Origin of the sequence: Pseudomonas sp. PA15(2017) (genome assembly GCF_001945395.1) — a bacterium.
GTDB lineage: Bacteria > Pseudomonadota > Gammaproteobacteria > Pseudomonadales > Pseudomonadaceae > Aquipseudomonas.
The window spans coordinates 30224-78130 of the sequence record NZ_MSXV01000058.1 but is presented as its reverse complement, the minus strand read 5'-3'; the positions used below and the strand labels follow the sequence as shown (position 1 = coordinate 78130).

Annotated in this window: 45 protein-coding genes and 1 tRNA gene; 30 read left to right on the top strand and 16 right to left on the bottom strand. The window is 62.1% G+C overall.

Translation table 11 applies throughout. The features are described 5' to 3' along the window. Positions 1 to 377: hypothetical protein (locus BVH03_RS21905; RefSeq protein ID WP_218189560.1), on the top strand; the 377-nt coding region annotated here is incomplete at its 5' end. Further along, the gene (locus BVH03_RS21900; RefSeq protein ID WP_075963166.1) at positions 374 to 706 is read left to right on the top strand and encodes a hypothetical protein; all 333 of its coding nucleotides are present in this window, start codon (positions 374 to 376) and stop codon (positions 704 to 706) included. The genes BVH03_RS21905 and BVH03_RS21900, both read left to right, overlap by 4 nt. Before the next feature lie 64 nt (positions 707 to 770). Here BVH03_RS21900 and BVH03_RS26160 read toward each other — a convergent pair whose 3' ends face one another. Next, on the bottom strand, positions 771 to 914 hold the full coding sequence (locus BVH03_RS26160) for a DUF1654 domain-containing protein (RefSeq protein WP_143486039.1): 144 nt from the start codon (positions 912 to 914) through the stop codon (positions 771 to 773). Positions 915 to 966: 52 nt separating this feature from the next. On the opposite strand from BVH03_RS26160, the gene BVH03_RS21895 reads away from it, so the two are divergent. Both BVH03_RS21895 and BVH03_RS21890 read left to right on the top strand, forming a co-directional pair. Continuing rightward, positions 967 to 1404 carry a LexA family transcriptional regulator gene (locus tag BVH03_RS21895; RefSeq protein WP_075963165.1) on the top strand — a complete coding sequence of 146 codons (438 nt, stop codon included), beginning with the start codon at positions 967 to 969 and terminating at the stop codon, positions 1402 to 1404. Between the two features lie 2 nt (positions 1405 to 1406). Then, complete coding sequence (locus BVH03_RS21890; RefSeq protein ID WP_075963164.1) at positions 1407 to 2672, top strand: Y-family DNA polymerase; 1266 nt, start codon at positions 1407 to 1409, stop codon at positions 2670 to 2672. Between the two features lie 63 nt (positions 2673 to 2735). Here BVH03_RS21890 and BVH03_RS26155 read toward each other — a convergent pair whose 3' ends face one another. Then, positions 2736 to 3662 (bottom strand): hypothetical protein, encoded by a 927-nt coding sequence (locus tag BVH03_RS26155; RefSeq protein WP_143486038.1) that lies wholly within the window; start codon positions 3660 to 3662, stop codon positions 2736 to 2738. Positions 3663 to 3818: 156 nt separating this feature from the next. Between BVH03_RS26155 and BVH03_RS21885 the strand changes: the two genes are divergently transcribed. The 9 genes from BVH03_RS21885 to BVH03_RS21845 all read left to right on the top strand — a co-directional run bounded on the left by BVH03_RS21885 (position 3819) and on the right by BVH03_RS21845 (position 14342). Further along, a complete protein-coding gene (locus tag BVH03_RS21885) occupies positions 3819 to 5006 on the top strand; it encodes a hypothetical protein (protein ID WP_075963163.1) in 1188 nt (395 codons plus the stop codon). Next, positions 5006 to 5515, top strand: coding sequence for a hypothetical protein (locus tag BVH03_RS21880; RefSeq protein ID WP_075963162.1), 510 nt, complete (start codon positions 5006 to 5008; stop codon positions 5513 to 5515). The genes BVH03_RS21885 and BVH03_RS21880 overlap by 1 nt, the downstream gene beginning before the upstream one ends. Before the next feature lie 9 nt (positions 5516 to 5524). Continuing rightward, the gene (locus tag BVH03_RS21875) at positions 5525 to 5968 is read left to right on the top strand and encodes a hypothetical protein (protein ID WP_075963161.1); all 444 of its coding nucleotides are present in this window, start codon (positions 5525 to 5527) and stop codon (positions 5966 to 5968) included. 411 nt (positions 5969 to 6379) lie between these two features. Further along, positions 6380 to 7876 (top strand): hypothetical protein, encoded by a 1497-nt coding sequence (locus BVH03_RS21870; protein WP_075963160.1) that lies wholly within the window; start codon positions 6380 to 6382, stop codon positions 7874 to 7876. Continuing rightward, complete coding sequence (locus BVH03_RS21865) at positions 7876 to 8817, top strand: hypothetical protein (RefSeq protein WP_075963159.1); 942 nt, start codon at positions 7876 to 7878, stop codon at positions 8815 to 8817. The genes BVH03_RS21870 and BVH03_RS21865 overlap by 1 nt, the downstream gene beginning before the upstream one ends. Then, on the top strand, positions 8814 to 10682 hold the full coding sequence (locus tag BVH03_RS21860) for a hypothetical protein (protein ID WP_075963158.1): 1869 nt from the start codon (positions 8814 to 8816) through the stop codon (positions 10680 to 10682). The genes BVH03_RS21865 and BVH03_RS21860 overlap by 4 nt, the downstream gene beginning before the upstream one ends. A gap of 7 nt (positions 10683 to 10689) precedes the next feature. Next, positions 10690 to 11628, top strand: coding sequence for a hypothetical protein (locus BVH03_RS21855; protein WP_075963157.1), 939 nt, complete (start codon positions 10690 to 10692; stop codon positions 11626 to 11628). Further along, positions 11625 to 12110 (top strand): hypothetical protein, encoded by a 486-nt coding sequence (locus BVH03_RS21850; protein WP_075963156.1) that lies wholly within the window; start codon positions 11625 to 11627, stop codon positions 12108 to 12110. Before BVH03_RS21855 ends, BVH03_RS21850 begins: the two co-directional genes overlap by 4 nt. A 39-nt stretch (positions 12111 to 12149) precedes the next feature. Further along, on the top strand, positions 12150 to 14342 hold the full coding sequence (locus BVH03_RS21845) for a hypothetical protein (protein ID WP_143486037.1): 2193 nt from the start codon (positions 12150 to 12152) through the stop codon (positions 14340 to 14342). A 3-nt stretch (positions 14343 to 14345) separates the two neighbouring features. Here the strand turns inward: BVH03_RS21845 and BVH03_RS21840 are convergent, their stop codons facing one another. Continuing rightward, on the bottom strand, positions 14346 to 14663 hold the full coding sequence (locus tag BVH03_RS21840) for a hypothetical protein (protein ID WP_075963154.1): 318 nt from the start codon (positions 14661 to 14663) through the stop codon (positions 14346 to 14348). Positions 14664 to 14817: 154 nt separating this feature from the next. Here BVH03_RS21840 and BVH03_RS21835 point away from each other — a divergent pair, with 154 nt between their 5' ends. The 3 genes from BVH03_RS21835 to BVH03_RS21830 all read left to right on the top strand — a co-directional run bounded on the left by BVH03_RS21835 (position 14818) and on the right by BVH03_RS21830 (position 17022). Further along, the gene (locus tag BVH03_RS21835) at positions 14818 to 15840 is read left to right on the top strand and encodes a hypothetical protein (protein WP_075963153.1); all 1023 of its coding nucleotides are present in this window, start codon (positions 14818 to 14820) and stop codon (positions 15838 to 15840) included. Beyond that, positions 15830 to 16039, top strand: coding sequence for a hypothetical protein (locus BVH03_RS26150; RefSeq protein WP_143486036.1), 210 nt, complete (start codon positions 15830 to 15832; stop codon positions 16037 to 16039). The genes BVH03_RS21835 and BVH03_RS26150 overlap by 11 nt, the downstream gene beginning before the upstream one ends. A gap of 332 nt (positions 16040 to 16371) precedes the next feature. Continuing rightward, positions 16372 to 17022, top strand: coding sequence for a phage antirepressor N-terminal domain-containing protein (locus tag BVH03_RS21830; protein ID WP_075963152.1), 651 nt, complete (start codon positions 16372 to 16374; stop codon positions 17020 to 17022). A 155-nt stretch (positions 17023 to 17177) separates the two neighbouring features. Here BVH03_RS21830 and BVH03_RS27015 read toward each other — a convergent pair whose 3' ends face one another. Beyond that, positions 17178 to 17954, bottom strand: coding sequence for a hypothetical protein (locus BVH03_RS27015; RefSeq protein ID WP_143486035.1), 777 nt, complete (start codon positions 17952 to 17954; stop codon positions 17178 to 17180). Between BVH03_RS27015 and BVH03_RS21825 the strand changes: the two genes are divergently transcribed. Then, on the top strand, positions 17925 to 24503 hold the full coding sequence (locus BVH03_RS21825) for an LPD38 domain-containing protein (protein WP_143486034.1): 6579 nt from the start codon (positions 17925 to 17927) through the stop codon (positions 24501 to 24503). The genes BVH03_RS27015 and BVH03_RS21825 overlap by 30 nt on opposite strands. Here the strand turns inward: BVH03_RS21825 and BVH03_RS21820 are convergent. The 5 genes from BVH03_RS21820 to mobA all read right to left on the bottom strand — a co-directional run bounded on the left by BVH03_RS21820 (position 24500) and on the right by mobA (position 27258). Next, the gene (locus BVH03_RS21820; protein ID WP_075963150.1) at positions 24500 to 24715 is read right to left on the bottom strand and encodes a hypothetical protein; all 216 of its coding nucleotides are present in this window, start codon (positions 24713 to 24715) and stop codon (positions 24500 to 24502) included. The genes BVH03_RS21825 and BVH03_RS21820 overlap by 4 nt on opposite strands. 64 nt (positions 24716 to 24779) lie before the next feature. Further along, on the bottom strand, positions 24780 to 25979 hold the full coding sequence (locus BVH03_RS21815) for a tyrosine-type recombinase/integrase (protein ID WP_075963149.1): 1200 nt from the start codon (positions 25977 to 25979) through the stop codon (positions 24780 to 24782). 199 nt (positions 25980 to 26178) lie between these two features. Continuing rightward, positions 26179 to 26255 (bottom strand) — tRNA-Pro (locus BVH03_RS21810). 101 nt (positions 26256 to 26356) lie between these two features. Beyond that, entirely contained in the window at positions 26357 to 26578 is a 222-nt protein-coding gene (locus BVH03_RS21805) for a YgdI/YgdR family lipoprotein (protein WP_075963148.1), read from the bottom strand. A 107-nt stretch (positions 26579 to 26685) separates the two neighbouring features. Beyond that, entirely contained in the window at positions 26686 to 27258 is a 573-nt protein-coding gene (gene mobA / locus BVH03_RS21800; protein ID WP_075963147.1) for a molybdenum cofactor guanylyltransferase MobA, read from the bottom strand. A gap of 68 nt (positions 27259 to 27326) precedes the next feature. On the opposite strand from mobA, the gene moaB reads away from it, so the two are divergent. The 5 genes from moaB (at position 27327) to BVH03_RS21775 (ending at position 31995) form a co-directional block, all read left to right on the top strand. After that, positions 27327 to 27866, top strand: coding sequence for a molybdenum cofactor biosynthesis protein B (moaB, locus tag BVH03_RS21795; RefSeq protein WP_075963146.1), 540 nt, complete (start codon positions 27327 to 27329; stop codon positions 27864 to 27866). Continuing rightward, a complete protein-coding gene (gene glp, locus BVH03_RS21790) occupies positions 27863 to 29074 on the top strand; it encodes a gephyrin-like molybdotransferase Glp (RefSeq protein WP_075963145.1) in 1212 nt (403 codons plus the stop codon). The genes moaB and glp overlap by 4 nt, the downstream gene beginning before the upstream one ends. A 100-nt stretch (positions 29075 to 29174) precedes the next feature. After that, positions 29175 to 30071 carry a lipid kinase YegS gene (gene yegS / locus BVH03_RS21785; RefSeq protein WP_075963144.1) on the top strand — a complete coding sequence of 299 codons (897 nt, stop codon included), beginning with the start codon at positions 29175 to 29177 and terminating at the stop codon, positions 30069 to 30071. Between the two features lie 121 nt (positions 30072 to 30192). Beyond that, entirely contained in the window at positions 30193 to 31122 is a 930-nt protein-coding gene (locus BVH03_RS21780) for a chemotaxis protein CheV (protein ID WP_075963143.1), read from the top strand. A gap of 72 nt (positions 31123 to 31194) precedes the next feature. Beyond that, entirely contained in the window at positions 31195 to 31995 is an 801-nt protein-coding gene (locus BVH03_RS21775) for an MOSC domain-containing protein (protein WP_075963142.1), read from the top strand. A 47-nt stretch (positions 31996 to 32042) separates the two neighbouring features. On the opposite strand, the gene BVH03_RS21770 is transcribed toward BVH03_RS21775, so the two are convergent. Together BVH03_RS21770 and BVH03_RS26475 are read right to left on the bottom strand one after the other, a co-directional pair. Beyond that, positions 32043 to 33968, bottom strand: a complete 1926-nt coding sequence (locus tag BVH03_RS21770) for a transglycosylase SLT domain-containing protein (protein WP_075963141.1) — start codon at positions 33966 to 33968, stop codon at positions 32043 to 32045. Positions 33969 to 34163: 195 nt separating this feature from the next. After that, the gene (locus BVH03_RS26475) at positions 34164 to 34304 is read right to left on the bottom strand and encodes a hypothetical protein (protein ID WP_168175657.1); all 141 of its coding nucleotides are present in this window, start codon (positions 34302 to 34304) and stop codon (positions 34164 to 34166) included. A 29-nt stretch (positions 34305 to 34333) separates the two neighbouring features. Here BVH03_RS26475 and BVH03_RS21765 point away from each other — a divergent pair, with 29 nt between their 5' ends. Next, positions 34334 to 36262 (top strand): ATP-binding cassette domain-containing protein, encoded by a 1929-nt coding sequence (locus tag BVH03_RS21765; RefSeq protein WP_075963140.1) that lies wholly within the window; start codon positions 34334 to 34336, stop codon positions 36260 to 36262. A gap of 76 nt (positions 36263 to 36338) precedes the next feature. On the opposite strand, the gene BVH03_RS21760 is transcribed toward BVH03_RS21765, so the two are convergent. Further along, positions 36339 to 36782, bottom strand: coding sequence for a universal stress protein (locus tag BVH03_RS21760; RefSeq protein WP_075963139.1), 444 nt, complete (start codon positions 36780 to 36782; stop codon positions 36339 to 36341). 88 nt (positions 36783 to 36870) lie between these two features. Here BVH03_RS21760 and BVH03_RS21755 point away from each other — a divergent pair, with 88 nt between their 5' ends. Then, positions 36871 to 37308, top strand: coding sequence for a hypothetical protein (locus BVH03_RS21755; protein WP_075963138.1), 438 nt, complete (start codon positions 36871 to 36873; stop codon positions 37306 to 37308). A 26-nt stretch (positions 37309 to 37334) separates the two neighbouring features. Here the strand turns inward: BVH03_RS21755 and BVH03_RS21750 are convergent, their stop codons facing one another. Then, entirely contained in the window at positions 37335 to 38156 is an 822-nt protein-coding gene (locus BVH03_RS21750) for a hypothetical protein (RefSeq protein WP_075963137.1), read from the bottom strand. A gap of 432 nt (positions 38157 to 38588) precedes the next feature. On the opposite strand from BVH03_RS21750, the gene fadB reads away from it, so the two are divergent. From fadB to BVH03_RS21720, 6 genes are all read left to right on the top strand, one after another. Then, the gene (fadB, locus tag BVH03_RS21745) at positions 38589 to 40736 is read left to right on the top strand and encodes a fatty acid oxidation complex subunit alpha FadB (protein ID WP_075963136.1); all 2148 of its coding nucleotides are present in this window, start codon (positions 38589 to 38591) and stop codon (positions 40734 to 40736) included. Positions 40737 to 40766: 30 nt separating this feature from the next. Next, entirely contained in the window at positions 40767 to 41942 is a 1176-nt protein-coding gene (gene fadA, locus BVH03_RS21740) for an acetyl-CoA C-acyltransferase FadA (RefSeq protein WP_075933023.1), read from the top strand. Positions 41943 to 42148: 206 nt separating this feature from the next. Then, positions 42149 to 42385 carry a DUF1653 domain-containing protein gene (locus BVH03_RS21735; RefSeq protein WP_075963544.1) on the top strand — a complete coding sequence of 79 codons (237 nt, stop codon included), beginning with the start codon at positions 42149 to 42151 and terminating at the stop codon, positions 42383 to 42385. Positions 42386 to 42646: 261 nt separating this feature from the next. After that, positions 42647 to 45253, top strand: coding sequence for a type I DNA topoisomerase (gene topA, locus BVH03_RS21730; protein ID WP_075963135.1), 2607 nt, complete (start codon positions 42647 to 42649; stop codon positions 45251 to 45253). A 45-nt stretch (positions 45254 to 45298) separates the two neighbouring features. After that, positions 45299 to 45820, top strand: a complete 522-nt coding sequence (locus BVH03_RS21725) for a DUF6586 family protein (RefSeq protein ID WP_075963134.1) — start codon at positions 45299 to 45301, stop codon at positions 45818 to 45820. A gap of 112 nt (positions 45821 to 45932) precedes the next feature. Next, positions 45933 to 46172, top strand: a complete 240-nt coding sequence (locus tag BVH03_RS21720; RefSeq protein ID WP_027910358.1) for a hypothetical protein — start codon at positions 45933 to 45935, stop codon at positions 46170 to 46172. 140 nt (positions 46173 to 46312) lie between these two features. Here BVH03_RS21720 and sulA read toward each other — a convergent pair whose 3' ends face one another. From sulA to BVH03_RS21705, 3 genes are all read right to left on the bottom strand, one after another. Beyond that, positions 46313 to 46768, bottom strand: coding sequence for an SOS-induced cell division inhibitor SulA (sulA, locus tag BVH03_RS21715; RefSeq protein WP_075963133.1), 456 nt, complete (start codon positions 46766 to 46768; stop codon positions 46313 to 46315). An 11-nt stretch (positions 46769 to 46779) separates the two neighbouring features. Further along, the gene (lexA, locus tag BVH03_RS21710) at positions 46780 to 47391 is read right to left on the bottom strand and encodes a transcriptional repressor LexA (RefSeq protein ID WP_075963132.1); all 612 of its coding nucleotides are present in this window, start codon (positions 47389 to 47391) and stop codon (positions 46780 to 46782) included. Positions 47392 to 47573: 182 nt separating this feature from the next. Continuing rightward, positions 47574 to 47907: integrase core domain-containing protein (locus tag BVH03_RS21705; RefSeq protein ID WP_143486057.1), on the bottom strand; the 334-nt coding region annotated here is incomplete at its 5' end.

Here is a 47907-nt window from a genome sequence, read left to right as displayed (position 1 = left end):
CTCAAGCTGACAGGCAGGTGGAAATGATCAGCATAAAACTGTCGCCTTTCCGTGGTGATCAGCCGGCGCCCAGTGTTTCAACGAACGGCTTTGCGCTGACCATCAATGGGGAGGTGTTTGACTTCTCGCCGCTTCAAGCTGGCCAGGCCTTGCCCGCTACCGCTGTGAATTCCGAGTGGTTCACCGACGAGATAACCAGGGCGGGCGATACGCTGTTCGTCACCCTGAGGCTGCCCTACGGGCTCAACCCATCGGATGCTGTGGCATTCCCCGACCCGATCCGCGTGACGAAGGCAGGCACTGTGAAACTGCCGCTCGACGCCGGGCCGGATCTCGCGGAATTGCCTTGGGCCGCTGCTAGTGTGGAGGCGCCATGAACATCGATTTCAGCAAGATGATCACCGCCGCCGACAAGCAGGCCGTGCAAGAACAGGCGTTGCGTGATGCCTTCAAGCTCGCCCGCGCCGCTGCCGTGAAAGCCATCACAGTGACGACCGCCAGCGGCCAGGTCTTTGACGGCGACGAGATCAGCCAGGGCCGCATGGCTCGCGCCATCCTCGGCCTGGAGTCAGCCGGTGACGGCGCGACTGTGCGCTGGGTGCTGCACGACAACACCGCCGTCGACGTCGGCGCGCCTGAGCTGCGTGAAGCGCTCGCGCTGGCCGGCCAGGCGCAGGCCGATCTATGGGTGCAGCCGCAAGGCTGATCGCCGGTCATTTCAATGCAGCCCGCCACTGCGCGGGCTTTTTCGTGCCTGGAGAAACCCATGGTCAGAATCTCTGTTGCCTTGATGGAGCAGAGACCGCTGATCGGGATTTTTGCGCGGCCGGAGAGTTGATAACCCGCTCAACTCGGGCGCCGAGCAGTTCGTAGGTGCTGGGAGCGGCTGCCGTTCGGGAATTGCCTTTTGCCATGATGTGAATGCCTCGATTACTGTATGTACATACAGTAATCGAGATTTACCCCATGTCACTTACCATTCTGGGCCGCAACCAGCGGCTCACCCACCTGTTGCCCGAAGCCAAGGAACTGCGCATCACGGGCTTCCAGTCCCCCGCCGAAGACGAGAAGGAAGAGGGGCTTTCGCTCGACGCGCTGACCAGCCTGGGGGCGCCCCACGTATGGGTGGTGCGGGTGGAGGATGACAGCCTGATCGGCTTCGGCATGTACCCCGGCGACCGGCTGGTGGTGGACCGCGGCACCATGACCAAGCGTGAGCAGTACGTGGTGGTGGATCTCGAGGACGACGGCCTCTACCGCGTGCGCCTGATGATCGATGACGGCGACGGCCGCCTGGTGCTGCGCGCGCCCAGCCGTTTCACGCCCGACATCAACCTGGAGTACGAAGAGTGCGTGCAGATCTGGGGCGTGGTGCGTTGGGTGATCAGTTACGTGGGGCGCTGAGCATGAGCCAGGTATTCGCGTTGATCGACTGCAACAGCTTCTACTGCAGCTGCGAGCGCATCTGCCAGCCGGCCCTAAAGCACAAGCCGGTGGTGGTGCTCTCGAATAACGACGGCTGCGTGATCGCCCGTACCGCTGAGGTGAAGGCCCTCGGCATTCCCATGGGCGCGCCGTACTTCAAGGTGCGCGACCAGCTGCGCGCTGGCGGCGTGGTGGTTCGCTCCAGCAATTACACGCTGTACGCGGACATCAGCAACCGGGTAATGCGCACCATCCGTGACATGGTGCCCGGCATCGAGGTGTACAGCGTGGACGAATGCTGGGCTGACCTCACCGGCATCGCCGACCGGGATGGCCTCGGCCGCCAGGTGCGGGCACGCCTGCTGCGCGATATCGGCATGCCCGTGGGCGTGGGCATCAGCACCACCAAGACGCTGGCCAAGCTGGCCAACTGGGCCGCGAAGAAGTGGCCGGCCACCGGCGGCGTGGTCGATCTGACCGACCCGGCCCGCCAGGCCAAGCTGCTGCGCATCGCGCCGGTGGGCGAGGTGTGGGGCATCGGCCGGCGCCTGGCGCCGCAGTTGGAGGCGTTGAAGATTCACACCGCGTGGGATCTGGCGCACTTCGACGTGGCCACGCTACGCAAGCAATTCGGCGTGACCCTGGAGCGCACCGCACGCGAGCTGCGCGGCGTGAGCTGCCTGGATTTCAACGACGGCCCACCGCCGAAACAGGCGATCTGCTCCAGCAAGATGTTCGGCGAGAAGCTAGAAGACCTGGCGCCGATACGCGAGGCCCTGGCCACTTACGTGACGCGCGCCTGCGAGAAGCTGCGCAGCCAGCAGAGCCTGTGCGGTGCCATCCAGGTGAGCATCAAGACGCAGATCCACAACCCTGCGCTGCCGCGCTACGCGAACGCGCAAACGGTGGCGCTGCCAGTACCGACCGATGACACGCGGGACATTCTGGCACCGGCGCTGCGCGCCTTGGATGCGATCTACCGGCAGGGCTTCGCGTACTCGAAGTGCTCGATTCTGCTGATGGACTTGAGCCAGCGCGGCGAGGTGACGGCTGATCTATTCGCGCCCGCAGCGCGGGCCGGCAGTGACAAGGTGATGGCCGCGCTGGATGCAATCAACAGGCGGGAGGGTGCCGGCACCGTGCGTTTGGCGCGGGTGCCGGTCGATCCTTGGTGGGGCATGAAGCGGGAGATGAAGAGCCGGTGCTACACCACAAGGTGGGAAGAACTGATTGGTGTTAAAGGGTGAGATAGTTCTAGTTCTCCAATGTATTGGCTGCGCTGAATAATCAATGCCGATAGATAGAGAACTCTACGTTCTAGGAATGAAGTAGGGCATTGTAAAAGATCTCGCCTTAATTCCTACTGTTGTAGATAAGCTGATTTGTGCATGTGCGCGCTGTGGGTTTTCAGGTTTTTTTCTGCTGGGATTGCTAATTGTAAAGTGTCCTGGCTTCTTCTCTACGACCGTCGCGTAGTCTTTGTTAAATTCGTCAGGTAACAGCATTAGAGGGATTTCTGATACGGCGCGTAGGCAATCAAGAGCTATGTCTTTATGGCTTTCCATGGTCTCGGCAGGTTTAACATTCCGGTGTGCCCTTACAGTTGACTCTAGGCATGCGGCGACTTTATACAAGCTAAAAAGGTGAAACGATAATTGTTGGTTTAGGGAGAATCCAGTATATACATCTTCAAACCTCTGGTGAATCAGAGGGTCTGGGCCGGTACAGTTTTCTGCAACGATGCCTTCAATGTAGTATCCAATAATTACTCCTGCAGGGGATGAGAACGTAAAAGGGCGAATTACACGGTGCTTGTGTTTTATTTCGTTAACTATCGCGGACGTGTGTGCTCGTATATCTGAAGTGGCTGCGCTGAACGCACGGGATGCCTTAGTGAACTTAGATTTTTCATCCTCTGAGAAAATCGACCTGATAACTGATTGGCATGCCTCGATAAAGTTGTTTGTAAAAAAGAGCATGTTAAATATGTCTATACGGAAGTCATCAAGGTCGATCTTGTATTCAGGACTTTCGCACTTCTTTCGCGTCTCTATTTTGAGATTTATAGCTAGGCGTTCGATACTTTTTAAGGCATCCGTGAACGCAAAAAGGAAAATGTCTGCAGGATGATGCAACCCTAGCGCTGCGTGTCGGCTTGCGGCGTCTTCGACATTTACTAATGTTCTGACAACCTCTGGTTGGTAGCCATCGATTTTGCTGGGGAATTTGAATTCCATGCGTGAGCCTCTTCGAAGTTGAAGTCGTAAGTCGCCAGTGTAATAGCTGTGGTGGCACCAAGCTATTGCATGGTTGGTTGCCGCGACCCCCTGTAGGGTTCGCTAGCAGCACCTGCGCCGCCACAAACTCTCGGCATCCTTTACCGAGAGACAGCAATGCCAGCCCCGCCAATCCGTTTCGACGCCTGGCCACAAGGCGTCAACAACATCGCGAAGGCCAATCGGCTTCCCGAAGGGGCCGTCAGGGGCTTGGTCAACTTCGACCCTGCCGCTGACGGCATCCTTGCGTTGCGTGCTGGCTACAGCAATGTGCTGCCAGTAGCGGAAGGGCGGGCGCTTTACGCAGTAGGCAAGTACCTGGTGATTGTGGATGGCGCGGTGCTGCGATCCTACGACACCGACACCGGTGACAGCATCGAGCTTGGGGCAATCGCGGCGGATTCGTCTGTAGCTGCAGCCGAGCTCAACGGTGTGCTGTATCTCAATACGCCGGTCGACAGCGTTCGCACCGACGGAAAGTCGCTGAAGCCTTGGGCAGTGCCGGCGCCGGGTTGCCACTTGGAGGTGATACCAGGCGGCACTCTCTCTGGACGGTACTGGATCGCATTGGTTGCTGTAGGCGCCGACGGCGAAGAGTCGGGTGCAGACCCTGTTCTGTTGGATGTGCCGGAAGGATGCGGGATCCGGATCAGCAGCGCTGACGCGCGGCCTATGCGCATTTACGCGTCGGTGCCCAACGGCGCCACGCTGTTCTATCAGGGGCTGCTGTACGGCGGTGCCGTGGCGCTGACCTCGATAAAGGACAGCCAGGAATACCTGGGAACCGAAGGCCTGGGGCCGCTCCCCTACTGCGATGAATTGGTCGCCTACCACGGGGTGCTGGTGGGCCGGCACGATCGCTACGTGTTTTTTACCTCCCCTATGTACCCGCATCTCACCGATCCCGTTCGCGGGTTCTTCCAGTTTCCCGCGCCGGTCTCGCTGTTGGCCGCTACCGATGGCGGCGTCTACGTCGTCGCCGACAAGACCTATTTCATCACCGAGCTGGAAACCCCGGCGCCCAGCCGTCGCACGGTGCTTGAAATGGATGCGGTGGCCGGCTCGGCCGTGACCCTGCCTGATGGCCGTGCAGCCTGGTTCACCCGCTTTGGCCAGGCCATTGGCGATGCCATGGGCCAGGTGCAGTTGGTGAACCGCTCGCAATTCGCTCCCGAGATAGCGCGCAAGGGCGCTGCTGGCTACCTCGGCCACAACGGCAACGAGATGGTGGTCACCACCATGCGCGGTGCCACCGACACAAACAACCTGGCGACGGGCGACTTCGCCGATCTGGAGATAGGTTAATGAGCCACGACACCCTGAACATCCTGGGCTTCCGCCACGAGCTGCAGCTGTTTGATCGACGCACCGGCGAGCTGGTGCACAGAGAGGTCAAGCACAACCGTATCCCACAGGCTGGCCTGGACTTTCTGGCTCAGGCTCCTTTTGGAGATGTCGCGTCGATTCCCGCGTTCTACTGCGGCCTGTTCACCAAGAACTTTCTGGCGTCTGCCAATACCAGCGCCGCGGATATCCCCGCGATTATGGGCGAATTTCTCGACTATTCCGAGCCGACGCGGCCCGAGTGGCTGCGTAGCTACAACGACGGCACCTACGACAACCTGGCTTCGAAAGCCGTTTTCACGCCGACCAAAGATGCGACGGTGTACGGCTCATTCATCGTTTCGAACCAGACCAAGGGCGCCAACAGCGGCCTGTTGCTATCGGTTGTCCGGTTCTCCACCGCCAAGCAGTTGTCCGTGGATCTGGACGCCAAGCTGGTCTGCGGAATCACATACATCCCCACCAACTAGGAGAGCCCCATGGCTATCAAATTCAGCACTGCGCTGCGAGAAGGACTTGTGGTGTCCGGTCCGCTTCGCACCTTGCTAAACGAGTGCGTGGTTCGCATCTACAGCGGATCGGTGCCGGTGAGCCCTGACTCGGCAATTGGCAGTGCCGTACTGCTCGCCGAGATATCTGCAGGCGGGACAGGGACGCCCTTGACGTTCGAGTCGGCCGCGCCGAACGGCGTACTGTCGAAGTCGGTCGCGGAAAACTGGACGGGTACTGTGATCGCCAATGGGTCGCCGACATTCTTCCGACTGGTCAAGCCCGGCGACACCGGCAATGCCGGCACTACTGACGTGCGACTTCAAGGAACTGCTGGTTCACCTGGTAACGACATGGTGATTACAGAACTGCCGCTGATCACTGGAGCGCCTCAGTCGTTCGACTTCTTTCAGATCGCTATCCCGGAGCAGTGATCTGTGGCCAACCGCCTATTCAAGACCCCAACAGCCATTTATGTCGCCGAGGTAACCCCTATACCTACGCGACCTGCCTTTTGCGTTACGCAGGCGCAGAGGGTGGGGTATTCGAGGGCCTCAGGCAGTTCGTCTGGATCGTCTGGGAGATCTTCTGGGAGTATGGTGTACGCGCCTTCGAACCCGGCGAACAACCCATCGTATGGCGGTGCGATGACTGGCGGGTCTTGGGTATACATCCCACCACCAGGTAAAAGCTCGCCGGGATCGAGCTCGGGCAGTTCGCTTACCCCCCGATTTCAGAACATCACCACCTGTTATCCGGAACTGCCAGGACGCGCCGGATCACCCGCGCGCACCGATTACCAAGCCAATACGGGGTGGAACGCTGGCGCTCGATCGCGCAGCCCGGTGCCGAATTTCGGTGAGTTTTCGGGAACCTTGGCGGCATCTCTTGTAGCGACGCAGTTTGGATTCGGACGCCGCTCGTACAACCACACCTACGGCGCCATGACGCATTCAGTGGTGGCGCGCCAAGGTGAGTGGACGGTGGTGGAGCAGGGCGCCACCAAGGCCCGTGGCTCTCTGCCTGCGCAGGCTCGGGTAACGGTGAGGCGTGAGGCCGGAAAGGTCTCGTACTGGATCAATGGGAACCAGGTGTATATCTCGTCAGTGCCGATCGCTGGAGAAGTGTTCGGGGCGGCGCTGCTCTACAGCTTGGGCGATGCAGTGGATGCGCCAAGCATTAAGGCGCTGGCCCAGGTGATCAACGTCTACGCTGAGGCTCCGCGGTGGCGGATGCTTGCATCTGACGCGCCAGTAGCTGGTGTGATGGCGGATATTCCCAAACCCTTGCTGATTGCGGCGTTGCGGAGAATTCACGGGGTTTCCCGGTTCTCTGCCCTCGTGCCGCACCCGGCCATGCTAGCTGCAGATCGCCCCATCGCGATCATGTCCGGGGTGCTGCCTCGAGCAAGGATGCGGGCAACGCTTGGTTTTTTGGAGCGGGTACCGAACCAACTGGTGGCGATCATGCCACCCCCGATTGTGAGCATGAACCTGCGAAGCGGTGGAGTCTTGACCGTGAGAGCGAGGTTGCCGGCGATCGCTGCCTTGGCGACGGACCGGCCACTTGCTTACGTGCGCGCCGCGAAGCCGCTCGTTGCTTATATCCGAAGCGGTGCGCCGTACATGGCAGATGGCGAATATGACGGGATGGACAACGTCATAGCTGCCGACTCTAGCCAGCTGGATGCGGCGCTGCTGCTCCTCGGCATCGATAGGTTGGGCATCGCGTCTTCGGCCACGCTCACGATCGTGTTGGAACTCAGCACCATGGATGCTGTGCGGGTTGCATCGGCGAGTTCGTTCGGCCAGATGATGGAGCTGATGGCCATGGATAGCGTGGCGGTGTTCAGCTCCACGTCAACAGCACGGCATCAGGCGATCCAGTACGCGGTCAACGCCCTCACAGGTGCGCCAACAACTTACGAGGGGTTCGACTTCCAAGCCTTTGCGACTGTGGATGGCGTGACGTACGGGATTCGATCAGACGGCCTGTATCGCATCGGTGATGCCACAGACAACGGCGAGCTGATCAATGCGCTGATCGACTTTGGAACCTCGGATTTCGGCGACTCCCACGTCAAGCGCGCGGAAATGGCCTACCTGGGGCTTCGAACCGACGGACAGTGCTACCTGCGTGTGCGAGGCGATGACGGCGCGGAGAGGGTTTATCGTGTCAGCGGCGATGGAAGCGTGAAGAGATCAACGCTGGCCAAGGGGGTGGCGGCCAGAAACTGGTCCATCCAGCTGGAGGTCGCAGATGCGTCCTATGCAGAGGTGGACTCCTTCGAACTGCTCGTAGGCGCTACCCAGCGCCGCGGCTCTGGCTACAGGACACGTTGATGGCGACGATTGACGACAACATTCAGCAACTGATGGACTTCGCCCAGGGCGCGCTTACGAATGCCCGCGCAGCTGAAGGCCGTATCTCGTCATTCATTCCATCGGTGACTGGGGCGGATCTGGGCCATTCGATCAGCCAACCCAGCCTGCAGGCACCAGCAAGGCTGAGCGATCTGCTGAGCCCGGACAATTCCAGCTCGACGCTGCGCTTCCTGGACAACGAAAGCGAGAAGTGGATCGACAAGTACTTCCCTGAGATCAACGCGTCGCTGCGTACTTCGCCAGAGGAATGGTTGGTGGGCATCATCACCGGCCAGCAGCCGTTTGGCCTGAATAAAGAGGTGTTCGAAGCGATCTGGCATGAGAGCCGGGATCGCGAGTATCGAGCCCGCAATAGTGCGGTTCGACAGATCCATACCGAATTCAGCGCGCGAGGATTCAGCGCACCGGTGGGCGCCCAGGTTGCCGCGCTCGTTCAGGTCGAGCGCGCAGCTGCAGACGCGATCGGTGACGTGAACCGCGCGCAAACGATCAAGGATGCCGAGCTCAAGCTCGACCTACTGAAGTTCGCTGGCGAGCAGGCGATCCGCCTGAAACAGGGCGTGCTTCATGCGATGGCGGACTTCTATCGCCAGTGGGTTGATTTGCCCAATCGAGATCTGGAAGCCAGCCGTATCAAGACACAGGCCTATGCGACTTTCCAGGGGGCGATGGCCAGCTATTACAACGTGCAACTCGGTTTCGAGGAGCTGCGCCTGCAGGCGGCAAACCTGCGCATGAACGGCCGCTTGGACAGCCAGCGCATACGAGTGGCTTCAGCATCAGGGGACACGCGCAATGCGGCGCTTGCCCAGGCCGCCCGGGCCTATGGTGATGTCGCTGCCGCTGCATCGAGTGCTGCGTCGACCCTCAATGCTGAAATTTCCTCTGGTGGTGCATGATTCGCAAGACGAACACCGCCAGCGGCTCGTACCTGCTGAGGCGAGCTGCGAAGCTCGCCAAATCAATCGTCAGCCGCTTTGGGATCAAGCACGAATTCTTCGACGGCTTCATTGTGCGCGGACGGCGGGTCGGTAAAAACTATTCGGCTGAAGTGTACGACCCTCCTGCTTGGCTGGTTGTGGTCGGCACGATGAAGGTAGCCGCCCCGACAGATCTGGCTGACTCTCTGGTGATCGAGCTGCCGCAGGGCAGGGATGCCCTCAACGGAAGGGTCAAGATTGAGCCCGTCACTATCACCGACGAGTTCTTAGTGGCCAGGCCTCAAGGATTGTACCGCCTCGGCGAGGCGTTGCTGCCTAGCTACAGTGCGCCAACTTTCACAGCAGAAACTGCTTTTACGGTTCGGAACTTGGGACACCTGAGAGGCTACAACCGGATGTATATGCCGGAGCCTTACCAGGTCAACTTGGCGGCGTTCGTAGATCGGAGTGCAGTGGTGCTGTATCAGATCCTGGTCCTGGCGCCGCAGCTCTACCGAGCAAGGTTTGCACTGCAGCCCAATGGGTGGAGTCGGCAGAACTCAGATCCGAGTACTTCGCCATTGGCTATGCTGACGATCCAGATCGATGACTCATTCCTAAGGCAGCTTGGCGCTTTGCCATTCAGCATGCGCCAGTCGCCACCGCCGTACGACCCAGCTGACAACACCCAAACCTATTACTCCTGGGCGCAGGTTCCGTGGCAGGAGCATGTAGCGGAGCGGTATGTCGAGTCGGTGGACGGCGAGGATAAGGCCTTCTACCGGGCGACGCTTTGGTCACAAGTGGTCGTCGACATGATCGATGACAATGACAGTTACGGCGCTCGTGGAATATGGGTGGTAACCGTCAGAGTGGCCATAGAGGAAAGAGCCGCTACGGTGACCGCTCAGTTTCTGATTGACCATCAGGAGGCAGACAATCCCTACCGTCGCCCGCGCAGGGTAGATAACGGCTACTTGTACAACGCCCATTTGAGAACTGGTGGCGAGGTATTGAATTCCGGAACCGCCGTATTTGTGGATGCGTTCATGGTAAGCACGGACGGCCGCGCTTACCCCGACCCGCTAGGAAACGTGCGCCGATATGCGTCGCTGGATATTCATTGGGTAGACCGCCAGGGGATTCGGCTGCGTTCGCAGGTCATACAGGACGCTTTCGATGTTAACACCGGCCCCCACGATATGAAGGCTCCCATCGGCATGGCCACGGATGGGCAGACTGCGGTCGTGATCGTATTCAGCACGCCGTATCTCAACCGCCCATCAAATTTCGACGTGATCCTCATTGGCGAGGATGTGGCGCGGGTGGTGTACAGCGACGACGTTTCGTTCTTTCAATGCCTTGGCGCCAGTTCCGCCTTCTACTACAGCACCGGCAGGCCAGGTGCCGTGGACAATTGGGGGGCGGAGGGAGCCGGTGGGAGCCAGGTTTGCTACATCGGCAACGGCAAGTATCTGTTTTACGTGAGCAGCAGGATGGGGTCGACGACCATCGCGGCCGGGGATTGGGCTGCTGCGGTATACGACATCAATGCCAACTCCGTTGCTGTAGTGGGTGTGATAGATCCAGAGATAGAGACCGTATTTTCCCCGCTGATTCTGGGACGGCCGGTTTGCCTCTCACCAGAAGACCCTGACTCGCAGGCGCTGGCGTCGATACTGGCGACAAGGGGAGGGTCTGCCCAAGCAGCAACTGAGCCCGGAACGGAGCAAGGGGACACCTGGATAAGCGCAGATTCAGGCGCGACGTGGACCAAGATTGCCGACTACGGCTCTCCAGCTGGCGTCATGCACGCTGGCAACATAATCCAATCACGAATTTAGGTGGGCTATGTCCAAATTATCGGTCGATTACCTGATCACCACCGCTGCCGGCGACATACAGCTCAATGCTGCGGGGCTCGAAGGAGCAGGTGTATCAAGAGTACGTCTCGCGGTAGGCGGGGAGACGCTGATCTTATCTGTCGACGGTGACGCGGCCCAAGGGCAGATAGATACCCCGTTCGTGGCTGACTCAACGTACGACATTTATCTTGAGGTGGACGGGCCAGGCGGGCTGTACTCCACCGATCTTATCCTGGTAGCTGGGGAGGCCGGAGATTATACGGGGTACATTTCGTTTGCCGGCCTGGGGTCACTCACCCCGAACACCATCGAAATCGCAGAGCAAAGTGCAACTGGTCCCGCTACAGAGTTCGGTCTGATTACAGTGCTTACATTCTTCTCAGACCAAGCATCAATGCCTCGCCACCCCAGCATCACCTATGACCCAATGTTTGATCCTTCGGTCGACCTTAGTTGGCTGTATCACAAAGAGCCGGATGGAACGGAGACGTTGAACTTGATACGAACGCCGAACCCGCCAGGCACTGTGACATTGGGGCCAGACAAGATGGCTTATTACATCGTGGCGGATCAGGAAGAAGACAGTGTAGAGGGATACAACATCGAGGTGCGTTTGATGCGCGCTGAGCCAGCGCCGTATGGCGTTGTACCTGCCCCTGCAGCGGTGTTTCGCAGCTATCAGATCCAGAAGGTGCCGCCTCTATCGTCGGCGAACATCGTGTGGAATAACGATGGGGAGCTGGTTTTCGTCACTACGCACCAAGAATACTACTCTTCCGACGCTGACCGTCTGGTTGTAGTCAAAGAGACAGAGGCCTTGATCAGCCCCTTCTACGGTTTGGAGGGCAGCATATCGAGGTCGCACGTTGGTATTGCGTTGATTGGCGATACCTTGCGCCTGGTGACTATGGGTGAGGAAGTATGAGCAAGGTCTTCATCCTGCAGCCCGCCATCAATCTGGAAACTGCTTCGGCATACTCATTTCAAATATCTGACTTTGACGCGGAAACGTTCACCGACCGTTCAGCGAACTATCCAGCTCAAATGATGGCGGGGTTCAGCGTGGCGCTGGGTGCCGAGAGCATTCAATGGGTAACACTCAGCGGTGTTTCCGGAAGCTCTACCTTGAGGTCTGAAATCGCGGGTTCAGGGTATCCGGTGGGCGACACCTTTAGCATGGTGGCAGACGCCAGCAGCTCAGGCGGCAAGCCCTACACCCTCGGAATTCGCGGAGACCAACCGTACCCCGAGTGGGAACAGAATACGCTTCCTGAAGTGTATGAAAGACTGCGATCAATTTTCGGGACGCGCGAGATGCTCCCTGTAGTAGCCGTCCAGGGCGGTGTGGCCCCTCCGGACCCAACGGCTTTTTGGACTCAGTTCGATAAGGCGGTCGAAGTCATATAGTCAATTCAGCCCTGGCCCCCTGTAGGGTTTGCCCCGCCTTTGATCTGGCAACAGCATGCTGATATTCCACCAGAGGATTCAGCCATGTACGGGCTTCGACCACTACCCCAGCGCCTAAACGAAGGCGGCAAAGTCACCGGGCCAGGTACCGGCACCTCCGATTCGATCAAGACGGAAGTGCCGGCCGGCAGCTACATCATGCCGGCGGACTCGACTGCCGCCATTGGCGAGCAGAATCTCGGCGGCCTGGGCATCAGCCGGGAAATGATCGAGCAGGTCCGCAGTCAGAAGGCGAATGGCCCAGGCCTCGGCATCAACCTGCAGATGCTTCAGGACTATAAGGCGGGCAAGTTCCGCCAGCAGCCTGACGTGCCGGTGGCCCTAAGCAATGGTGAGTACGAGATGCCGCCCGAGCAGGTGCATGCGCTGGGCGCCGCCGTCCTCGATCAGGTGAAGAACGCCACCCACACGCCAGCCGATGGCAGTAGCGAGGAGGGGCCGCGTCAGTTCTTCGCCGATGGCGGGGCGGTGAGTGGTGGCAAGGGCTTCGGGCTGACCAAGCCGCCAAAGCGCGAGGCGCCTGGCCTTGGTCTGCCGTACAAGCACGCAGCCCAGACGAAGCCGAGCGAGCCTGCTGGCAAAGGCTTCGGCCTGCCAGGATTCAACCCCAACTGGCCGAAAGCCGAGAAGCAGGAGGCGCCTCGCCTGGGTCTTGTTGGCCGGTCGCGTGAAATCGCCATCGAACGAGGTTTGATTCCACCTGACCCCCAGCCGCACCAAGCCCTGGCAGATGGCGGCTTGGTAGACGGTTGGAAGCGAGCTGTCGGGCTTACCCCGCCCCTTGAGCCGAAGGCCAGTACTGAAAAACCGTTAGGTTTGAGTGATGCGCCTGCTGGTCTTGGTAAGGCGGCCGTGGGGGCTCTCGGTATGCCAATAGCTGCAGGGCGTGATGCTCTCCGCAACACTGCTGCGAACCTCGTTGGGGGTGATCCTAATACCCTGCCTGGTGGAGCATCGCGCTACCGGGATGAGGCCAATGAAAGCATTAGATCCGGCCTTGGTCAGGCCGGTGGTGTGCTGGCCAATGTGCAGGAAGCAGGACGCGAAGCGTTGGGTGTCAAGCCGCTTGGCAGTGCAGCACCCAATGCTGCTGGGCCAGCTAAAACCGCTACGCCTTCACCTTTGCTTCCTGGGCCTTCGGCTGGTGGCCAGCCTGCAACGACACCCCAGCGAATTCAGGCCCTGACGCGTGAGGCTTTGCCAGCGGCAGCACCAGCGAGCGGCCCCAGCAAATCTGTCGCGCCATCGCCGATTGGCAACGGCTACACCCAGGCTGGCAACGATATCGCCATGCGCAAAGGCGCAGGCGGTGGCCTGGAGTTCAGCAATGACCCGGTCGACCTGAGCGGTGCGCGCACCATGCCCAAGGGTGGCATGGGCGGGGTTGGTGACGGGAAGGGCGGCACCCTGTCGTTTGGGGAGCCTGGCGACGCTGCTCGAGCCATCGAGAGCTTCGACCGTGCAAACGAGATCCGCCGGGAGATGATCGCCGAGAACCGGCGCGGTGAGATCGGTGAAGGTGGCGGCCGGGTAACCATCGTTCGCGACAGCTCCAAGTCGCCAAGCATGGCCGACATTCAGAATGCTCGCCTCGATGCGCGCCAGGCTGCGACCGAGGCTACGCGGCAGCAGGCCCAGCAGGCAGGCGCAGATGGCGTCGTTCGCCGTGAGGCCGAGCAGCAGCGCATGGGCACGGAAGGCCTTAACCAGCAGCGCCTGCAGCAGCAGATCGCGGAGGGCGACCTGGGCATGCAGGATCGCCAGCGCCTCGATCAGCTGCGGCAGCAGATCAACGACACCAGCCTTACCGAGCAGCAGCGCGCCCAGGCGCTCGATGCCTACAACGCGCTATCGGTGAACCCAGACGCCCGACTGAAAGCGCAACAGGAAGCCGGCAGCCAGCAGCAGCGGCTGATCGGCGACCTGTACAAGGCGTTCAGCGGGTTGCAGGAAAAGCCAATGACCGGGCCGGATGGCGGGCGACGCGAGATGTCATTCGAAGAGTGGCTGCAGCCAGCGTTGCAGGCGATACAGAGTGGTGGGCAGGCAGCTCAGCAGCCGCGGCGAGCGACAGTTACGCAAGCTGAGGTTGAGCAAACTGCTCGCGCCCGAGGGATCAGCACTGATGAGGTGATACGCCGCCTGCAAGGTGTTGGCGTGTCGGTTACTTGATTATCAAGGCTTGATGTTGAATTCGTCGAAAAGGTCAGGTTTGCGTGTTGGAGGCTGAGGCTGGTCATACAGCCGATGGCACGCGGAACTGATCAGCTGCACTGCCCTAACAAAGCGGGTGTCTCTGGACTTCTCCAGGGTGCACTCGCTGCCAGAGCGGTAGGAGGCGAACACTCCGCGGCTATCGCCCTGAGGTACCTTGGCCATTCCGCCAGGATAGTCTGCCTCGCACATCACCACCGCCGCGGTGGTGGCAGCCTGGTTCTCTACGCCGGGGAGCTTGTCGAGCAGGCAGGTGGCATAGTTGGCAGCAGAAGCCATTGCTGGGAGCAGTGCCAGCGAAGCTCCTATAACTACCGTTCGCACTAAACATCCCACGGCGTCCATAGCTGGTACTTCCCTTTATTGATGGCTGATGGCTATCCTACCTTCAGGCAAGGATTTCCGACAGCGATCACAGGGATGCATTTAGAGCATGACTATAAATATTGCCGTAGCCACCTACGATGCCATCGTTCTCGGCTGCGACAGCCTCTCGAGTGTTTCAGAGCAGGCCATCTTTCCCTTTCGTCCCGAGGTGGGTTTCGCAAGAGACGCGAACGGTAACGAACTGGTGGATGCCACCGGCAGCAAGGTCGTTTCTGCGGCGAACATGCGTAGCCTTGTAACCAACGTTTGGGGTGGGGCTCGGAAAATGTTTCTGCTTTATGAGGATGACGACACCTCAGTTGCTGCAGTAACAGCTGGGATAGCTACTCTGAGTGGCTCCACAATCGCTGAGCTAGCAGGGCGATTTAGACGCTCTAATGAGATCGCTTCACTAAGTTACAGCCGAACTGCGGATGTGGCGGAGGACTTCAGGCGCTACATGCGGGCAGAGTGGGAGCGGGCGGTTGGGTTCCATGAGATAGAGGATGAGGTAAAGCCATACCTGGACGATCTGCAGTTCATCATAGGCGGCCACGGGCGAGACGATGAGAGAGGCATGGTGTTAAAGGTCTCGATCCGTGATGATGCGCAGTACGATCAGTTCCCCGCTGCTCCGCACAAAGGCACTTGCTGGGGTGGCCAATCGGATTGGGTGGAAAGACTGCTCGTCGGTGTCGACGGACAGCTTGCACACGGTATTGGTAGAATGTTCTCGATGCATCTTGACGCTGAAGTCTCCCGTACAGCCGAGTCTTTGTTGGACGAGCTAGATGCTGCGGGGGGTACCATTCCGGATGATTTCTCTTTCGAGCTGCGGCCCGTTGATTTCGATGCGCCATGGCGTGTGGCGATCGGTGACATTGATTACGGGAACCTTCCCACCCAATACGCGATCGAGTTTGTAGAACTGCTGGTAAATACCCAGTCGGGAATGCAGCGTTTCGCGCGGGGAGTCCCCACTGTCGGGGGGCGCACCAATATTGGTGTTTTGCGTAGAGGGCAGAAGTTTGCCATGCTCAATGAACCAGATCTCGTCCATAAACATTTGGGTTACTCACATGACGCTTGAAGCGCGGATGGAAAGTGGTGCCGGCTGGGGTAATTCGACCGGTGACACTGAAAAGCGTAAGTATCCAAGGACCTACGACGATGCCGAGCGCAGCGGTTCCATTGCTTCCGCTTCTGGCCAGCAGGAAAAAACGGTTTTGGTGTTCAAAAAAAGAATAGTTAAAAGGGTTAATGGTCGCGTCGTCGTGACTGAGATCTGATCATAGGCCAGGTTATTGAAGGCCTGGCACGCTCAAACCCCCTGTAGGGTTAGGCCCCATTCGCGCTGCGCTTGTTGACGGCAACTGGCGGGAGCGATACCTTTAACCGTGCCGCTGCCAACTCAGTGGACGGGCTTGGTAACCCGGAATGATCGTAGGCGCACAGCGCCGTAAGGCGTTTTTTTGTGCCCGCTTTGTGGCGGGCCGTGCGTGGGAGCCCTTCGGGGCTGCCGGGTTCCTACGTCCCCGGTTTACCAACCCGCGTACGGTTCGCCTCCCTCTCGCTTGGTAACGAAGGTGGCGAACTCCAACTAGATCGTAGGAGTTCCATCATGACCAGCACAGCAACATTCGCAACAGTCGACTTCCACGGCCAGGCCCTGACCGTTATTACCGATGGCGACCAACACCTGGTTGCCATGAAGCCCATCAGCGATAACATTGGCCTCTCCTGGAGCGGCCAGTTCGAGCGAATCAAGCGTGATGAAGTTCTGGCGACCTGCGTTCGTGTCATACGAATTCAGCTCCCAGGTGACACCCAGGCCCGAGATAACATCTTCCTTCCCCTCGACATGCTCAACGGCTGGCTCTTCGGCATCGACGTATCCCGCTGTCGCAAGGAAACACAGCCGGCGCTGATCCAGTACAAGCGCGAATGCTATGCCGTGTTGGCAGCTCACTGGCAGAAGCGCGAGCCAGCCCAAAAAGCCGAAGTGCCATCCCTGGTGAATCGCCGCTGGCTGGTCAGCTACGACCACGATGGTCGCGAGCAAGTAATACCGGTACCGTCCGACGCGATGGTAATGAACCGCCAGCAGATGCTGGCGAACGTGGTGGACCCGAACATGCTCGGCATCACCAACGAAGAAATGTACCAACTCGCCATGGGCGCACTGGCCAACCTCAAGCGCAGGCTGGACCATCAGGCCTGGCTGGCCACACCTGATGGGCAGCGCAGCCGCTTCCCTGCCTGCCGCGCCTGAGATAGTGCAGCCAACCCCCTGTAGGGTTCGCCGCTACCGCCGCCACCTCTGAAACTCCCGTTATTGCGGGAGTTTTCTTTTTGGAGGGTGGTATGGCGGATCTATTCGACGAGTTCAGTCTGGGCGGGCAAGCGAGCAGCCGCAGAACGCCTGATCTACTGGACGAATTCGAAATTGGAGACGAAGGCCAAAAGCCGAAACAGAACACCTCCCTGCTCGGCGACCTTGGTACCGACCTGAAACGTGGTGTGCAGCAGATCCCTGGCGTGGCTACTGGCCTGGCGGATGTCGTCGCCGGCGCCGTGACCGGCCAGCGCTTCGTCGACGAGGCTGCTGACAGCCTGGGCGAGGCCACGGGCTTCCAGCCAAGCAAGTGGTCGGAGCAGGCGCGTGATGAGTACAGCCCTGCGCGCCAAGCTGGTACCGCCGAGATCGACCAGGCCTGGGAGGACGGCAGCGCCACGGATGTGGCGGGTGCCTATGCGAGCAACCCTGGGAACATCGCCGGCCTGGTCACCGAGTCCCTGCCGCAGATGCTGGTGGGCGGTGCTGTTGGCCGGGTGGGCCTCAGCGCTGCGCGCGGCGCCGGCATGGTGGCTGCGCCTGCAACGGCGGCCCAGGCTGCGCGCCAAGCTGTAACGGCTGGTGCTGCTGGTGAGGGTGCGGTGATCGCCGGCGGCACGATGGATCAGATCGACCGTGAGGTCGACCCTCGGCGAGCCGCGGCAGCAGCTGCCGGCGCTGGTGTGATCGGCGGTGCACTCAGTGGCTTCGGTGGACGGCTGGCGCAAAAGGCTGGACTGATCGACGTGGAGACGGCGCTTGCTGGCGGCGTGGGTGCGGTACCAGGGCAGGCGCCAGGGCTTGCGAAGCGGGTAGCCGGTGGCGCGCTGACCGAAGGCGTGCTCGAGGAGCTGCCGCAGTCGATCCAAGAGCAGATGCTGCAGAACTGGGCCGAGCAGAAGCCGTTGATGCAGGGCGTTGCCCGGGCAGGCGTGGAAGGTGCTCTCGCTGGCTCTGCGATTGGCGGGGCGGTGAACGTTGCCCGGCGCCGATCCGAAGAAATGGGCATTGACCCTGCTGCTGGGCCTTTGTCGTCGGCCGCGGCCACGGCAGTGGATAGCACGAGCACGCCGGTGCGCGATGCGACACGCTCCGGGCTGCTGGACGGTGCGCCCGAGCCGCAGGCCAGTGGCGGGTATCAGCCGCTCAGCCAGCAGCAGGCGCTGGCGCAGGAGATGTTCCCGACCGACGTGGATGCTGACGGCTCGATGCGTTACTTCCGCTACGACCGGGACCTGCAAACGATGGTGGAGGTGCCGGAGAAGGATGCGCTGGCGGCCGCCAAGCAGCAGCTGGACACCTGGGCAGCGGAGGGCTTCGATCCGCAGGATGGGCGAGCGCTCGACGAGCTGGTGCCCCAGGTGGACGAAGACACCGGCCCCGGTGAGGGCACCGGCATGGCCGCCGATGACCTCTCTCCCTATGAACGCAACCAACTCCGTGCGCTTGGTGTAACTGATGAACAGCTTGGCCGCATGACCACGGCTGAGGCACGCAGCATGCCGCTGCCGGAGGTTACCCAAGATTCCGGGCCGCTCCCGGTCGAGGACGTTAGCGAGCGCCCGCCACTGCCGACCGTAGAAATGGACACGGGCCCGCAGCAAACCGAGCAGGTGCAGGGAGTGCCCGTTGCTGGCGACCCCGAATACGACATTCGTGTGCAGAAGAATGGCCAGCCATTCCGCGGCGAGCGCGATGTGCGGCTGCAGCGGCTATTTAATCAGCTGAGCCGGGCCGGCGAGCGGCCGGTGGTGGTGCAGCACGAAGGCGGATGGGCCGTCGCTGTGCCACGGGCACCAGTGGAGCCGAAAGCCCCGCTGGCGCTGCCGGCGCCGAGCACGATGGTGGTCGATAGCGAGGGCACGGCCGAGCGGGGGCCGGCGGCTCCGTATGTGAACCCTGCCAACCAGGTGCGTCCGCTTGGCGGCCCAGGCATGGAGCGGCAGGCGCCTGTGCGCCAGGTCGACCAGCGTGCGCAGGAGGCGGCCACATCGCCGAGCAACAGTTTGCCCGAGCCCAGTGAAGCGCAAATCGAGGCAGGCAACTACCGCAAGGGGCATGTGCGTGTGGGCGGCTTGGACATCACCATCGAGAACCCGCGTGGTTCCGTGCGGCGCGGCAAGCGTCCGGACGGCAGTGAGTGGGCGCACGAGATGAGCGACCACTATGGCTACATTCGCCGTACTGAGGGCGCCGATGGTGAGCAGGTCGATGTGTATGTCGGCCCGCGGGATGATGCCGCTCAGGTGTTCGTGGTCGATCAGGTGAACCAGGGCGACGGCTCTTTCGATGAACACAAGGTGATGATCGGCTATCCGGATCGCGAAAGCGCGATCGCTGCCTACCGCTCGAACTTCGATGAAGGCTGGAAGGTTGGGCCGGTAACGCAGATGGCGCCCGATGCTTTCCGTGACTGGCTGCGCAATGGGGACTTGAAACGGCCATTGCAGCAGGATGACAGAGCCGCAGGCGACACACCTCCTGCAGCTGAGGGGGGCGACGGACAGCGGGCACTTAGCGGAAGGCTGGAAGGTGCAGTGGAGCCGGATACTTCAAACGAAGTGCCGCGTAGGCTGAATGAGCCAGCTCGGCAGTCTAAACCGACTAGAGCCGGTACCACTGCAACAGAAAATCTACGCGCGGATCCTCAAAAGGTCAATTCGACTGCGCCAGACGTGGCACCTAAGCAGGCTGCAGATCTGCCGGAAATACTCACGCTGCCGCGAAAGCGCTACATCGATCGTCAGGCCAAGGCTGCAGGCCTCAAGAAGGGTTCGCCGGGCTACGACCAGGCCATCCAACGGCTGCAGAGCCAGTACGAAGCCGATGTCGATCGCGCCTCTGCCGGGATCACGATCGAGCAGTTCAACGCCCTGAACAGCGACAGCCCGGAAAGCTTGAACCGCCAGGCATGGGAGGCGCTGCGTAAGGAGTTCGGGCAGGCGTACTCGCGCAACAGCTACCGCACGGCGCCGGAGAAACCCAAGGGCGCCCGCGCGGGCCAGCTTCGTATGGCAATCGCGCAGATCACCCGGGACTGGAAGAACGCGCCGGCCGTCACGGTGGTGCAGTCCATCAAGGATCTGCCGACCCGCCAGCGGCAGCGCGTCGAGCGTGACGGTGCTTTTGACGTCGAAGGCATCTTCGCCGATGGCAAGGTCTACCTGGTGGCGGACAACCTGACCGGCGCGCGACACGCTGCGTTCGTACTGCAGCACGAGGTACTTGGCCACGCAGGGCTGCAGGGCGCCTACGGTAACCGGCTGACCCCGCTGCTGATGAGCATCTACAGCAGCAATGCGCAGGTGAAGGCTCAGGCAGACGCGCTGGTGCAGCGCCTGGGTTACACCAAAGCCGTGGCCACCGAAGAAGTGCTGGCCGACATGGCGGGCGCCGGCACCATAGCCCGTCAGCCGTTCTGGCAACGCCTGGTCACGGCCATGCGCAACACCTTCAGGTCGCTCGGCCTGGGGATGAACTGGACGGAAGGCGATATCCAGGGGCTGCTTGCCAATGCCCGGGCCTATATCGAGAACGGCCGGCAACAGCGAGGCGCCCGCGCGGCTTTCTCCCGCAATGGTCAATCAGGCCGCGGGCCGGAGTTGGTGGACATCCAGGGCCGCCTGCTGGCGCCCAATGGGAAGCCCTCACTGTTGAACCAGCGGCAGTGGCACCAGGTGCGCAGCGATAACTTCAAGCGCTGGTTCGGCGATTGGAAAGCTGCGTCTGCGATGGAGCGTCTGGCGGGCATGGTGCCGGTGCGGGTGCGGATCCCTGAGGACTGGCGCGGGCTGAGCATCGGCCAGCTGCGGATGAAGGCCAAGCAGGCGATGCAGGACATCGCGCGCAGCAAAGAGCCGCTGGTCAACGACACGCTCGGCGAGGTGGAGGTCAGCAATAACACTGGTGTGCGGAAATTCATCAGTGGCGGGGCGGACCCGGCCAAATTGCACCTGGCGGCAGACCTGCGGGAGACTTTCCGCAAGGCGATTTACACCTCGTCCGAGGCGCCGTCTGATCGTGCAGCGGAGCCGAACGTCCAGGCTTACGAGAAGCTGATCGCTCGCGCGGAGATTGATGGCCAGGATCTGGCGGTGGTGTTCACGGTGCAGCGCACCCGTGACGGGCGACAGTTCTACAACGCGACGACCCTGGAATTCGGGCAAAAAGAAACCCCGGCAGTGTCTCCGAGGGATACCCCCATTGCTGGGGAACGCGCCACATCGGCCTATACCGGGGTTCCGTCCTCGGTGGATTCCACCGGGGTGCAGGCATTCTCACGCCGGGAGCTCGAACGCGTCAACCCGGACACGGTGTCCAAGGTGACAGACGGTAACGGCGAGCCGCTGGTTGTGTATCACGGTACTACCGGGGACTTCGACGCCTTCGCTCGGGAGACGATCGGCAGCAACATCGTGCTCCCGCTCGATGCGCCCCGCGGCTTCTATTTCGCGAAGGACCAGGCCACTGCCGACCGTTACGCCGCCGGCGAGGGCGCCAACGTGATGCCGGTATTCGTGGCCATCAAGAACCCCGCGCCGAGCTTCGCGGACTTCAACGCTGACACAAGCTACGACGGCTTCATCAATAGCAAGATGGTGGTGGCCCGCAACCCGGAGCAGGTGAAGAGCGCCACGGCCAACGTTGGCACCTTTGACCCGGCCGACTCGGACATCCGTTACTCGCGTGCGAGCCAGCGGGACACCGAGGCACTTCGCAAGCTCGGCCTGGCCAAGGTCGACGCCCAAAGCCTGCTGGACCAGGTGCGCAACATGACCCTCGGCGGCCTGCAGACCAAGATGCGCGAGTGGTCTGTGCGGTCGGAAGAGGGTGTGTTCGACGGCCTGGCTGGCATCCGCCGGGCCGAGGAGGCGGTAGGGGTGACGGACGTGAACCAGCAGGGGTACGTCTCGGCCCGGATGGCCAGCGGCATCGCTGACGTGATGCACGGCGTGCTGCACTACGCCGCGCCGGAGTGGCGCGACGGCGTTGTGTCCGGCAAGGCCAACACTCGCGGCGTGCTGGAGATCCTGGGTGACCTGGGACCGGACAACCTGACCCCATGGCTCGCCTGGCTGGGCGGCAAGCGTGCGCAGCTGCTGAAGGCGCAGGGCAGGGAGAACAACCTGACCGATGCCGAGATCAGCGAGCTGGTGGCCATGGGTAAGGGCAACGAGGCGCTATTCGAGAAGGTTTATCGCGAATACGCCCAGGTGAACGAGGCAGTGCTGGACCTGGCGCAGGAGGCGGGGCTTATCGATCAGGACGCCCGGGCGAAGTGGCTGACCGATTACTACGTGCCGTTCTACCGCCAGGACGAGAGCGAGGGCATCTTCAGCGCGCCGCGCAGTAAGCGCGGCCTGTCGCACCAGACGGCAGCCATCAAGGCGCTAAAGGGCGGCGACCTGCCGACCAATGACCTGCTGGCCAACATGCTGGCAGGCTGGACGAAGCGCATTGATGCGTCGATGAAGAACAAGGCGCTGCTCGAGGTGGTGGGCAACCTGCAGGGCAGCGAGTTCCTGACCGACGAAAGCCCGCGCTGGCAGCAGGTGTTGATTTCGCGCGACCAGATCGCTCAGCAGATCCGCAAGGACCGCAAAGCCCTGGCCCTGGCCGCCGACCTGCTCGACCTGCCGGCCGGCAGCAACCCGATCAAGGTGGTGAACCAGCTGATGAAGCCTGAAAACGAAGGCTTCGAGAAGGTGTGGACGCGCGTGGCACCCACCGACCCGGACATCATCCGGGTGCAGCGCGACGGCAAGGCCGAGTACTACCGTGTCAACGACGAGAGCCTGCTGCGCGGCCTGAAGTTCATGGAAGGCAGCATCTTCAACGACCCGATCACGAAGATCGGCCGAGCGTTCAAGCGAATCCTCACCACCGGCGTGACGGCATCGCCGGACTTCATCCTGCGCAACTTCATCCGTGACGCGGCGCATGCCTGGGTGATCAACAAGGACGGCTTCACCCTGGGCAAGGACTCGATCAAAGGCATGCGTGATGCCCTGCGCGAGGATGCCGACTACCGCGACCTGATGTTCGCCGGCGGCAGCTTCCAGGGCGGCTATGTGCATGGCGCCGACCCTGAGGCCTCGGCGCAGATCATCCGCCGGGCGCTGGAGAAGAAAGGCTTCACTCGCCGCCAGCAGGAAGCCTACTTGGGCAGCCTGGTGAACACACCCGCGAAGGCCGCAGCCATGCTGGGCAAGGGCTGGCAGCACTACCGCGAGCTGGGCGACAAGGTGGAGAACGCCAACCGGCTTAGCACCTACAAGGCCGCGATCGCCGCGGGCAAATCGCGCCGCCAGGCCTCCTACGAGGCCAAGGACTTGATGGACTACAGCCTGCGCGGCAACTTCGCCGCGGCGCAGTGGTTCACCGACGTGGTGCCGTTCCTCAACGCGCGGCTGCAGGGCCTGTACAAGCTCGGCCGTGCGGTGAAGGGCGACAAGACCTTGCTGGCCAAAGAGGTGGCCATGAAGGGTGGCTATATCGCGCTGTTCTCGCTGCTGCTGGCCGGTATCAATGACGATGACGAGCGTTACAAGGCCCTGATGGACTGGGACAAGGACATGCACTGGCACATCTTCCTGGGCGATGAGCACTTCCGCATTCCCAAGCCGTTCGAGCTGGGGCTGGTGTTCGGTACCGTGCCCGAGCGAATCCTTCACGCGATGACCGGCACCCAGGACGGCGGCGACCTGGCCAAGGCGGTATCGCATGGGGTGTTCGATACCCTGGCCTTCAACCCGGTACCGCAGTTCTATCAGCCCATCCGTGAGCTGCAGGCCAACCGCAACTTCTTCCGCGATTCGCCGATCGAGGACATGAGCGACGAGGGCAAGCTGCCCGAAGCACGCTACGACGAACGCACCAGCACCATTGGGCGGCTGGTTGGCCAGGTGACCGGACCAATTGCCGGCGTATCGCCCAAGCAGGTCGACCACCTGATCGCCGCCTACACAGGTACGCTGGGGCAATATGTCCTTGACGCATCAAGCCTGGTGACAAGCTGGTTCGATGATGCCGAGCGACCAGCGAGCCGCAGCGGTGACATCCCCATCCTGAAGGTGATCTATCAAGGAAATTCGCCGCGCTCGACCAAATACCAGTCCGAGTTCTACGACATGATGCGAGAAGCCGATCAGCTGAACCGCACCATCAAGTCATATCGGGAGGAGGGGCGCCTTGATGCTGCCGAGCAGCTGATGTCGCAGAACCGCGAGAAGCTGCGCCACCGGCCGGCGCTGGGACTGGCGCGCAAGCAGCTCGGCAACATCCGCAACCAGATGGATGCTGTGTACCGGGACACCGCGATGACGCCAGAGCAGAAGCGGCAGCGGCTGGATGCGCTGCAGGTGAGGGCAAACGGAGTGGCTGAGCGGATCGTCAACCTGGCAGGGGGTGACTTCTAGAACGCGCTGATCAGCGCAGCGATGCCGACTATGACACCGCAGAGCAGCGCGAATCCCCAGAAGGTGGATTCTGCTGCAGCGCGTGTGGCGCGATCGGTGCCCTTGTAGAGAAGGTAGCCGAAGGCGATGAGGATGCCGCCGATAATAGGGTTAGCCAGCAGGGCAACCATGCCTAGCACGAGAAGTATGCCGCCGATCCAGACCTGAAGCATGGGGAGTCTCCCGGAAATGTCAGGTCAGTTTCGAGCATCGCAGCTGTGATGGGGAAGGGCCTTTTCAGGCCCTCTTTGGGAGGCTGACCACGTTGCCGCGCTCGAGGGCGTCGAGGTGGTCGGCATACCACTGCATCATGGTGCGCCGCTGCTCCAGGTATTTCGCCTTGTTGTACACGCCGGCGACGCCTGCCTTGGCGTGGGAGAGCTGCGCCTCGATGTGGTTCTCGTCGAAGCCGTGCTCGTTCAGGATGGTGCTCGCGATGTGGCGGAAGCCATGCCCGGTCTGCTCGCCTTTATAGCCCATGCGGCGCAGAGCCATGTTGAAGACCATATTGCTGAGCGGCTTGGTGCGGTCGTTGCGGCCGGGGAACAGCCTGTCGTAGGCGCCAGAGTAGATCTTCAGTTCCTTCAGCAGGTTGAGTGACTGGGTGGACAGCGGGACGATGTGCTCGCGGCGCTTCTTCATGCGCTCGGCGGGAATCTCCCAGATGCCTTTCTCCAGATCGAACTCTTCCCACTTGGCTTCGCGCACTTCGCTCGGGCGCAGGCCATTGATGATCAGCAGCCGCAGGCCGATGCGAACCATCCGGTTCGAGTAGCTGGTGACCGCCTGCAGCAGCTTCGGCAGTTCGGCCTGGTCGACGTGGGCATAGTTCTCCGATTTCTGCTTCTGCAGGAACTTCTCTAGCCCGTCGACGGGATTGTTCACCGCGCGGCCGGTGACCCTGGCCAGGTCGTAGATCTCCTTGCAGTACCGGCGCACGTTGGCCATCTGCTCGAGGATCCCTTGCTTTTCCATGCGGCGGAACAGTTCCATCCATTCCATCGGGGTAATGTCGATGTAGGAGCGCTTGCCCATCTTCGGGAAGACGTGCAACTCCAAGGCGCCCATGACCCGCTTGGCGTAGCTCTTACCCCAGCCGGACACCCGGGCGGCATACCATTCACGTGCCAGGGGCTCGAAGGTGTTCTCGGCCTTGGCCTTTTCCTGCGCCTCTTCGGCCTTACGCTGAGTGGCTGGGTCGATGCCCTGGGCGAGCAGTGCGCGCGCTTCCTGCGCTTTTGCCCTGGCCTGTGCACCCGACACACTCGGGTACGGGCCGAGGCCCAGCCATGACCGGGCCTTTGTGCCGGGCTTAGTATATCGAAGCTCCCACAGTTTCTGGCCCGTAGGCTTCACTCGAAAGTACAGGCCCTGGCCGTCGTGTTCGCGGTACACAGCGGCTTCAGGTTCGAGGGTAGAAAGGGTGGTATCGGCCATGGGCCGACGCTTGATATCAGCGCGTTTCATCGATATTTGGTATGCCGGGTTCGATTGGGAAGCCAGCATACCAATCGGCATACCAATTGGGGAGAGATGAGGCGAGACAAAGAGAGACATGCTGAAACGACAAAACCGGCCACAGGGGCCGGTTTTGTTGGGGTTTCGAGACATGGTGAACCATGCTGAAACTTGAAGGTGGTCGGAGAGACAGGATTCGAACCTGCGACCTTCTCGTCCCGAACGAGACGCGCTACCAAGCTGCGCTACACTCCGAATTCGCCAAATTCTACTCAAAAACTTTTGCAACACAAGGGGTTAGCAAAAATTTTTAATCGGGGCGCTGCATCGGCATACGCCCCCGACCCGTAGAGCGCTTACAGCTCCTTGACGGTACGAACTTGGTCCTTGTTGACCTTGGTGCGCTTGCCATCCAGCTGTTCGAACTCGTAGAAGCCGGTGTCGCTGTCGAAATCAGGGCGATCTACAGTCTGGATTTCACGGCCATCATTGAGGGTGATCACCGATGGCGTGGAGCAACCGGCCAGGGTAACCAGGCCGAGGGCGAGTAGAAACGCAGCGGTCGTCCGTTGCTTCATGACGTGTCTCCTTAAGTCGAGGCAGATTGATTACCTTGGCTCAGACGAGTAGGCCGAGTCCAAGTTCCGCCTTATTTATCCACCTGCAGCCCCATGCCGCAAGCTTTTCAGCCGAGCAGATCGGGGGAATTGAGGTTGCTCAGGCGCGGATCGTCGGTCTCGCAATGCAGTACGGCGGGATCATGCGCGCGCAGCCAGCGCTGGGTGCTGCGCTCGCCCGCGTGCCAGGCTTCTTCCAATGAAGGCAGCAGGCAGCGCGGGATCACCGCGAACAGCGGCTCCCAGTAGCCGGCGCGCTGTGCCATTACCGGGCGCCCGTCCGCCAGGGCCAGCAGGCCCTCGATCAGCGCGCGATCGATCTTGGGGGCGTCGCACGGCAGTACCAGCAGCAGTGGGTGGCGGGCGACCTGCAAGGCCGCCCGGATGCCGGCAAGGGGCCCCGGATAATCGGCGCTGTCGTCGCCGACCAGGCGGTCGGCGTAGGCAGCATAAGCCTGCTGGTTGCGATTGCAGGAGATGATCAGGTCATCGGTAAGCGGGCGAACCACCTCGTGTAGCCATGCGATCATCGGTCGCGCCTGCCAGTGCACCAGGCCCTTGTCCAGGCCGCCCATGCGCTGGCCCCGGCCGCCTGCGAGCAGAACCACCGAGAAGGGCTGGGGCGTTGCGATGGCGGGCATGGCGGGGTCTCCGGAGGTGGCGCTGTGGTATAACACCGGCCTTTGTTCACGACAACTGGAAGCCTGCCATGAGCCACAAGGCCGATGCGCCATTCGTGCCCCTGAATATCGCCGTGCTGACGGTCAGCGACACCCGCACGCTGGAAACCGATACCTCCGGGCAATTTTTCGTCGACCGCCTCAAAGCGGCGGGCCACAGCCTTGCCGAGCGCGTGCTGCTCAAGGATGACCTGTACAAGATCCGTGCCCAGGTCGCCACCTGGATCGCCGAGGACGTGGTGCAGGTGGTGCTGATCACCGGCGGCACCGGCTTCACCGGTCGTGACAGCACGCCGGAAGCGGTGGCCTGCCTGCTGGACAAGCAGGTCGATGGCTTCGGCGAGCTGTTCCGGCAGATTTCCACTGCCGACATCGGCACCTCGACCATCCAGTCCCGGGCGCTGGCTGGTTTGGCCAACGGCACCCTGGTGTGCTGCCTGCCAGGCTCGACCAACGCCTGCCGCACCGGCTGGGACGGCATCCTGGCCGAACAGTTGGATGCGCGCCATCGACCCTGCAATTTCGTGCCACACCTCAAACTCGCCGCGCCGTGCGAGAGCCGCGGATGAGCGAGGCGCATTCCCCGCTGATGCCGGTGGAGCAGGCCCTGGCTCGGCTGCTGGACCTGGCCGAGGCGACGCCGATCGCCGAGCACGCGCTGGTCGACCTGGCCGAGGCCGATGGTCGCGTACTGGCCGAGCCCATGGTCGCCGGTCTGGATCTGCCACCCTGGCCGAACAGCGCCATGGACGGCTACGCATTGCGCTTGGCCGACTGGCAGGGCGAGCCGCTGTCGGTCAGCCAGCGCATCCTCGCCGGTATGGCGCCCGATGCGCTGCAGCCTGGCACCTGTGCGCGCATCTTTACCGGCGCGCCGGTTCCGCAGGGCGCCGATACAGTGGAAATGCAGGAGAACGTCAGCGTCGGTGACGACGGCCGCGTGCATTTCAATCAGGCCCTGAAAGTCGCGCAGAACATCCGCCCCCAGGGCCAGGAAAACCGCAAGGGCGAAACACTGCTGGCTGCCGGCACGCGGTTGGGGCCCATCGAGCTGGGGCTGGCCGCGTCCATCGGCCTGGCGCAACTGCCGGTACGGCGCCGGCCACGGGTGGCGGTGCTGTCCACCGGTGACGAACTGATCGAGCCCGGCAATGCGCTGGGCGCCGGGCAGATCTACAACAGCAACCGTTATCTGCTGGTCGCTTGGCTGAAGCGTATGGGGTGCGAGGTCGTCGATGGCGGCATTCTGCCGGATGATCTGGCCCGCACGCGTCAGGCGCTAGGTGAACTCGATGACGTCGACCTGATCCTGTCCACTGGCGGGGTGTCGGTCGGCGAGGCGGATTTTCTCGGCATCGCCCTGCGCGAAGCTGGCGAACTGGCCCTATGGAAACTGGCGATCAAACCCGGCAAACCGCTGACCGTCGGCGAGTTTCGCGGCCGCCCGGTGATCGGCCTGCCCGGTAACCCAGCCTCGACCCTGGTGACTTTCGGCCTGCTGGCGCGCCCGTATCTGCTGCGTCGCCTCGGCGTGCAGAAGGTCGAGCCTCTGGGCTTCAGCGTACCGGCCGGCTTCACCTGGCCCAAACCGGGCAAGCGCCGCGAGTTCCTGCGCGCCCGTCTGGAAAACGGCCGCGTGGTGCCGTACTTGAACCAGAGCTCGGGCGTGTTGCGCAGCGCCGCCTGGGCCGAGGGGCTGGCGCAGGTACCGGAGGGCAGCACCCTTGCCGAAGGCGATGCCGTGCGCTTCATCCCGATGAGCGAATTGCTCGGTTGACCCCGGCAAGCGGAGTGAGCGTGCGGTGGGCGTGATTATTTGCCCCGCACGCTGTCTGCATTAGGCAGCACAGTGTTCAATTCCCGTTTTCGGAGCCGTTATGCAAGAGCGTAAAGCGCTGTTGATCCTTCATGGTAAGCAGTCCCTCAACGAAGAGGTGCGCACGGCGGTCAGCAGCCAGCGCGACAAAGGCTGGAACCTTGCCGTGCGGCTGACCTGGGAGGCTGGCGATGCCCAGCGACTGGTCGCCGAGGCCTTGCAGGCAGGTTATCCGACCGTCATCGCCGGTGGCGGTGACGGCACGCTGCGGGATGTCGCCGAGGCCATGGCCAAAGCCCAAACCGACGCCAGCCTGGTGTTGTTGCCGCTGGGTACCGCCAACGATTTCGCCCATGCCGCGGGCATCCCGCTAACGCCAGGCGAGGCCCTGGCCCTGCTCGACACGCCTGCCCAGCCGATCGACCTGGGCGAGGTCGACGGCGAGCTGTTCCTCAACATGGCCACCGGTGGCTTCGGTTCCAACATCACGGCCAATACGTCCGAGGATCTCAAGCGCTTCCTGGGCGGTGCGGCTTACATGCTCACCGGCCTGTCTCGCTTTGCCGAAGTGCGTTCGGCCTTTGGTCGCTTCAAGGGCCCGGATTTCGCCTGGGAGGGCGAGTTTCTCGCCCTTGGTATCGGCAATGGCCGCCAGGCCGGTGGCGGGCATGTGCTGTGCCCCCATGCTCGGGTGAATGACGGCTTGCTGGACGTGTGCATCGTGCCAGCCGCTTCCGATGTGGTCGGTACCCTGGGCACACTGCTGTCTGGCGGCCTGAAAGGCATCGAAGGCGTCTCGATCAGCGCGCGCCTGCCGTGGCTGGAAATCGATGCACCGGAGGGCCTGGATCTGAATCTCGATGGCGAGCCCCGTGGCGGGCATCGTCTACGCTTTGCAGCGAGGCCCCAGGCGTTGCGCCTGCATTTGCCGGCGGGATCGCCCCTGCTGCACGACTGACCGGCGGGTACTGGTGCGGCGCCGCGCGCTGGTGCAAGATGGCGTTGCGCCATGCCGCCTACAGTAATTGCACGACTGGCCGATAGCTTCATACGAACACCACGCCTCACAGGAGCGAATAATGGCCGGTATTCTCGACACCGTTGATCAACGGACGCAGTTGGTGGGCGAGAACCGCCTGGAAATCCTGATGTTCCGTCTGGCGGGCCGGCAACTGTTCGCCATCAACGTGTTCAAGGTGCAGGAAGTGCTGCACATGCCCAAGCTGACGCTGATGCCACATCGTCATCGCTTCGTGTGCGGGGTGATCCACCTGCGTGGCCAGACGCTGCCGGTGATCGATCTGTCCCAGGCCATCGGTATGCGCCCGATCGTGCCGGATGAGCGCAGCACCATCATTGTCACCGAGTACAACCGTTCGATCCAGGCGTTCCTCGTCGGCGGCGTCGACCGCATTCTCAACCTCAACTGGGAATCCATCCTGCCGCCGCCCGGTGGTGCAGGGCGCCAGCATTACCTGACGGCCATCACCAAGGTCGACGACCAACTGGTGGAAATCATCGACGTCGAAAAGGTGCTGGCCGAGATCGTGCCTTACGACACGCGCATCTCCGGTGACCGACTGGCCGATCCGCTGCTGGAAAAAGCCCGCGGCCGTGAAGTGCTGCTGGTCGACGACTCCAGCGTGGCCCTGGCGCAACTGCGCGATACCTTGTCGCAACTGGGCATCAAGCTGCACGTCGCCACCGATGGCCTCAAAGGTCTGCGGATGCTCAAGGCCTGGGCCGATGCCGGTGAAATCATCACCGACAAGCTGCTGATGATGTTCACCGACGCCGAGATGCCGGAAATGGACGGCTATCGCCTGACCACCGAAATTCGCCAGGACCCGCGCCTGCGTGACCTGTACGTGGTGCTGCATACCTCGCTGTCCGGCAGTTTCAACGAGGCGATGGTCAAGAAGGTGGGGTGCGACAACTTCCTCTCCAAGTTCCAGCCGGACAAGCTGGTGGATGTAATACGCCAGCGCCTGGCGCTCGACGAAAAGTAGAGCGCTGCTGGCTTGAGCGCAGACGGCGGTTTGCGTATAACCGCCGTTTCGCTCAAGTCAGGACGCCGAGCCATGCACCTCTCCGCGCTATACCGCTTCCCCCTCAAATCCGCCATGGGCGAATCCCTTTCCAGCTTGCAGCTCGACGGCCTGGGCGTGGCCGGCGATCGTCGCTGGATGTTCGCGGATGCTGAAACCGGGCGGTTCATGACGCAGCGCACCTTTCCCCATATGAGTCAGTTGCAGGCACGCTGGAATGCCGCCGGTGGCCTTACCCTGCAAGCGCCCGGCATGCCGGTGTTGCAGGTGGCGTTGCCGGACCCCGACCAGGCGCTGCGCGGCGTGATCATCTGGCGCGATACCCTGCGGGTACCGGATGCCGGTGACGAGGCCGCGGCCTGGGCCAGCGAGTTCATGGGCAAGCGCTGCCGGCTGGTGCATGTGCCGGCAGAGCGGGCACGCTTTATCGAAGGCAACGTCGATGGCGACGAGAAGGTCGGTTTCGCCGACGGCTTTCCGTTGCTGCTGATCGGCCAGGCTTCACTGGATGATCTGGTGGCCCGGGTCGGCAGGCCGCTGGAGATGCTGCGCTTTCGCCCCAATCTGGTGGTGCACGGCAGTGAACCCTACGCCGAGGACGGCTGGAAACGCATCCGTATCGGTGACGTCGAGTTCACCCTCGCCAAACGCTGTTCGCGCTGCGTGATCACCACCATCGACCCCAACATCGGAGAGCGCAGCGCCGACCGTGAGCCGCTGACCACCTTGCGCAGCTATCGCCAGGGCGAGGACGGCATCCTGTTCGGACAGAACCTGATCAACCACGGCAACGGTGAGCTGCAGGTCGGTATGGCGGTCGAGGTATTGGCGTAATCGTCGCCTCGGTTTAGCTCGGGGCGACAATTACGCATGCCGCAGTACTACTGATCGAAGTAGCGCTCGTGCCAGCCCACCAGCGGCTGTGGAGCGTTGAGTTTGTCGCCGTAGATCACCGCGTAGGACAGCACGTTCTGCACGTACTGGCGGGTCTCGTTGAACGGAATGTTCTCCACCCAGACGTCGTAGGACAAGTGATCGGCGCCGCGCAGCCACTGGCGCACGCGGCCTGGCCCTGCGTTGTAGGCGGCCGAGGCCAACACCCGGTTGCCGTTGAACTGGCCGTAGATCTGACTCAGGTAGGCGGCGCCCAGCTGGATGTTGACGCTGGGCAGCAGCGCGTTGTTCGGGTTGCTCAGGGGGATGCCGAATTTGCGCGCGGTCTCCTTGGCAGTGGCCGGCATCACCTGCATCAGACCCAGGGCGCCGGCGTGGGACTTGGCATCGGCCATGAAGCCGCTCTCCTGGCGGGCGATGGCGAATACCCAGCTCGAATGCAGGCCGCGCTTCTTGGCTTCCGCGGTCAGCGGCTCGCGATGGGCCATGGGGAAGCGGATATCCAGGTCGTCCCAGTACTTGGCCTGGCTGATGGTGCGGATTGCCGGGAAATACCATTGCATGTCGTAGGCCAGGCGCGCCTGGGCGACCAGCTCGTCACGGTCTAAATGGCGGCTGGCGTGGTACCACTCGCGGCGACCTTCGACGACCTGGCCGCGGTCGTGGAACTCCATGGCGCGGCGGATGCCGGGCGCATTGCGCACCTTCTTCATCACGGCAGGGCTGAGCTGCAGCGGCGCGTTCTTCAGGTAGTAGGGTTCCTTGACCTGGTCGGCAGCCATGAAGCCATAGAAGTCGCGCTCCTTGGCCAGGTCGTGGAACAGCGGTTGGGCGGCCTTGCTGTTGGGCTGCGCCAGCTGCAGGCTGCGCGCCTGCCAATAGCGCCAGCGGTTGGTGCTGGCCAGGGACTCGGGCATGCGGCTGATCAGCTTGTGGGCTTCGTCCCAGCGGCCCAGGCGCAGCAGCAGGCGGGCGCGCCACTCGCTGACGGTGTCGTCGCGCAGGTTGGGGTCGTACTTGGCCATGATGTCGAGGGCGCGCGGGTCGAAACGGCGCGCCAGGGTCAGGCCGATCTCGTTGGCGATGGCGACCTTTTCCTGATCGGAAAAGCGCATGCGCTGCGAGTAACCTTCGAGCAGACCAAGGGCCTGTTCCGGGTCCTGGCGCGCGAGACGACGCAGGCCGAGGCTGACCACATCGCCCATGGCGTCGTCGGCCGGCGCGAAGCGGGCGGTCTGGGTGAGAATCTGCGGTTTCTGGCCGACTTCCACGAGCAGCTTGCCGTGGTTGCTCAAGGTCGGCAGGTCCTTGCTCAGGAAAGTTGCCAAGCTGTAGTTGCGCGCTTCGGCGGCCAGTTTGGCGCGCTGCCAGCGGCGTTGCTCGGTCAGCTGGCCTTCGGCGGCCCATCGGTCGAACAGGCGGTCACAGGCTTCGGGCTGAGATTTGCCCACCAGCCAGAGTTTTTCGGCGGTGGCGTAGCCTTCGGCGGTCTGGCCCTGGGCAAGCTGGCGCTGACCGTTCAGGCAGTCCAGTTCGGTGAAGTTGAGCCCCGGGTCGTAGTACTTGGCGAAGGTTTGCCATTCGCCGCGTTCGGCGAGCCAGCGCAGCCAGCGCAACTTCATCCAGTTGGCCTGGGGAAGGTCACCATGGGCGGCGAGAAAGGCTTCGATTTCCTGGTTGCTGGCCCATTTCAGCCGTGCGGTCAGCTCGTCGTAGGTCAGGTACGGCGTCAGCGGGTAGTCGCGCAGCGCGCTTGCGTAGCGCTCGTAAGGCCCCTTGTCGCCCTTGGCGAGAGCGGCCTTGGCCTCGTCGTAGTACTGGCGTTGCTGCTGCAGGCTCGCGGCCTGGCTCAGCGTGGATGTGGCGGCGCAAAGAATCAGGCAGGACAGCAGACTGGGCAAACGACAGCGCATGGCACTTCCGGGGTCATCTCGTGATCGGGCGCGACTGGCTGGTGCCGGTCGCCTGATGTGCCCTTGGGGCGGTTACCGGTGTGCGCCGCTGCGAAACGAGCATCGTCAGGCGCGGCGGCGGCAATGGTCGCTAGCTTAGCCTTTTGCCTGCGTGCCGCGAAAGGGCCGCCGGTACATGGCGCATGTCCGTTTATGTCACATCAATGCGGGCTCACAGACGCCGCCGGCCATCTCGGTTAGAATACGCGCCCGTTTTTGGCTGGCGTACGCGTCGGCCAGATCAGTTTCGTGGTTGGCAGCAACGAGGCCCTGGTCGCGCCCCAGGCTTTCATCCACCACTCCCGCGTATTGTCGAGGCAACCCTGATGACCCTGCTCAAGTTCACCGATGTTTCCCTGGCGTTTGGCGCCATGCCGCTGTTGGACAAGGTGTCTTGGCAGATCGCCCGCGGTGAGCGGGTGTGCATCATCGGCCGCAACGGCACCGGCAAGTCGAGCATGCTCAAGCTGGTCAACGACCAGCAGAAACCCGACGACGGTACCATCTGGCGGGCGCCGGGCCTGAAGATCGGCGAGTTGCCCCAGGAGTTGCCGGTCGCCGATGGTCGCACGGTATTCGACGTGGTGGCTCAGGGCCTCGACGGCGTGGGTGATCTGCTCGCCCAGTACCATCACCTGGCGCAGAACTGCGTGACCGAGGAAGACCTCAACAAGCTCATGCATGTGCAGCAGGAACTGGAGGCAAAGGACGGCTGGCGCCTGCAGCAACTGGTCGACAGCACCCTGAGCCGTCTGCAATTGCCGGCCGACAAGACCCTGGCCGAGCTCTCCGGCGGCTGGCGTCGTCGTGTGTTGCTGGCCCAGGCGCTGGTCAGCGAGCCGGATCTGTTGCTGCTCGACGAGCCGACCAACCACCTGGACATCGGCGCCATCGCCTGGCTCGAAGAGGCCGTCAAGGATTTCCAGGGCGCCGTGCTGTTCATCACCCACGACCGCGCCTTCTTGCAGAGCCTGGCCACGCGCATTCTCGAATTGGATCGCGGCGGGTTGATCGACTGGAACGGCGATTACGCCAGTTTCCTGGTGCACAAGGAGGCCGCGCTGGCCGCCGAAGAAACCGCCAACGCGCTGTTCGACAAGAAGTTGGCCCAGGAAGAGGTGTGGATTCGCCAGGGCATCAAGGCCCGCCGTACCCGTAACGAAGGCCGCGTGCGTGCCCTGAAAGCCTTGCGCGTGGAGCGCAGCGAGCGCCGCGAGCGCACCGGCAAGGCCAATATCCAGCTGGATGTGGCGGACAAGTCCGGCAAGCAGGTGATGGTGCTGGAGAACGTCAGCTTCGCCCATCCGGGCGGCCCGCTGCTGATCAAGGACTTTTCCATGGTGCTGCAGCGCGGTGATCGCATCGGCCTGCTCGGCGCCAACGGCACCGGCAAGACCACGCTGCTCAAGCTGATGCTCGACGGTCTGCAGCCGACCGCCGGCAAGGTGGAGCAGGGCACCAAGATCGAAGTGGCCTATTTCGATCAGCTGCGTCATCAGCTCGATATCGAAAAGACCGTGATCGACAATATTTCCGAGGGCCGCGACTTCATCGAGATCGATGGCCAGAACCGCCACGTGCTGAGCTACCTGGGCGACTTCCTGTTCAGCCCGCAGCGCGCACGTACGCCAGTCAAGGCGCTGTCCGGGGGCGAGCGCGCACGCCTGCTGCTGGCCAAGCTGTTCAGCAAGCCGGCCAACCTGCTGGTGCTCGACGAACCGACCAACGACCTCGACGTTGAAACCCTGGAGCTGCTCGAGGAGGTGCTCTCCAACTTCAAGGGCACCGTGCTGATGGTCAGCCACGACCGGGCCTTCCTCGACAACGTGGTGACCAGTACCCTGGTCTTCGAAGGCGAAGGGCGAGTCCGTGAGTACGTCGGCGGTTATCAGGACTGGCTGCGCCAGGGCGGCTCGCCGCGTCTGCTCGGCGTGGGCGAGAGCAAATCGGGTAAGGCCGAGCTGGGCTCGGCCATCGTCGAAACGCCAGTCGTCGAGGCGGCGGTCGCCGAGACTGCCGCATCTGCGCCGGCAGCCAAGAAGAAGCTCAGCTATAAGCACCAGCGTGAACTGGACGCCATGCCGGAGATGATCGATACCGCCGAGCAAGCGATTGCCGCGCTGGAAGCCAGGATCGCCGATCCGGCCTTCTATCAGCAGCCCGCCGAGCAGAGTGCTGCGGTGCTGGCGCAACTGCAGGCTCGACAGGAAGAGCTGGATCGCCTGGTCGAGCGTTGGGCTGAGCTGGAAGGCTGACAGGCGAGGACGGCGCAGCGCCGCGATCGGGAGGGACGCCGCCGGGCGGGTGCCCGGCGGCGTTCGCCAGGACTGATCAGGCCGCTGGTTTCTTCAGGCTGACTGCCAGTACGTCGCACGGCGCACCATGCAGCACGTCGTTGGCGGTGGAGCCGAGCAGTAGGGCCAGGCCGTGGCGGCCATGGCTGCCGACGATGATCAGGTCGCAGTGCTGTTCGGCGGCCAGGCGGTGGATTTCCTGACGCGGCTGGCCGTAGGCCAGGTGACGGTTTTCGGCGGTGAGCTGCGGATGCTTGATGGCGAAGGTGTCGAGGCGCTCCTTGGCCTGTTCGAACTGCTGCTGTTGCAGCATCGACAGGTCCATCGGTACGTCGCCACCGAAGGCCATGGCCATGGGTTCGACGATATGCACCACGGAGAGCTTGGCCTGGGTGCTGCTCGCCAGAGCCTGGGCGCGCTTCATTACCGGGTCGCACTCCTCGGTCAGATCGACGGCGACCAGAATGTGCTGGTAGGACATGGTGTTGTCTCCTTACAAGGGTGACCAGTGATTTCAAGTATGGCTGGTTTGAGCATTTACCACAGGTTGCGCAGTCGAGATAGAAATTATGACGGGATGGATCGTTCTCGCCCTACTGGTTTTCGCCCTCAGCCCGCTGGTCTGGCTGGTGCCGTCGCGTCGCCAGCGCGGCCAGATGGACATGCGCATGCAAGCCCGGCGTCTCGGTTTGGCGATGCAGTTGGCCCGCGAGGAGTGGCCGTACTGGCTGAGTAAAACGCCGCCCAACCCCTGCCCGCAGTACCACAGCCCTCGCCCCAGGGGGCGCCAGGACAGCTGGTGCTACTGGCAGAGCGAGCCGGGCAAGTGGTTGAACAAGTGGCAGGAACCCTGCGCGGATGCGTCGCTGAGCGAGCAGCTCGCCACCTTGCCCGCCGACGTCTACAAGGCTGAGGCCACGCCGCAGATGATCGCGCTGTTCTGGGGCGAGCGGGCGCAGCCGCAATCCCTGCCGGCGATTGCCGCCTTTCTCAAGGCCCGCGCCTGAGTCGCGGGCCGGTTCATGGCAACGGATCACGACGGGCTGCCTGACTTCGCGTAGATCGCGTCGACATCCGTCAGGCTGCGGATGATGCTGTCGGAGTACTTGTTGACCAGAAACGGCACGCTCTTTTCATTGTAGTTGCGCAGCGAGCCTTCGATGTAGCGCCATTTGGTCGCCACGCCGTCGAGCGTGGTATTGATCGCCACGCTGTTGCCCGGTTGCTTGCGCAGTGCGGTCAGGCGCGCGGAAAAGTCGGCCACCAGCTCCTCGATGGGGCGTTCGCTGCTGTCCCCCGAAAAACTCGCCCCCACCGAGGCGCTACGCGCGGCGTAGTTCACCGCAATGCTTTGCATGAGCACGCTGAGCTCGCGTGTAGCCGCCATCTGCGCGCTGATGGCGCTGTCATCCATCCGTTGCAGCGCGTCGTAAAGCGCCTGGGCGGTGGTCAGGAGCTGGCGGTTGCGTGCGGCCAGGTCCGCGACCGGCTGCAGGTCCGTGTAGCCCTGTTTCTGCAGTGCGGCCATCAGGGTCGTCAGCTCTCCGTCGTACAGCTGCCATTGCTGCTGCAGTTGCGTCTGCAGGCGTGCGGCGCCGACGTCGGCCAGGTTCGCCAGCTTGTTCAACCCGTCGCGCGCCTGTTGACGTGAAGCGTCGATCATTCGCGCGTAACGCTGATCGCCTTCCATGGCGTTGTACATGTAGAAGTCGCCCAGGCTTTTCTGGGGGGCGAGATGGAAGGTCTGCAGATGCTGGAAGTAGCCGGTGGTGTTGGCGTGCCCGGCGGCGCTCGATAGCAGCAGGGCGGTCAGCAGAAGGGTACGCAGAGAGAAGGCACGCAAGTGGGCTGGCATGCTGGCACCTCGGGGTTATTGCTCGTTCTTGTTGTTTTTGTATTCGGTGGCAGCCGAATGGGCGCGACTCTACCCGCGGTCGGACGTTTTGGCTAGCGCCTGGAAAGGGGTTGGCTGCGCCGCCCGAATGATGGGTTATCGACACCGGTGATCGGCTTTTCGCCCAGGCCGAAAGTGACTGTATGGTCTGCGTAGTGCCGACTTCATTCGGCTACATAACGCTAATTGACAATCGCAGGCTTTTCCGAGAAGGTGTGTTCACCCAAATCAAACGGGCGTATGAATTGAGCGTTTGCCTGCTTGGCAGTGCCCAATCCAGTCCGACTATCGCATCGGTGGGTAGCCCATTTTCGTCTACGTTGTCCGTAGCGTGAGTTGGCCGGTTGGCTCCGGTGTGTACTGTTCAGATTCCCTTAGCGTGGAGATCAGTTGATGATTTACGAAGGTAAAGCCATCACGGTTAAGGCTCTTGAAAGCGGCATCGTCGAACTCAAGTTCGACCTCAAGGGTGAGTCCGTCAACAAGTTCAATCGTCTGACCCTGAGCGAGCTGCGCCAGAGCGTCGATGCGATCAAGGCCGATGCCTCGATCAAGGGCGTTATCGTCAGCAGCGGCAAGGACGTGTTCATCGTCGGCGCCGACATCACCGAGTTCGTCGACAACTTCAAGCTGCCTGAAGAGCAACTGGTCTCCAGCGGCCTGGAAGCCAACCGGATCTTCAGCGACTTCGAAGACCTGAACGTGCCCACCGTGGTCGCCATCAATGGCATCGCCCTGGGTGGCGGCCTGGAAATGTGCCTGGCCGCCGACTACCGGATCATGGCCGAAGGCGCCAAGATCGGCCTGCCCGAAGTCAAGCTCGGCATCTACCCGGGCTTCGGTGGCACCGTACGCCTGCCACGTCTGATCGGTACCGACAACGCCGTCGAGTGGATCGCGTCCGGCAAGGAAAACCGTGCCGAGGAAGCCCTCAAGGTTGGCGCGGTCGATGCCGTGGTCGCCGCCGACAAGCTGCAGGCCGGTGCTCTGGACCTGATCAAGCGCGCCATCTCCGGTGAGATCGACTACAAGGCCAAGCGTCAGCCCAAGCTCGAGAAGCTCAAACTCAACGCCATCGAGCAGATGATGGCCTTCGAAACCGCCAAGGGCTTCGTTGCCGGCCAGGCTGGCCCGAACTACCCGGCGCCGGTCGAAGCGATCAAGACCATCCAGAAGGCCGCCAACTTCGGCCGTGACAAGGCTCTGGAGGTCGAAGCTGCCGGCTTCGCCAAGCTGGCCAAGACGTCCGTGGCGCAAAGCCTGATCGGCCTGTTCCTCAACGACCAGGAACTGAAGAAGAAGGCCAAGGCCCATGACGCCATTGCCCAGGACGTGAAACTGGCCGCCGTGCTCGGCGCCGGTATCATGGGCGGCGGCATCGCCTATCAGTCGGCGTCCAAGGGCACGCCGATCTTGATGAAGGACATCCGCGAAGAAGGCATCAAGATGGGCCTGAACGAGGCCTCCAAACTGCTCGGCAAGCGCGTCGAAAAAGGCCGCATGACCACTGCGCAGATGGCCGAATCGCTGAGTGCCATTCGCCCGACCATGTCCTATGGCGACTTCGGCCACGTCGACATCGTCGTCGAAGCCGTGGTCGAGAACCCCAAGGTCAAGCAGGCCGTGCTGGCCGAGGTCGAGGCGACGGTCAAGGAGGGCACCATCCTGGCGTCCAACACCTCGACCATCTCCATCAGCCTGCTGGCCAAGGCCCTCAAGCGTCCGGAAAACTTCGTCGGCATGCACTTCTTCAACCCGGTGCACATGATGCCGCTGGTCGAAGTCATCCGTGGCGAGAAGTCCAGTGACGAAGCGGTGGCCACTACCGTGGCGTACGCCAAGAAGATGGGCAAGAACCCGATCGTGGTCAACGACTGCCCGGGCTTCCTGGTCAACCGCGTACTGTTCCCATACTTCGGCGGCTTCTCCAAGTTGCTGAGCTTTGGCGTCGACTTCGCGCGCATCGACAAGCTCATGGAGAAGTTCGGCTGGCCCATGGGCCCGGCGTACCTGTCCGACGTGGTCGGTATCGACACCGGTCACCATGGCCGTGACGTGATGGCCGAAGGCTTCCCGGATCGCATGGCCGTGGAAGGGCGGACCGCGGTCGACGTGATGTACGAAGCCAACCGCCTGGGTCAGAAGAACGGCAAGGGTTTCTACGCCTATGAGACCGACAAGCGCGGCAAGCCGAAGAAGGTCAGCGACCCCGAGGCCTACGAGCTGCTCAAGTCGATCGTCGCCGAGCAGCGTGAGCTGAGCGACGAGGACATCGTCAACATCATGATGATCCCGCTGTGCCTGGAAACCGTACGTTGCCTGGAAGACGGCATCGTCGAGACCGCCGCCGAGGCCGACATGGGCCTGATCTACGGCATCGGCTTCCCACCGTTCCGCGGTGGCGCGCTGCGCTACATCGACAGCGTCGGGGTCGCCGAATTCGTGGCCCTGGCCGACAAGTACGCCGATCTGGGTGCGCTGTATAAGCCGACCGAGAAACTGCGTGAAATGGCCATAAACGGCCAGACCTTCTTTGGTTAATCGCGCAACGATTGGAGCGAGAGTGAATTTATGAGCCTGAATCCAAGAGATGCAGTCATCGTCGACTTCGGCCGGACCCCGATGGGTCGTTCCAAGGGCGGCATGCACCGTAACACCCGTGCCGAAACGATGTCGGCGCAGCTGATCAGCAAGCTGCTGGAGCGCAACGGCAAGGTCGATCCCAAGGAAGTCGAGGACGTCATCTGGGGTTGCGTCAACCAGACCCTGGAGCAGGGCTGGAACATCGCGCGCATGGCGTCGCTGATGACCCAGATCCCGCACACCAGCGCCGGGCAGACCGTCAGCCGCCTGTGCGGCTCGTCGATGAGTGCGCTGCACACCGCCGTGCAGGCGATCCAGACCGGCAACGGCGATGTATTCGTGGTCGGCGGCGTCGAGCACATGGGCCACGTTGGCATGATGCACGGCGTCGACCCGAACCCGCACCTGTCGCTGTACGCCGCCAAGGCGTCCGGCATGATGGGCCTGACCGCCGAGATGCTGGGCAAGATGCACAACATCAGCCGCGAGGCCCAGGACAAGTTCGGCGTGCGTTCGCACCAGCTGGCCCACAAGGCCACGGTGGAAGGCAAGTTCAAGGACGAGATCATCCCGATGCAGGGCTATGACGAGAACGGCTTCCTGAAGGTTTTCGACTACGACGAAACCATTCGCCCGGAAACCACCCTGGAAAGCCTGGCCAACCTCAAGCCAGCGTTCAACCCCAAGGGCGGCACCGTGACCGCGGGTACCTCCTCGCAGATCACCGATGGCGCTTCCTGCATGATCGTCATGAGCGCCCAGCGCGCTCAGGATCTGGGTATCCAGCCAATGGCCGTAGTGCGCGCCATGGCCGTGGCCGGTGTCGACCCGGCGATCATGGGCTACGGCCCGGTGCCATCTACCCAGAAGGCGCTCAAGCGCGCCGGCCTGACCATCGACGACATCGATTTCGTCGAGCTCAACGAAGCCTTCGCGGCCCAGGCACTGCCTGTGCTCAAGGACCTCAAGCTGCTCGACAAGATGGAAGAGAAGGTCAACCTGCATGGCGGCGCCATTGCCCTGGGTCACCCGTTCGGTTGTTCCGGAGCGCGTATCTCCGGTACCCTGCTGAACGTGATGAAGCAGAACAACGGCACCTTTGGCGTGGCGACCATGTGCGTTGGCCTGGGCCAGGGCATCACCACGGTGTTCGAGCGCATCTGAGGGTTCGCCAGGGCTGCTGCGCCGAACGCATTTCGCGCAGCGGGCCTTGGCAAGATCCGCTGTAGGGGTTGCACGACCGGGGCTTCTGCCCCGGTTTTTGTTTTTTGGCGATGCGCCAATGCATGGCGGCCAATGGGCGCGGCCCAGGGTGAAAATCACGGTCGACCCTTTCTATCAGACGAAAAATATTTCCAGGAAATTGAATGATGTCGCTGCAAACCGGTCTCTACCGTCATTACAAAGGTCCCGAGTACCGCGTGCTGGGCGTCGCCAGGCATTCGGAGACCGAAGAGCAGGTCGTCGTCTATCAGGCGTTGTACGGCGAGTTCGGGCTCTGGGTAAGACCGCTGGCGATGTTCGCCGGTGAGGTCGAACTGGACGGCAAGCGGGTTCCACGCTTTGCTTTCGTCGAGGCCGAGGCGAGCGTTCTGTCCCGCCCCTGAGGGCACATCAGGACGCGGTCGCCCTTGACCTCGCCTTGACCGCCACTATATATAGCGGGGCCAAAGCTGATCGCAGGGCAGTCGGGATCGTGCAAAAGCGCGATATCGGTCCGGAACCTGCGGCAGCACCACGCTTTTTGCGTTCGCTTCATCGAGCGGGCGCCTTCATCGTCGACGTGGTTAGCGTCGACCCGATACGCCCAACAGTGTTTCCAGGCGTCCGTCGCCTTCACCTACCGAATTTCAGGAATTTTCCAATCCATGGGTAAATCGCTGGTCATCGTGGAATCCCCGGCCAAGGCCAAGACAATCAACAAGTACCTGGGCAGCCAGTACGTGGTGAAGTCGAGCATCGGCCATATCCGCGACCTGCCCACCAGCGGCGGGGCGGCTACCAAGGAACCTGCCAAGCGTGGCAAGGCAGCAGCAGGCGAAGCGCCGGCACTGTCGCCGAAGGAAAAGGCCAAGCGCCAGCTGTTCGCGCGCATGGGCGTCGACCCGGAGCACGGCTGGAAAGCCAAGTACGAAATCCTGCCCGGCAAGGAGAAGGTGGTCGACGAACTGCGCCGTCTGGCCAAGGAAGCCGACACCATCTATCTCGCGACCGACTTGGATAGAGAGGGGGAGGCCATCGCCTGGCACCTGCGCGAATCCATCGGTGGCGATGACAGCCGCTACAAGCGCGTGGTGTTCAACGAAATCACCAAGAAGGCCATCCAGGAGGCGTTTTCCGCCCCCGGCGAGCTGGATATCAACCGTGTGAACGCTCAGCAGGCGCGCCGCTTCCTGGACCGCGTGGTCGGCTACATGGTCTCGCCGCTGCTGTGGGCGAAGATCGCCCGTGGCCTGTCGGCCGGCCGCGTGCAGTCGGTTGCGGTGAAGCTGGTGGTCGAGCGCGAGAAGGAAATCCGCGCCTTCGTACCCGAAGAATACTGGGAAGTGCACGCCGATCTGGGGACCGCCAAGGACGCCCAGGTACGTTTCGAAGTGGTTCGTGAGAACGGCGCCGCCTTCAAGCCGCTGAACGAAACCCAGGCCATGGCCGCGCTGGCGACCCTCAAAGCGTCGAGCTACAGCATCGCCAAGCGCGAGGACAAGCCGACCAGCAGCAAACCGTCGGCACCGTTCATCACGTCCACCTTGCAGCAGGCGGCGAGCACGCGCCTGGGCTTCGGGGTGAAGAAAACCATGATGATGGCTCAGCGTCTTTACGAGGCCGGCTACATCACCTATATGCGTACCGATTCGACCAACTTGTCGGCCGACGCCATCGAGATGGTGCGCGGCTTCATCGACAGCGAGTACGGCAAGAAATACCTGCCGGAGAAGCCCAACTTCTACTCCAGCAAGGAAGGCGCCCAGGAGGCGCACGAAGCGATCCGACCTTCGGACGTCAACCTGCGGCCGACCCAGTTGTCCGGCATGGAGCGCGATGCCGAGCGCCTGTACGAGCTGATCTGGCGCCAGTTCGTGGCCTGCCAGATGCCGCCGGCCGAGTACCTGTCGACCACCGTGACCGTCACCGCGGCGCAATTCGAACTGCGTGCCAAGGGCCGTATCCTCAAGTTCGACGGTTACACCCGTGCCCAGCCGCAGATGAGCAAGCCAGGCGACGACGCCGTGCTGCCGGAAATGAAGGAAAGCGAGTCGCTCAAGCTGATCAAGCTCGACCCCAGCCAGCACTTCACCAAGCCGCCGGCGCGCTATTCGGAGGCCAGCCTGGTCAAGGAAATGGAAAAGCGTGGCATCGGCCGCCCGTCGACCTACGCGGCGATCATTTCCACCATCCAGGACCGCGGCTATGTGGCCCTGCACAATCGCCGCTTCTATTCCGAGAAGATGGGCGACATCGTCACCGAACGCCTCAGCGAGAGCTTTTCCGACCTGATGGACTACGGCTTCACCGCCGGCATGGAAGAAAACCTTGATGACGTCGCCCAGGGCGAGCGCGAGTGGAAGCACCTGCTCGACGAGTTCTACGGTGACTTCAAGAAGAAGCTCGAGGTGGCCGCCGACGGCGACAGCGGCATGCGTGCCAACACGCCGACGCTGACCGACATCCCGTGCCGCGAATGTGGCCGGCCGATGATGATCCGCACCGCGTCCACCGGGGTGTTCCTCGGTTGCTCGGGCTACGCTCTGCCGCCGAAAGAGCGTTGCAAAGCCACCATCAACTTGGTGCCGGGCGACGAGATCGCCGCTGACGACGAGGGCGAGTCGGAGTCACGCGTGCTGCTTGGCAAGCATCGCTGCCCGATCTGCGCCACCGCCATGGACGCCTATCTGCTGGATGAGACCCGCAAACTGCATATCTGCGGCAATAACCCGGATTGCGCGGGCTATGAAATCGAGCAGGGCCAGTTCCGCATCAAGGGCTACGAAGGCCCGAGCCTGGAATGCGACAAGTGCGGCAGCCAGATGCAGCTCAAGACCGGCCGCTTCGGCAAGTTCTTCGGCTGTACCAACAGCGAGTGCAAGAACACCCGTAAATTGCTGCGCAACGGCGAGCCTGCGCCACCCAAGATGGATGCGGTGAAGATGCCGGAGCTCAAGTGCGAGAAGGTCGACGACACTTACGTGTTGCGCGACGGCGCCTCGGGGCTGTTCCTGGCCGCCAGCCAGTTCCCGAAGAATCGCGAAACCCGCGCACCGCTGGTGCTGGAACTGATTCCGCACAAGGACGAGATCGATCCGAAGTACCACTTCCTGATCGACGCGCCGGCCAAGGACCCGGAAGGCCGTGCAGCGGTCATCCGCTACAGCCGCAAGACCAAGGAGCAGTACGTGCAGACCGAAGTGGACGGCAAACCCACCGGTTGGAAGGCGTTCTTCGACGGCGGCAAATGGAAGGTCGAAGACAAGCGTTAATCCGTGTCTGGTGCGCGCTCGATGGGCGCACCTGAAGGAGTGCAAATGGCTGGCGAACTGTATACCCGCACCAACCAGAAGATCTTCTACGCCGGGCTCTCCCTGGAGTCCTGGCGCAAGGCCGAGGAAGGGCGGGCGATGAATGCCCAGGCGCTGGTACAGGCCGAGCGCGAGGCTACGCTGTTCCACCTGTACGGCGCGTTGCTCGGGCTGTGCCATGAAATCGCCGGTTTCTACCGCCTGCCCAACAGCAGCGCGGCCCGAGCCGAGGTGCTGCTCGATCGTCAGAGTCTCGATGGGGCGCCGAGCCCGGAGCTGGCTGAACTGGTCGAGTTGGCCGAGAACCGGCAGACCTGGCTGGGGCAGCTTCTGGCCGCCCACGCCGAGCTGTTCAAACCGCCGCGTCCGTCGCGCGAGCCGAAGGGCGATCCCAGCGCTTCGACGTTGATCGAGGCGGTAAGCGTGGGCGACGAGCCGCCGTTGCTCGAGCGTGCAACCCTGGAGAGCTGGCGGCAGGAGCTCAAGGCGCTGGCCCAGCGTTTTCGTGTCGGCCTCAGTGAGTGGTAATCACGCCGCTTGCCATTGATTGAACGCCCGTTCGGCAATTAGCGGCTTTTTCGCCAAGCGATCGGGCGGGGTCGCTGTTACACTGGTCGGCCTTTCGTGGAGAACCCGAGTCATGCCTACGTCTTTCCTTGAAATCGTCGAACTGCCCGATGGGCGTATCGCCCTGCGTCGAGCCGACGATGAGGAAGCACTGGTGGTGCTGGACTTCTCGGAAGATGCCAAGGCATTCCTGCAGGGCCAGCATGTGGAGGTCGCCAAGGCGATGCTCAACGTTGGCGTGCAGATGGCCGGCCGAATGGCGGAAGGTGATTTCGAGCACGAAGAAGACGAGCAGCCGCGCGTTTTGCACTAATTACAGGCTGCAGCCCACAAGCTGCCGGCTACAAGCAATAGCGAAAAGCCCCTCCAACGTGAGGGGCTTTTTCATGGGTACACTGCCCCATGGGGCAGGTCATTTGACGAATCACCGTACGGCCGGACAAGCTTGCAGCTTCAGCCCAGGCTGATGTTCAGGCTTTGCGCCTTGCCGGTACGTGCGGCAGTTTCCAGTTGCTGGCGTGCATGCTGCGGCAGGGGATGCAGCCAACTGACCACGGTATGGCTACGGCCGAGCTTCAGTGCTTCCTGGGCCAGTTGCAGTGCGCTCTGATTATGGCGTGGTTGCAGCAGCAGAATGCGCTCGCGGTTCAGGCCTGCCTCGCGCAGCCAGCTCTGGGTCAGGCTGGCGGGCGGGGCGATCAGGGTCAACCAGCGCTCGTCATCTTTCTCACTCAGTTCCCGCAGCATGGGCGCCAGTAGCGTCAGGCAATGCCCCGCGGCACCACGCAGCGACACCTCGCTAAAGGAGGCTTCGTGGCTGGTTGGTTCCTCGACGACTGCGATGCTCGATGCCAGAAAGGCATCGAACAGGGGCAGCTGGTTACGGCTCAACGACTGGGGAAACTGCATGACGCCTCCAATTAGCGGCGGATGACGCCGACACTCAAACCTTCGATGACCAGATCCTGCTCTTCCAGATTCACTTCGATCGGGGCGAACTCCGGGTTTTCCGCCAGCAGCCACACGGTGTTGCCTTCACGCTTGAAGCGCTTGACCGTCACCTCATCGTCGATGCGCGCGACCACCACTTGGCCGTTGCGTGCCTCGCTGGTGGTATGCACCGCCAGCAGATCACCGTCGATGATGCCGATATCCTTCATGCTCATGCCCCGCACGCGCAGCAGGTAGTCGGCCTTGGGACGGAAGAAGTCCGGGTTGATCCGGCAGGCTTCCTCTATATGCTGCTGCGCCAGAATGGGTGCGCCGGCGGCGACCCGGCCGATCACCGGCAGGCCATCTTCCTCTTCCTGATTGGGTTCGAAACCCGGAATGCGGATTCCGCGGGAAGCGCCTGGGGTCATCTCGATGGCGCCCTTGCGCGCCAGGGCCTTGAGGTGTTCCTCGGCGGCATTCGGTGACTTGAAACCAAGCGCCTGGGCGATCTCCGCGCGGGTCGGCGGGTAGCCGTTGTCTTCCAGGCACTGCTTGATGAAGGCGAGAATTTCACCTTGGCGGGGCGTCAGCTTGATCATGTGAGGCGCTCTGGCTTTTTATACAGTGCCTGGGATTATATACAGTACGGCGTGCTTGGCAATCGGTTGATGAAGGTGCCGCCCATAGAGGGGCCCGTTCAAAGTTTTGTATGCGCATGAAGAAGCAACTACAAGGCAGAGGCGGACATCGTTGCTTCACCTGTGGGAACGGGCAGGGACGCCTAGTTGTGTAAACCCAGTACGTTGTTCAGTGGCAATGGAGCCCGACTGATTGGTGGTTTGTAGTTGAGACTGCTGTGCGGCCTGTGCCAGTTGTAGTGGTGCAGCCAGGCTGGCAAATGCTTGGCTCGTTGTTCGGAGCTGTCATAGCTGCGTGCATAGGCCCACTCACGTAGGCTCGTTTGGATGAAACGTTCGGCTTTGCCGTTCGTGCGCGGTGTATAGGGTTTAGTGCGCATGTGTTTCAGCCCTAGCCGAGCACATAAGCGCCGAAAAGAATGAGAGCGGTAGCAGGCACCATTGTCTGTCATGACGCGTTTGAAGCGGATGCCCAGC

Excerpts from the sequence above, each read along its gene's own strand:
- BVH03_RS21900 (WP_075963166.1), top strand. The coding sequence starts at position 374 with ATGAACATCGATTTCAGCAAGATGATCACCGCCGCCGACAAGCAGGCC.
- BVH03_RS26160 (WP_143486039.1), bottom strand. The coding sequence starts at position 914 with ATGGCAAAAGGCAATTCCCGAACGGCAGCCGCTCCCAGCACCTACGAA.
- BVH03_RS21895 (WP_075963165.1), top strand. The coding sequence starts at position 967 with ATGTCACTTACCATTCTGGGCCGCAACCAGCGGCTCACCCACCTGTTG.
- BVH03_RS21890 (WP_075963164.1), top strand. The coding sequence starts at position 1,407 with ATGAGCCAGGTATTCGCGTTGATCGACTGCAACAGCTTCTACTGCAGC.
- BVH03_RS26155 (WP_143486038.1), bottom strand. The coding sequence starts at position 3,662 with ATGGAATTCAAATTCCCCAGCAAAATCGATGGCTACCAACCAGAGGTT.
- BVH03_RS21885 (WP_075963163.1), top strand. The coding sequence starts at position 3,819 with ATGCCAGCCCCGCCAATCCGTTTCGACGCCTGGCCACAAGGCGTCAAC.
- BVH03_RS21880 (WP_075963162.1), top strand. The coding sequence starts at position 5,006 with ATGAGCCACGACACCCTGAACATCCTGGGCTTCCGCCACGAGCTGCAG.
- BVH03_RS21875 (WP_075963161.1), top strand. The coding sequence starts at position 5,525 with ATGGCTATCAAATTCAGCACTGCGCTGCGAGAAGGACTTGTGGTGTCC.
- BVH03_RS21865 (WP_075963159.1), top strand. The coding sequence starts at position 7,876 with ATGGCGACGATTGACGACAACATTCAGCAACTGATGGACTTCGCCCAG.
- BVH03_RS21860 (WP_075963158.1), top strand. The coding sequence starts at position 8,814 with ATGATTCGCAAGACGAACACCGCCAGCGGCTCGTACCTGCTGAGGCGA.
- BVH03_RS21855 (WP_075963157.1), top strand. The coding sequence starts at position 10,690 with ATGTCCAAATTATCGGTCGATTACCTGATCACCACCGCTGCCGGCGAC.
- BVH03_RS21850 (WP_075963156.1), top strand. The coding sequence starts at position 11,625 with ATGAGCAAGGTCTTCATCCTGCAGCCCGCCATCAATCTGGAAACTGCT.
- BVH03_RS21840 (WP_075963154.1), bottom strand. The coding sequence starts at position 14,663 with ATGGCTTCTGCTGCCAACTATGCCACCTGCCTGCTCGACAAGCTCCCC.
- BVH03_RS21835 (WP_075963153.1), top strand. The coding sequence starts at position 14,818 with ATGACTATAAATATTGCCGTAGCCACCTACGATGCCATCGTTCTCGGC.
- BVH03_RS26150 (WP_143486036.1), top strand. The coding sequence starts at position 15,830 with ATGACGCTTGAAGCGCGGATGGAAAGTGGTGCCGGCTGGGGTAATTCG.
- BVH03_RS21830 (WP_075963152.1), top strand. The coding sequence starts at position 16,372 with ATGACCAGCACAGCAACATTCGCAACAGTCGACTTCCACGGCCAGGCC.
- BVH03_RS21820 (WP_075963150.1), bottom strand. The coding sequence starts at position 24,715 with ATGCTTCAGGTCTGGATCGGCGGCATACTTCTCGTGCTAGGCATGGTT.
- BVH03_RS21815 (WP_075963149.1), bottom strand. The coding sequence starts at position 25,979 with ATGGCCGATACCACCCTTTCTACCCTCGAACCTGAAGCCGCTGTGTAC.
- BVH03_RS21805 (WP_075963148.1), bottom strand. The coding sequence starts at position 26,578 with ATGAAGCAACGGACGACCGCTGCGTTTCTACTCGCCCTCGGCCTGGTT.
- mobA (WP_075963147.1), bottom strand. The coding sequence starts at position 27,258 with ATGCCCGCCATCGCAACGCCCCAGCCCTTCTCGGTGGTTCTGCTCGCA.
- moaB (WP_075963146.1), top strand. The coding sequence starts at position 27,327 with ATGAGCCACAAGGCCGATGCGCCATTCGTGCCCCTGAATATCGCCGTG.
- glp (WP_075963145.1), top strand. The coding sequence starts at position 27,863 with ATGAGCGAGGCGCATTCCCCGCTGATGCCGGTGGAGCAGGCCCTGGCT.
- yegS (WP_075963144.1), top strand. The coding sequence starts at position 29,175 with ATGCAAGAGCGTAAAGCGCTGTTGATCCTTCATGGTAAGCAGTCCCTC.
- BVH03_RS21780 (WP_075963143.1), top strand. The coding sequence starts at position 30,193 with ATGGCCGGTATTCTCGACACCGTTGATCAACGGACGCAGTTGGTGGGC.
- BVH03_RS21775 (WP_075963142.1), top strand. The coding sequence starts at position 31,195 with ATGCACCTCTCCGCGCTATACCGCTTCCCCCTCAAATCCGCCATGGGC.
- BVH03_RS21770 (WP_075963141.1), bottom strand. The coding sequence starts at position 33,968 with ATGCGCTGTCGTTTGCCCAGTCTGCTGTCCTGCCTGATTCTTTGCGCC.
- BVH03_RS21765 (WP_075963140.1), top strand. The coding sequence starts at position 34,334 with ATGACCCTGCTCAAGTTCACCGATGTTTCCCTGGCGTTTGGCGCCATG.
- BVH03_RS21760 (WP_075963139.1), bottom strand. The coding sequence starts at position 36,782 with ATGTCCTACCAGCACATTCTGGTCGCCGTCGATCTGACCGAGGAGTGC.
- BVH03_RS21755 (WP_075963138.1), top strand. The coding sequence starts at position 36,871 with ATGACGGGATGGATCGTTCTCGCCCTACTGGTTTTCGCCCTCAGCCCG.
- BVH03_RS21750 (WP_075963137.1), bottom strand. The coding sequence starts at position 38,156 with ATGCCAGCCCACTTGCGTGCCTTCTCTCTGCGTACCCTTCTGCTGACC.
- fadB (WP_075963136.1), top strand. The coding sequence starts at position 38,589 with ATGATTTACGAAGGTAAAGCCATCACGGTTAAGGCTCTTGAAAGCGGC.
- fadA (WP_075933023.1), top strand. The coding sequence starts at position 40,767 with ATGAGCCTGAATCCAAGAGATGCAGTCATCGTCGACTTCGGCCGGACC.
- BVH03_RS21735 (WP_075963544.1), top strand. The coding sequence starts at position 42,149 with ATGTCGCTGCAAACCGGTCTCTACCGTCATTACAAAGGTCCCGAGTAC.
- topA (WP_075963135.1), top strand. The coding sequence starts at position 42,647 with ATGGGTAAATCGCTGGTCATCGTGGAATCCCCGGCCAAGGCCAAGACA.
- BVH03_RS21725 (WP_075963134.1), top strand. The coding sequence starts at position 45,299 with ATGGCTGGCGAACTGTATACCCGCACCAACCAGAAGATCTTCTACGCC.
- BVH03_RS21720 (WP_027910358.1), top strand. The coding sequence starts at position 45,933 with ATGCCTACGTCTTTCCTTGAAATCGTCGAACTGCCCGATGGGCGTATC.
- sulA (WP_075963133.1), bottom strand. The coding sequence starts at position 46,768 with ATGCAGTTTCCCCAGTCGTTGAGCCGTAACCAGCTGCCCCTGTTCGAT.
- lexA (WP_075963132.1), bottom strand. The coding sequence starts at position 47,391 with ATGATCAAGCTGACGCCCCGCCAAGGTGAAATTCTCGCCTTCATCAAG.